General features: G+C 33.4%; 51 protein-coding genes (1 of these 51 running past the window's edge). 15 read left to right on the top strand and 36 right to left on the bottom strand.

The genetic code is table 11. The features are described 5' to 3' along the window. Positions 1 to 524: the end of a C69 family dipeptidase gene (locus FC45_RS01525; RefSeq protein ID WP_006585589.1), read on the top strand. Its footprint begins 889 nt before the window's first position; the window shows 524 of its 1,413 coding nt (coding positions 890-1,413); the start codon falls outside the window, past its left edge; the stop codon is at positions 522 to 524. A gap of 40 nt (positions 525 to 564) precedes the next feature. Here FC45_RS01525 and FC45_RS01520 read toward each other — a convergent pair whose 3' ends face one another. The 5 genes from FC45_RS01520 to FC45_RS01500 all read right to left on the bottom strand — a co-directional run bounded on the left by FC45_RS01520 (position 565) and on the right by FC45_RS01500 (position 5,060). Further along, entirely contained in the window at positions 565 to 1,239 is a 675-nt protein-coding gene (locus FC45_RS01520) for an ABC transporter ATP-binding protein (protein ID WP_034535662.1), read from the bottom strand. Positions 1,240 to 1,242: 3 nt separating this feature from the next. Beyond that, positions 1,243 to 2,301 carry an ABC transporter permease gene (locus tag FC45_RS01515; RefSeq protein ID WP_006587765.1) on the bottom strand — a complete coding sequence of 353 codons (1,059 nt, stop codon included), beginning with the start codon at positions 2,299 to 2,301 and terminating at the stop codon, positions 1,243 to 1,245. 2 nt (positions 2,302 to 2,303) lie between these two features. Continuing rightward, positions 2,304 to 2,828, bottom strand: coding sequence for a TetR/AcrR family transcriptional regulator (locus tag FC45_RS01510; protein ID WP_006587764.1), 525 nt, complete (start codon positions 2,826 to 2,828; stop codon positions 2,304 to 2,306). Between the two features lie 114 nt (positions 2,829 to 2,942). Continuing rightward, positions 2,943 to 4,349 carry an FAD-binding oxidoreductase gene (locus FC45_RS01505; protein ID WP_006587763.1) on the bottom strand — a complete coding sequence of 469 codons (1,407 nt, stop codon included), beginning with the start codon at positions 4,347 to 4,349 and terminating at the stop codon, positions 2,943 to 2,945. 111 nt (positions 4,350 to 4,460) lie between these two features. Continuing rightward, complete coding sequence (locus FC45_RS01500; protein ID WP_006585587.1) at positions 4,461 to 5,060, bottom strand: histidine phosphatase family protein; 600 nt, start codon at positions 5,058 to 5,060, stop codon at positions 4,461 to 4,463. 76 nt (positions 5,061 to 5,136) lie between these two features. Here FC45_RS01500 and FC45_RS01495 point away from each other — a divergent pair, with 76 nt between their 5' ends. Continuing rightward, on the top strand, positions 5,137 to 5,889 hold the full coding sequence (locus FC45_RS01495) for an alpha/beta hydrolase (RefSeq protein ID WP_057706326.1): 753 nt from the start codon (positions 5,137 to 5,139) through the stop codon (positions 5,887 to 5,889). Here the strand turns inward: FC45_RS01495 and yaaA are convergent. Next, a complete protein-coding gene (gene yaaA / locus FC45_RS01490) occupies positions 5,876 to 6,637 on the bottom strand; it encodes a peroxide stress protein YaaA (RefSeq protein ID WP_006587761.1) in 762 nt (253 codons plus the stop codon). The genes FC45_RS01495 and yaaA overlap by 14 nt on opposite strands. Positions 6,638 to 6,739: 102 nt before the next feature. Between yaaA and FC45_RS01485 the strand changes: the two genes are divergently transcribed. Continuing rightward, positions 6,740 to 7,402 (top strand): hypothetical protein, encoded by a 663-nt coding sequence (locus tag FC45_RS01485; protein WP_006585586.1) that lies wholly within the window; start codon positions 6,740 to 6,742, stop codon positions 7,400 to 7,402. Positions 7,403 to 7,432: 30 nt separating this feature from the next. Here the strand turns inward: FC45_RS01485 and FC45_RS01480 are convergent, their stop codons facing one another. After that, positions 7,433 to 9,970: a M1 family metallopeptidase gene (locus FC45_RS01480; protein WP_006585585.1), complete on the bottom strand. Its 2,538-nt coding sequence runs from the start codon at positions 9,968 to 9,970 to the stop codon at positions 7,433 to 7,435. Between the two features lie 126 nt (positions 9,971 to 10,096). Here FC45_RS01480 and FC45_RS01475 point away from each other — a divergent pair, with 126 nt between their 5' ends. Further along, positions 10,097 to 11,311: a L,D-transpeptidase family protein gene (locus FC45_RS01475; protein ID WP_006585584.1), complete on the top strand. Its 1,215-nt coding sequence runs from the start codon at positions 10,097 to 10,099 to the stop codon at positions 11,309 to 11,311. Positions 11,312 to 11,470: 159 nt separating this feature from the next. Continuing rightward, positions 11,471 to 12,379: a LysR family transcriptional regulator gene (locus tag FC45_RS01470; protein ID WP_006587760.1), complete on the top strand. Its 909-nt coding sequence runs from the start codon at positions 11,471 to 11,473 to the stop codon at positions 12,377 to 12,379. Between the two features lie 17 nt (positions 12,380 to 12,396). Here the strand turns inward: FC45_RS01470 and aroD are convergent, their stop codons facing one another. From aroD to FC45_RS01455, 3 genes are read right to left on the bottom strand one after another with little or no spacing between them, the layout of a single operon-like run. After that, complete coding sequence (gene aroD, locus FC45_RS01465) at positions 12,397 to 13,155, bottom strand: type I 3-dehydroquinate dehydratase (protein ID WP_006587759.1); 759 nt, start codon at positions 13,153 to 13,155, stop codon at positions 12,397 to 12,399. An 8-nt stretch (positions 13,156 to 13,163) separates the two neighbouring features. Further along, positions 13,164 to 14,351: an MFS transporter gene (locus FC45_RS01460; RefSeq protein ID WP_006587758.1), complete on the bottom strand. Its 1,188-nt coding sequence runs from the start codon at positions 14,349 to 14,351 to the stop codon at positions 13,164 to 13,166. Positions 14,352 to 14,390: 39 nt separating this feature from the next. Beyond that, the gene (locus FC45_RS01455) at positions 14,391 to 15,314 is read right to left on the bottom strand and encodes a shikimate dehydrogenase (protein ID WP_006585583.1); all 924 of its coding nucleotides are present in this window, start codon (positions 15,312 to 15,314) and stop codon (positions 14,391 to 14,393) included. 150 nt (positions 15,315 to 15,464) lie between these two features. On the opposite strand from FC45_RS01455, the gene FC45_RS01450 reads away from it, so the two are divergent. After that, a complete protein-coding gene (locus FC45_RS01450) occupies positions 15,465 to 16,385 on the top strand; it encodes a LysR family transcriptional regulator (RefSeq protein WP_006587757.1) in 921 nt (306 codons plus the stop codon). 46 nt (positions 16,386 to 16,431) lie between these two features. On the opposite strand, the gene FC45_RS01445 is transcribed toward FC45_RS01450, so the two are convergent. Beyond that, positions 16,432 to 18,141 (bottom strand): FAD-dependent oxidoreductase, encoded by a 1,710-nt coding sequence (locus FC45_RS01445; RefSeq protein ID WP_006588757.1) that lies wholly within the window; start codon positions 18,139 to 18,141, stop codon positions 16,432 to 16,434. Positions 18,142 to 18,421: 280 nt separating this feature from the next. Between FC45_RS01445 and FC45_RS01440 the strand changes: the two genes are divergently transcribed. Continuing rightward, a complete protein-coding gene (locus FC45_RS01440; protein WP_006585580.1) occupies positions 18,422 to 19,297 on the top strand; it encodes an ROK family protein in 876 nt (291 codons plus the stop codon). Positions 19,298 to 19,343: 46 nt separating this feature from the next. Here FC45_RS01440 and FC45_RS01435 read toward each other — a convergent pair whose 3' ends face one another. From FC45_RS01435 to FC45_RS01390, 10 genes are all read right to left on the bottom strand, one after another. Continuing rightward, positions 19,344 to 20,555: an L-lactate MFS transporter gene (locus FC45_RS01435; RefSeq protein ID WP_006587756.1), complete on the bottom strand. Its 1,212-nt coding sequence runs from the start codon at positions 20,553 to 20,555 to the stop codon at positions 19,344 to 19,346. 213 nt (positions 20,556 to 20,768) lie between these two features. After that, positions 20,769 to 21,251: a PTS sugar transporter subunit IIA gene (locus FC45_RS01430; protein WP_006585578.1), complete on the bottom strand. Its 483-nt coding sequence runs from the start codon at positions 21,249 to 21,251 to the stop codon at positions 20,769 to 20,771. A 10-nt stretch (positions 21,252 to 21,261) separates the two neighbouring features. Next, entirely contained in the window at positions 21,262 to 21,753 is a 492-nt protein-coding gene (locus FC45_RS01425) for a hypothetical protein (RefSeq protein WP_006587755.1), read from the bottom strand. 52 nt (positions 21,754 to 21,805) lie between these two features. Beyond that, the gene (locus tag FC45_RS01420) at positions 21,806 to 22,528 is read right to left on the bottom strand and encodes a MurR/RpiR family transcriptional regulator (RefSeq protein WP_224783198.1); all 723 of its coding nucleotides are present in this window, start codon (positions 22,526 to 22,528) and stop codon (positions 21,806 to 21,808) included. Positions 22,529 to 22,650: 122 nt separating this feature from the next. After that, the gene (locus FC45_RS01415) at positions 22,651 to 24,522 is read right to left on the bottom strand and encodes a PTS sugar transporter subunit IIBC (protein ID WP_057706322.1); all 1,872 of its coding nucleotides are present in this window, start codon (positions 24,520 to 24,522) and stop codon (positions 22,651 to 22,653) included. Between the two features lie 76 nt (positions 24,523 to 24,598). Beyond that, positions 24,599 to 25,942, bottom strand: coding sequence for a family 4 glycosyl hydrolase (locus tag FC45_RS01410; RefSeq protein WP_006585574.1), 1,344 nt, complete (start codon positions 25,940 to 25,942; stop codon positions 24,599 to 24,601). A 239-nt stretch (positions 25,943 to 26,181) separates the two neighbouring features. Then, positions 26,182 to 26,940 (bottom strand): alpha/beta hydrolase, encoded by a 759-nt coding sequence (locus tag FC45_RS01405; protein ID WP_006585573.1) that lies wholly within the window; start codon positions 26,938 to 26,940, stop codon positions 26,182 to 26,184. A gap of 15 nt (positions 26,941 to 26,955) precedes the next feature. Next, complete coding sequence (locus tag FC45_RS01400) at positions 26,956 to 28,176, bottom strand: MFS transporter (RefSeq protein WP_006587752.1); 1,221 nt, start codon at positions 28,174 to 28,176, stop codon at positions 26,956 to 26,958. 255 nt (positions 28,177 to 28,431) lie between these two features. After that, positions 28,432 to 29,343, bottom strand: coding sequence for an ROK family protein (locus tag FC45_RS01395; protein ID WP_006585572.1), 912 nt, complete (start codon positions 29,341 to 29,343; stop codon positions 28,432 to 28,434). A 25-nt stretch (positions 29,344 to 29,368) separates the two neighbouring features. Then, positions 29,369 to 30,568 (bottom strand): MFS transporter, encoded by a 1,200-nt coding sequence (locus FC45_RS01390; protein WP_006585571.1) that lies wholly within the window; start codon positions 30,566 to 30,568, stop codon positions 29,369 to 29,371. Between the two features lie 202 nt (positions 30,569 to 30,770). Here FC45_RS01390 and FC45_RS01385 point away from each other — a divergent pair, with 202 nt between their 5' ends. Then, positions 30,771 to 31,655, top strand: a complete 885-nt coding sequence (locus tag FC45_RS01385; protein ID WP_006587751.1) for an alpha/beta hydrolase — start codon at positions 30,771 to 30,773, stop codon at positions 31,653 to 31,655. Between the two features lie 35 nt (positions 31,656 to 31,690). Further along, a complete protein-coding gene (locus FC45_RS01380; protein WP_006587750.1) occupies positions 31,691 to 32,548 on the top strand; it encodes an AraC family transcriptional regulator in 858 nt (285 codons plus the stop codon). A 512-nt stretch (positions 32,549 to 33,060) separates the two neighbouring features. Here the strand turns inward: FC45_RS01380 and FC45_RS01375 are convergent. The 4 genes from FC45_RS01375 to nagA form a co-directional block, all read right to left on the bottom strand. Further along, positions 33,061 to 34,548 carry a glycoside hydrolase family 1 protein gene (locus FC45_RS01375; RefSeq protein WP_006587749.1) on the bottom strand — a complete coding sequence of 496 codons (1,488 nt, stop codon included), beginning with the start codon at positions 34,546 to 34,548 and terminating at the stop codon, positions 33,061 to 33,063. A 10-nt stretch (positions 34,549 to 34,558) separates the two neighbouring features. Continuing rightward, positions 34,559 to 36,526: a beta-glucoside-specific PTS transporter subunit IIABC gene (locus tag FC45_RS01370; protein WP_034535661.1), complete on the bottom strand. Its 1,968-nt coding sequence runs from the start codon at positions 36,524 to 36,526 to the stop codon at positions 34,559 to 34,561. 198 nt (positions 36,527 to 36,724) lie between these two features. Beyond that, positions 36,725 to 37,558, bottom strand: coding sequence for a PRD domain-containing protein (locus FC45_RS01365; protein WP_006585568.1), 834 nt, complete (start codon positions 37,556 to 37,558; stop codon positions 36,725 to 36,727). Further along, positions 37,558 to 38,718, bottom strand: a complete 1,161-nt coding sequence (gene nagA, locus FC45_RS01360) for an N-acetylglucosamine-6-phosphate deacetylase (protein ID WP_006585567.1) — start codon at positions 38,716 to 38,718, stop codon at positions 37,558 to 37,560. The genes FC45_RS01365 and nagA overlap by 1 nt, the downstream gene beginning before the upstream one ends. A 144-nt stretch (positions 38,719 to 38,862) precedes the next feature. Here nagA and FC45_RS01355 point away from each other — a divergent pair, with 144 nt between their 5' ends. Beyond that, on the top strand, positions 38,863 to 41,841 hold the full coding sequence (locus FC45_RS01355) for a TIM-barrel domain-containing protein (RefSeq protein WP_006587747.1): 2,979 nt from the start codon (positions 38,863 to 38,865) through the stop codon (positions 41,839 to 41,841). Between the two features lie 50 nt (positions 41,842 to 41,891). Here the strand turns inward: FC45_RS01355 and FC45_RS01350 are convergent, their stop codons facing one another. From FC45_RS01350 to FC45_RS01335, 4 genes are all read right to left on the bottom strand, one after another. Continuing rightward, a complete protein-coding gene (locus tag FC45_RS01350) occupies positions 41,892 to 42,644 on the bottom strand; it encodes a YibE/F family protein (protein WP_057706320.1) in 753 nt (250 codons plus the stop codon). Between the two features lies 1 nt (position 42,645). Beyond that, entirely contained in the window at positions 42,646 to 43,746 is a 1,101-nt protein-coding gene (locus FC45_RS01345) for a YibE/F family protein (protein ID WP_006585564.1), read from the bottom strand. Positions 43,747 to 43,820: 74 nt separating this feature from the next. Next, on the bottom strand, positions 43,821 to 44,540 hold the full coding sequence (locus FC45_RS01340; protein WP_006585563.1) for a hypothetical protein: 720 nt from the start codon (positions 44,538 to 44,540) through the stop codon (positions 43,821 to 43,823). 11 nt (positions 44,541 to 44,551) lie between these two features. Then, positions 44,552 to 45,637, bottom strand: coding sequence for a D-alanine--D-alanine ligase family protein (locus FC45_RS01335; RefSeq protein ID WP_006585562.1), 1,086 nt, complete (start codon positions 45,635 to 45,637; stop codon positions 44,552 to 44,554). A 205-nt stretch (positions 45,638 to 45,842) separates the two neighbouring features. On the opposite strand from FC45_RS01335, the gene FC45_RS01330 reads away from it, so the two are divergent. Next, positions 45,843 to 47,342 carry a CAP domain-containing protein gene (locus FC45_RS01330; RefSeq protein ID WP_006585561.1) on the top strand — a complete coding sequence of 500 codons (1,500 nt, stop codon included), beginning with the start codon at positions 45,843 to 45,845 and terminating at the stop codon, positions 47,340 to 47,342. 77 nt (positions 47,343 to 47,419) lie between these two features. Here the strand turns inward: FC45_RS01330 and FC45_RS01325 are convergent, their stop codons facing one another. The 3 genes from FC45_RS01325 to FC45_RS01315 all read right to left on the bottom strand — a co-directional run bounded on the left by FC45_RS01325 (position 47,420) and on the right by FC45_RS01315 (position 50,075). Further along, a complete protein-coding gene (locus tag FC45_RS01325; RefSeq protein WP_057706318.1) occupies positions 47,420 to 48,253 on the bottom strand; it encodes a hypothetical protein in 834 nt (277 codons plus the stop codon). Between the two features lie 10 nt (positions 48,254 to 48,263). After that, a complete protein-coding gene (locus FC45_RS01320) occupies positions 48,264 to 48,950 on the bottom strand; it encodes a TetR/AcrR family transcriptional regulator (protein WP_006587744.1) in 687 nt (228 codons plus the stop codon). Between the two features lie 138 nt (positions 48,951 to 49,088). After that, positions 49,089 to 50,075 carry a ribose-phosphate diphosphokinase gene (locus FC45_RS01315; RefSeq protein WP_006588751.1) on the bottom strand — a complete coding sequence of 329 codons (987 nt, stop codon included), beginning with the start codon at positions 50,073 to 50,075 and terminating at the stop codon, positions 49,089 to 49,091. A 140-nt stretch (positions 50,076 to 50,215) separates the two neighbouring features. Here FC45_RS01315 and FC45_RS01310 point away from each other — a divergent pair, with 140 nt between their 5' ends. Further along, the gene (locus FC45_RS01310) at positions 50,216 to 50,590 is read left to right on the top strand and encodes a DUF1304 domain-containing protein (protein ID WP_006585556.1); all 375 of its coding nucleotides are present in this window, start codon (positions 50,216 to 50,218) and stop codon (positions 50,588 to 50,590) included. A 25-nt stretch (positions 50,591 to 50,615) separates the two neighbouring features. Here FC45_RS01310 and FC45_RS01305 read toward each other — a convergent pair whose 3' ends face one another. Together FC45_RS01305 and FC45_RS01300 are read right to left on the bottom strand one after the other, a co-directional pair. After that, a complete protein-coding gene (locus FC45_RS01305) occupies positions 50,616 to 51,272 on the bottom strand; it encodes an alpha/beta fold hydrolase (protein ID WP_006587743.1) in 657 nt (218 codons plus the stop codon). Between the two features lie 18 nt (positions 51,273 to 51,290). Next, complete coding sequence (locus FC45_RS01300; protein ID WP_024272962.1) at positions 51,291 to 52,106, bottom strand: glycosyltransferase family 2 protein; 816 nt, start codon at positions 52,104 to 52,106, stop codon at positions 51,291 to 51,293. 162 nt (positions 52,107 to 52,268) lie between these two features. Between FC45_RS01300 and FC45_RS01295 the strand changes: the two genes are divergently transcribed. After that, the gene (locus FC45_RS01295; protein WP_006585554.1) at positions 52,269 to 53,228 is read left to right on the top strand and encodes a DUF1002 domain-containing protein; all 960 of its coding nucleotides are present in this window, start codon (positions 52,269 to 52,271) and stop codon (positions 53,226 to 53,228) included. Positions 53,229 to 53,282: 54 nt separating this feature from the next. Here FC45_RS01295 and FC45_RS01290 read toward each other — a convergent pair whose 3' ends face one another. Together FC45_RS01290 and FC45_RS01285 are read right to left on the bottom strand one after the other, a co-directional pair. Next, positions 53,283 to 54,047, bottom strand: a complete 765-nt coding sequence (locus FC45_RS01290) for a TerC family protein (RefSeq protein ID WP_006585553.1) — start codon at positions 54,045 to 54,047, stop codon at positions 53,283 to 53,285. Positions 54,048 to 54,068: 21 nt separating this feature from the next. After that, a complete protein-coding gene (locus FC45_RS01285; RefSeq protein WP_006587742.1) occupies positions 54,069 to 54,833 on the bottom strand; it encodes a ribonuclease H family protein in 765 nt (254 codons plus the stop codon). Between the two features lie 74 nt (positions 54,834 to 54,907). On the opposite strand from FC45_RS01285, the gene FC45_RS01280 reads away from it, so the two are divergent. Both FC45_RS01280 and cls read left to right on the top strand, forming a co-directional pair. Beyond that, positions 54,908 to 55,831 (top strand): alpha/beta hydrolase, encoded by a 924-nt coding sequence (locus FC45_RS01280; protein ID WP_006587741.1) that lies wholly within the window; start codon positions 54,908 to 54,910, stop codon positions 55,829 to 55,831. A gap of 78 nt (positions 55,832 to 55,909) precedes the next feature. Continuing rightward, a complete protein-coding gene (gene cls / locus FC45_RS01275) occupies positions 55,910 to 57,367 on the top strand; it encodes a cardiolipin synthase (RefSeq protein ID WP_057706316.1) in 1,458 nt (485 codons plus the stop codon). Positions 57,368 to 57,671: the final 304 nt, after the last annotated feature.

Genomic DNA, 57,671 nt, shown 5'->3' with positions numbered 1-57,671 from the left:
CACCATTTGATTTAACAAACAAGAAAAATAGTTCAAATGCTACATTTAGACCTATTAGCGTTGCTACCACTCAAGAAAGTCACCTACTTGAACTCAATGGTGAAAATATGATTCAGTGGCTTTGTATGGGGATTACTTCTCAAGGAGTTTACATTCCATTTTACCCACAAGGCACTAAAACTCCTGCTATGTGGGATAAAGGAACTGAAACATACTCAAGTGATTCTGCATATTGGGTATTTAAATTAGCTAGCGTGTTAGCGGATCGTGATTGGGGTAAATACGGTAAAGACTTGTCTACAACTCAAGATAATACCAGTAAAGAGCTTATGCAAATTCGTCATGAATACGATCAAAAACTATTGTCTGTTAGTGACCGTGAAAAAGAAATTGAATTAGTTGACGAAGCGAATGAAAAAATGGCCAACCTAGCAGTTCAAAATTATCAAGCTTTAATTGCCCAATTAATTACCAAACAGACTGCCCTCTCACCTCTTAGCTTTACTATGGATCCAAATTTATAATAGCTTAAATCAAAAACAGGTCTGGAAACCCAGACCTGTTTTATTTTCTTTTTGTTAAATTTCCATCAAGCATATCATAAATATGATCACAATAAGCCTCTAAGCGTTGATCGTGCGTAACTAAAATCACAGCTTTTCCCTGCTTTTTAGCTAATTTTTTAAATAAGGCTCCTACTTCTTTAACTCTCTCGCTATCAAGTGAAGCCGTTGGTTCATCAGCTAAAATCACTTGTGGATTAGCATATAAAGCTCTAGCAATAGCTACTCTTTGCATTTGACCACCAGAAAGCTCATTAGGATACTTATTAAGCAATTGTTCAATTCCTAGTAGTTTAACTAAATCAGCTAATTCATCAGATGATAAATTCCCTGTCTTTTTTACACGATTAACTAATTCAAATTGTTCTTTAACCTTTAAAAAAGGTACTAAATTATAAGCTTGTAGAACAAAGCCAATTTTATTTAAACGTAGATTATCTCTTTGCTTATCACTAAATTCAGTAACATTTTCTCCATTAAATAAAATTGTTCCGCTACTTGCCTTTTGCAAGCTGCCCATAATAGTTAGCAAAGTTGACTTTCCTGCACCACTAGGACCTTCTAGTAATACTACTTCACCTTTTTCAGCTTCAAAGTCCACTCCTTTTAAAGCAATTGTTTGTGCATTACCTGAACCATAAATCTTTTTGATATTCTTTAATTCAATTGTACTCATCATTTAACCCCCAATTGCCATTGTTGGATCAACTTTCAAGATACTCCGTACAGGAATCAAACTACCAATAACCCCCATAATCAACATTCCTAACAATCCAGCTATTGCGATAGTTGGAGAAAATTGCATTGGAACAGCTGCTGGTAAAGTTAATACTGTTAATTCCATTAAAACTAATGCCAACAAGCTAGCAAATAAAACTAATATAAATGATTGACTAACAGTAAACCCAATCAAAGTTTTACTTGGAATTCCTTGCGCTCTCATTACTGCAAAATTAGGCAATTTTTGCATGGTTAAAATGTATAAGAATACCGCAACAATGATTAATGAAATTATAAACAAAAATCCAATCATTAAACCAAAAGTCAGATTTTGTGCGCTATAACCTGGTAATTTATTCACAAAAGTTTTTACGCTATATGTTTTTACATTTTTGCTATTGACTTTAAAATCACTTTTTTTAGAAATTATGCCACTAGCAACAATTTCATTATTTACACTACGCAATTTACGCCAGGTTGCTAAATTTCCATAGATAATTGGAGCAATATTAATCATTGCATTTTTAGTAAAACCTACAATTTTATATTTATCAGTTGAACCATTAAGAGTTAATTTATCACCTAATTTATAACCCTTATTTTTAAGTATTTGGCTAACTACAACTTCATTTTTACTTTTGGCTTTTCGACCACTTGTAATTACCAAATTCTTATAAATGTACTGGCTTGCTTTTATTCCAACAAATTGAGCTGATATTGTTGCTTTCTTTTTATTTTTTATAACTAATGGAGTCTGTCCCACAAGTGCTTCATTAGTAGATAACTTATTTGGTATATCTTGCTTAGTCAATAATGATTGGCTCAAACTAATATTACTATTCTGATTTAAAACTACTTTTCTAGTTTGCCAAGCATAAATAGCTTGTGTATTTTCAGAAGCCAATCCAAAAGCTAGACCACTTAGTATAAAAATCAAATAACTGATTAAAAAAATCATAAAAACAATCAGACCATATCTGAGTTTTTCTTTTTTTATTTCTTTAAAAGCTAAATACATAGCTACCCTTCCTCATCTAACAACTCTAAACTATGTTTAAAACGTTCAAGATAGATATTTTTGTGATCAGGATCAAATAAAACGAGTTTAATAGTTTCATGACTCAATACCATCGCTGACCAAGTTTTAGCATCGAGATTTTTTAATCTTATTGCCTTTTGTTTAAAATCAGGAGTTAACATTACTTCATTTTTACTTAAATGGAGCTTTATAAAAGCCAAATATGGACTTTGCTCTGATTTACCCACAAAATCAGCTGTCATTTGGTAGAGTAATTCTACATCAAAGGCCTTACTTGGTCTTAAGCCTGTATGAATATCTTTCATCACTAACTGATATACATATTCATATGCATCAGTTAAATCATCAAAATATTTGTAAAAAGCTCCCCGAGCTATTCCACTACTTTTAACAATTCTCGCTACCTGAGCATCAGCTAATGAATAAGAGCTAAATTCATCAATTAGTGCTTCAGTTACTCGCTTCTTTTTTCCTTGATTCAAATTTTGAAAAGTCGACTTTACCATATCTTTTACTCTTTCTATAATGTGACATTGTGTCACTTACAAATATTATTTTACACTTTTGTGACACTGTGTCAACATTCTAACATAAAAAAAGAGCACTATGCTCTTTTTTCTTTATTTAAGTGGAAAAATCTTATCTGGATTAATTATTCCATTTGGATCAAAAATACTTTTTACTTTTCTAAGTAAATTAGTATAGTCTTTACCATAAAAATCTTCATAGTAATCTTTTCTAGCATAACCAACACCATGCTCTCCTGATATATTTCCATCATTATCCCGAGCAACTTTATATAACTCGCTAATAACGATATGTGATTTCTTTGCGAACTCTTCATCATCCATTTCATCTGAGCAAAGATAAATATGTAAGTTACCATCCCCTGCATGACCAAAATTAGGAATCCGCATTTTCTCTTCTTGTTCTAACTCCTCAATTCGCTTCAATACTAATGGAATTCGATCAATTGGTACTGATACATCAACTTCATCCATTTTAGGTGTTGATTTTTGGATTGCCAACAGTAAGGCTTCTCTTGCTTTCCAAATTAACTCTGCTTCTTTACTAGTAGCATCTAATACAATTGGCTTCATAGCATGATATTCAGCTGTTGCTGCAATGGCCTCTTTTAATTGTGCATGAAGTTCTTCATCTGTAAATGCATCTAATCCGATAATAATGAAGCCATCACCATCTTTAATTGGAAAAGTTTCATCATATGCTTTTTCCCATAATTGCAAAACTTTTCTTCCCATAAATTCAACAGTCGTTGGTACAACTCCTGAAGCTAAAATCTTAGGAACAGATTTAATGGCATTTTCTAAAGTATCAAAAGGAATAATCGCATTTATCACTTTTTTAGGTTTAGGATATAAGCGAATTGTTATTTCAGTAATAACACCTAGTGTACCTTCACTACCAATAATTAAATCTTTTAAACTATATCCTGAAGAAGATTTAACTGACTTAGAACCAAATTTATAAATCTTTCCATCAGTTAAGGCAACTTTAACTTCACGAATATGCTCTCTAGTTACACCATACTTAATAGCTTTTAAACCACCTGCATTAGTAGCAACATTACCACCAATAGTTGCCCAATGCATGGCTGGAGCTGGCATATATGTAAAAGGTTTATCGGACAAATATTTTTCTAGGTCATTCAAACGCAGCCCCGGTTGAACAGTCATAGTCAATGAATCAGGATCATAATCTAGGACTTGATTCATCTTAACCATATCTAAACTAATACCACCATGAACGGTCAAGTTTGCTCCCATCAAGCCAGTCGAATTACCTCTAGGAACTAACGGAATCTTATGATCACTTGCATATTTAACTACTTTTGCAACTTCTTCACTTGTTATTGGTTGAATTACTAAATCAGGCATTGCCCTTACAACTTTAAATTGGTCATGATCCCAATGTTCTGTTGGCACGGTAATAAATCGCTCTGAATCACTAATGAATTCACTTAAGTTTTCAATATCACTTTTAGTTAATTTGTTATACGTACACATAATAAGTCTCCTTGTAAACTTATAAACTACTTTAGTTTAATTTTACCGGCTTTTTGAAAGCGCTGTCAATTAATTGATACAAAAAAGGAAGCACTAGCTTCCTTAGTTTACTTAATATAAAACCTGATTATAACAAATAACTTTAGAGAAATTTTCAGTCATCTCAAATTCGCTAATTGCACAATTAGCTACTTGCTCAAAAACACCTAAGTTTCCATTAGAGAAATAATGAGCTACTAAAGTCTTAATTAATGTTCCATGACATACTACTAAAATATTTTTATCTGGATATTTATGAATCAATTCATCGATAAATTCACTTCCGCGACTAGCAACCTCTTCAAAACTTTCTCCACCTGGAGCATATCTTAAATATCCATTAGCTACATAGCCGTCTTCATTAAATCCTTTAGGATATTCCTTTATTAACTCATCAACTTTTAATGTGTCCCATTCACCAAAGTCCATTTCCTTAATTCGATCATCAAAATAAATTTGCTTTTGTCCTTTAACAAATATTTCTGCAGTTTTTTTTGCTCTTTTTAATGGACTTGAAAATACTAAATCATATTTTTGTGGATCAAAATGACTAGCAGCCACTTCTGCCTGATTAATTCCAGTTTCATTTAATGGCTGATCAATTCCTCCACCTTGAATCCGATTATCTTTATTTAAATCGGTTTGTCCATGTCTAATAAATGTTAATTTCATCTTATTTCCTTTCTAAGTTGATACTATTAAAACTAAAAGCGCTAAAATAAAGTTATAAAGAGAAGGAGGGGCTATAATGTCAATTTTCACAATTCAACGTGATGGCTTAAATTTAGTCTGCGAACGCGAAAATCCTTTTGGTGAAAAATACGATTTGGCAGTTATTATGCATGGATTTACAGCTAATCGTAATACTGCCCTAATTAAAGAAATCGTAAATAAACTACGTGATGAAAATGTCGCTAGCATTAGATTTGACTTTAATGGGCATGGAGATAGTGATGGTGCCTTTGAAAATATGACTGTATGGAATGAAATTGAAGATGCTAATGCAATACTGTCATACGTAAAATCTGATCCTCATGTTAATCATATTTATTTGGTTGGCCACTCTCAAGGTGGAGTAGTAGCATCTATGCTGGCTGGGCTTTATCCCGATTTAATAAAGAAGTTAGTTCTGCTAGCTCCTGCCGCTTGCCTAAAAGATGATGCATTAAAAGGAAATACTCGAGGAGTATCTTATAATCCAAAAAAGATTCCAGATTCTATTCCCTTTAAAAACAGAAATTTAGATGGTTTTTACTTACGTGTTGCTCAAAATCTTCCAATTTATGACATAGCTAAAAATTATACCGGTCCGGTTAGCTTAATTCATGGAACTAATGACCAAATAGTCCCTGCTAAATATATTGAAAAATACCAAGCTATTTATCAAAATAGTGAATTACATTTTATAAATGGGGCCGATCATCGCTTTAGTGACACATACCAAGCTATGGCCAGTGATTTGACTGCTGACTTTTTAAAACCTGACTTTAATGCCTTTTAAAATCATACTGAGTTTTAAAAATATATTTATCAGCACTTGAAGTTAGTTCATCAAATTTATAATCAAAATCATTAAACGCTTGAAGTTCTTCAGGCGTTTTTATTTGATTTTCGCTAATCCAACGTACCATTTCTCCACGACTCATCTTGGCATGAGTCCCAATCATTTTCCATTGATCTTTTCTTTTTTCTAAAAAATCAATAGTTATAAATCTCTCTCCTTCATGTAAATATGGTGTAACAGCTTTAGCATACTCTTTAGAAGCCAAATTAATCACTGTATCATCATCTTCAAATAATTTATCATGAATCAAACTATCCCAAAAATGATACAAACTGTAATCTTTAAAACCTACCAGCTTATTTTTTAGTTCTAGGCGATAAGGACTAACTGCATCAAAAGGACGTAAAACTCCATATAGACCAGAAAGAATTCGCAAGTTTTTTTGTATATAAATTAAGGCAGGTTCAGTAAATAAATCAGGAGCCATATACTGATATTGAATCCCGCCATAAGAAATAATTGCTGGAGTTTGGGCTTTTTCTAAGTCCATATTTTTCAGCTGCATTATTCCTTCTTGAACAATCTTATCGCTCGCTTCCCAAATTTGCTTTAATCTACCTGCTTCTTGATTCTTTAAAAAATCAGCTAAAATCTCAGCTTGCTCGAGAAAGTCTGGCCTAGTTTTCGCCAAAAAGCTTTCTTGGTTAACAATCATTTTTTTAGCTGGTGAAATAATAGTTTTCATATTACTATCTTTCCTTTTTAAATATATAGAGAAAGCTAAAATTTCTCCTTACTGCAATTATACGGTAAAATATAAATGAATACCTAAGGGAGGGCTTAAAAAGTGAATCCAGATTATGGAATTATTTTAAATTTCAAAGTAAACGCCAATGCTAATGCGCAAAAGTTGGTACGTTTAGCAAGAAACATCGGTGCTCGCGCTATTAGCGTTGAAGGTGCTGAAGACCTCGCGCCATATAAAGAAGCTTGCAAAGACTATACAGTTGAACTGGTTAATGCACATGGAATTGATTTAGAAAGTGCCAATGTCATTAATGACTTAATCAATTTCAAGCGTAATGGGCAGCATGCCGTTTTCAATGTAGAACTGGACGAGATGGGCGATTTGCTCGATAATCAAAAAACAGCATTAACTTTACTTAATGACTGGATGCACTGGTTCGGTCATGCCTATAACGAAAGTACTGAGAGCAGCTTAAAAACAACTGCTTCCAACTCTTTCGTTTGTGAAAATCGTCATGCATCATATCAAGTATACGTCTTTATTAAATCACCACTACCTGAAACTATTACAGTTAGTGGCTTTGAGCAAGAACCTATGAGAATTGAATGGATTGATGAAAGAGCTGAATTATCTTTTGACTTTCAAGATAATGCAGCCAAAATTGAACTGTCACCTTATCCAGAAGGTATCGATTATAAATGGCGAGTTTTACGAATTATGAAACATCGTCCTGAAGATGACATTAAAGAAACACAATTTTAGACAAAAAAAGAAGCGCTAATGCGCTTCTTTTTATTCTTCTACAAATAAACTTTTAACAACTTGGTTAACCTTAACTTTTTCAGCTTCAACTAAGTCAACTCTAGTTCCAATAACTTTGGTATCCATCTTGATTTCACGAGTTAACATTGGTTGATCAAGCTTAGGTTCAAAGAAGGCCTTAAATTCTTCAAGACGTTTAGCTGTCTTAAAGTTTCTAGCAATTACTGTTATGAAAGTAGTAAATTCCATATCACCACCAACAGTCTTATCAAGCCATGCCCATTCGTCTCTAATCCAATCCCAAGCGAGTTGTTCACCAAGCTTGTTGTTCAAGACACTTGCAAACCAACCACGTAAGTCTTGTGGCTTAACAACGTCAGCGTTCTTAAAGTAAGATACAACTTTTTCAAGTTCACTTTCACTCTTAGATGAAGTAATTGCAGCTGTTAAGTCGCTCTTGAAGCTGGCATCACTCGTAGTTTGGTAAAGCTTAATTAACTTATCAGTCAATTCGCTTGAACCACAGTTCTTAACTTCATTAATCAAAACATATGGACGAACATCCGCGTTTAAGCTTTCTAGGTCATCTTCATGTTCTTGGTAAAGTTTGTGAGCTGCACGAACTGAATCAATATTGCCACCATAAAGACTAGCACTTAAAACGTATGGACGAGTTAACTTGTCTTCATCGCTTTCTCCAGCTTTAACTTCCCAACCTAAACGCTTAACTTGGTCTTCACTTAAGCGGTTGTAGAATTGCTTCAAGTAGTTTTCAGCATCTGAATCTGGAGTTACAAATTGACGTAACTTTCTAGCAGTAGTGTAAATAGCGTTATTTACAAGGTTTGACTTAGAATCCTTAAGCTTATCAAGTAAAGGAACAACTTCAGCATATGAACTTTCGCGACCTTCACTGAGTAAACGTAAATCTTGTAGTAATTGCAACTTACTAATTGAGTCTAAATCTTCTACTTCTGCTAAGATATCATTCATCAAAGTTTCGTCGTATTTAACAACGCAGTGAGTAGTGTTACCAACATTAATTCTTAATGCATGACCAGCTTGCTTACGTAAAGTTTCGTAGTCGCCTAAATCTAATTCTTTTTCAGTCATGATAGCTGGTGAATCAAAGTTAGCATTCAATGGAATTTGCCAAATTCGGCCCTTATCTTCGCCTTCACCAACAAAGAATTGCTTTTGTGTCAACTTCAAGTGGCCATCTTCAACAAAAGCATTCACTACAGGATAACCTGGTTGGTTAAGCCATGAGTGCATAATTTCAGCAATGTTTAAGTCAGTTGCAGTTGATAAAGCATTCCACAAGTCATCCCCAGTAGTATTACCAAACTTATGGTGGTCAAAGTAATACTTAAGTCCCTTTTGTAAGGCCTTATCGCCTAAAAGAGCTCTAACCATTACTAACATTCTAGAACCCTTAGCATAAACGATTGCACCATCAAATAAAGTATCGATTTCTGCTGGATCTTTTACTTCAACATAAACTGATTGAACACCATCAGTTGCATCCCGAGTTAAAGCAGCTGGAGCTTCTGAAGATTGGAACATTTCCCAAACATTCCAGCTTGGTTCAAGATGGTCAAGTGATAAATATTCCATCATGTTAGCAAAACTTTCGTTAAGCCATAAGTTGTCCCACCACTTCATAGTTACTAAGTCACCAAACCATTGGTGAGCAAGTTCGTGCGTAATTACAGTTGCCACTAACTTCTTCATGTCAAGTGGAGTGTTGTCTGGATCAAGCAACAAGTAAGCTTCACGGTAAGTTACCAATCCCCAGTTTTCCATCGCACCAGCACTAAAGTCAGGTAAAGCTAATTGCCATGAATGTGGCAATGGATATGGAGTTTGGTAGAAGTCTTCATAAAATTCAATTGCGCGCTTAGCAATATCTAAAGCAAAGTCTAATTCTTTAGCCTTGTGAGCCTTAGTAGCAAAGACACCTACTTTTACTCCACTCTTAGTTTCAGTCATCTTAGATTGCAAATCACCAAAGGCAAATGCAACTAAGTAAGTTGACATCTTAACAGTCTTTTCAAAATAGTGTACACCATTTTCCACTTTAGTTTCTGGCATGTTAGCCAAAGCAATTTCGCCAGGCTTTTCATCGAATTTAAGTGCTAAACTAAAAGTGGCTTTAGCTTCTGGTTCGTCAATACATGGAAATGCTTGACGAGCAAAAGTAGTTTCAAATTGAGTACCAATAATTTCTTCTTTTTTACCATTTAACTGGTAGTATGAAGGATAAATACCCATCATTGTATCAGTAAGTGGTGCACTGTAATCAATACTAATAGTTGTATTGCCAGCTTTAGCTAATGTAATTTTAATTGCTTCAGCCTTTTGATCTACTTCAAAAGGTACTGCTTCACCATCTTGAGTTACCTTACTAATACTCATAAATTTTTGGTGAACATTAACTTCTTTATTTAAAGCTTCACCAGTAATAGTTGAAGTACCATTAATTTTTTTATCGGCCCGATTTACATTAATGAATAAATCATAATGATTTGGGTGAAATGTATCATAAAAGCGATTGATTTTTCCCATTATTTTTTCTCCTTAACTTAATAAAAAGCTATTACTTAGATAATACCAAAAAAGTGCAACATTTTAGCAATAGTTTGCTTTTTTTGATAAAATATATACAAATTTAAATAGGTGGCGAAAAAGATTTTGACTGGAAAACATTCAAAAACTGTAGCTGATAATTGGTTTAAGAATAACAAAGTACTTATTACACTTTTTTCTGCAATTATCCTTCTATCTTTAGCTGGTGGATTTATTTACCACAATCACTTAGAAGCTCAGCGTCAAGCTACATTACGATACACAAGTAAACACTTTAATAAAAACGTTAAAATATTTGGTATCAAAGTTGGTGGTTTAACAATCAATCAAGCTGTTACTAAGATCAATAAAAATGCGAAAACAGCTGCAACAATGACTGATGGAAAAATCACTAGTATGAAATTAGATGGAGTACAAGTAACAGATAAAAAAGAAATTACTAAGTACTTCAAAAAGCAACACACTGCTTTTCCATCTGACAAAAAATGGAATTTTGCGGATAGCACTTTAAAAGAAGCAAAAAAGAAATTAGCTAATTTTTATAATGCTAAAACAACATACAAAGTTGGCGGAAAAACTTTCACACTTGAAGCTAAAAAATTATTTAAAACAGTTAGGTACTATGGTGGACAATTCCACTTCACTGATACTTCTACTTTGTCCGCTAAATTGGCAAAAATCAATTCTGAAGTATCTACTTTAGATAAATCATATTCATTTACAACCCCTAACGGAAGTACGATTAATGTCACTAATAAGTCATATGGTTGGGCTATTAATAATAAAACAGCCATTCCTGCTATTGAAAAAGCTTTAGGTAGTGATACAGCTACTGTAGATGGTGCTAATTACATTTACGGTAAAGGCTATAGTACCTACGGAACAGGTTATACCACAATAAATAATGGTCTTGGTAAAAATTACGTAGTTGTTTCTATTAAAGAACAAAAATTATGGGTAATTAAGAATGGCTCTGTAGCTGTAACCTTGAATGATGTTGTAACTGGAACAGCGCAAACTAGTTCTGGTTCTTCTGATGCTACTCCAACTGGTGTTTGGTATATCGAATATAAACAATCACCAAGTATCTTAAGGGGTACTAATGATGATGGCTCGAGTTATTCATCAAAAGTAAATTACTGGATGCCATTTACTTTAACTGGTTGTGGATTACACGATGCCAGCTGGAGAACTGATTGGTCAAAGACTGCATATCTAAAAGGTGGATCTCATGGTTGTGTTAATATCCGTCCTAGTGAAATAAAAAAGGTCTGGGATGCAGTTGAAATGCATGAGCCAGTAATTGTTTATGATAAATAAATTAAGTTAAAAGCTAGTTCTATCAATATAGTTATAGAACTAGCTTTTTTAATAAACATTTTTTGTTATTTTAACATAACACTATTGCATAATTTGTTATTTTATTTTATATTCATAGAGAGGGCATGAGGGATTTTAAAGAAAGAGTGGATTTTTTCAATGAATTTACGTCACCTAGAATTTTTTGTCGAACTTGCACATACTGAACATATGGCAAAGGCTGCTGAAAATTTAGGAATAACACAACCATCTTTGTCATATGCAATTAGTAGCATTGAAAAAGAATTAGGTGTTCCATTATTTGAAAAAGATGGACGTAATATAAAGTTAAGTAAATATGGAAAAATATATCTTAGATATGTTAAAGCGGGTTTAGCTGATTTCAGTAAAGGAAACACTTATATCAGTGAATTAGTAGATACTAATAGCGGAACTGTTAGATTTGGCTTTTCATCTGCAGCTAGAGAAATCGCACCTGTATTAGTAAATGCTTTTAAACATGAAAATCCTGAACAACATCTTAACTTCTACTTTGAGCAAGATGTTACTTCAGTTATCATCCAAAAACTATTGAGTGAAAAAGTTGATTTAGCCATTGTAGCTAATCCTGATGACTTAGAATCTGTAAATCTAACTCATTTATTTGATCAAAAGCTATATTTAGCCGTTTCTATCAATAGTCCTTTAGCTAAGCAAGATAAAATTAGCGTAAATGATTTAGCTTCTTATCCATTAATTACCTATCCTCACATTAACTGCTTAAGACAAAATATTGATACTTTCTTTGAAAGAGCTGGAATTGAACCTAACATTTCAATGGTCTTAGCAGATACAGCACCTATTATGAATTTTGTAAATTCAGACTTTGGGGTAGCAATTGTTCCTAAGAGTAATTTAATTAACCAAAAGGAAATAAAATTCCTGGAAATTGACAGTAAAGCTGCTATCAATCCAGTTTATGTAGCAACTAAAAAAATCATTTCTTATCTCCTGCAACCCAACGACTACTTACTTATATTAAAAACTATTATAAAAAATAAAAATAAAACCGTTAAAGCATTGCTTTAACGGTTTTTTGATACATATCAATGTAATTCTAAGTACTTCTCAGCATTTCTTAAATCAGAAATAGATAATTGACCTGGAGCGGATGTCTGACCAACAGCTCCAAATGATAAACTTGATCCAAATACTTGTCCAGCTATCCGACTAACTTTTCCTAAATCTCCCATTGCCATTGTAATGATAGGGTTAGAAATATTTTCATTTACAACTGTAGTAGCCATCAATAAAGTCAAAACATCCATGCTTGAATGTGGCATACAAGCAAATTTAGGGATATCCGCACCTAATTCGGCCATCTTTTTCAATCTAAATTCAATTATATCTTTGCTTGGCACTTTATCAAAATCATGATTACTCATAACAACAATCACATTATATTGATGCGCCTTTTCAACTAATCCTTTAATTGTATCTTCATTGTGAAAAAGTTCAATATCAATAGCATCACCTAGTCTATTTACAATAATTTGATCAAGTAAAGATAAATACCTTTCTTCAGGTAATGATAACACTCCTCCTTCATTTTTGGTTCTGAAAGTTATTAAAATAGGTATTTCTTCCATAACCTTACGAAGTTCTTGGGCTACCTTTTTTAATTCATCAAAATTATTTATACCTGCTTCAAAATAATCAATCCGCCACTCCATCAAATCTGGCTTAGCCTGTATAATTTCTTTAGCTGCAGATATAATTTCTTCTCTTGTTTTTCCGACATTAGGTACAGCTATTTTAGGTAATCCTTCACCTAAAACTAGATTCCTAATTTTCACAGTCGCCATAATACTTCCTACTTTCCTAATTTACCAAACATTTTTTTGTATCGCATAGCAATTAAACTCGTATCAATAAATCCAATTAATGCAATAATTACATCAAAAAGCATTACATTTCGCATGTTTCCAATCCAATTAATTGCTAAAGGTATCGTAAACGATGCGATTGAGCCTGCTGTATAAAAGAAGCCTGTAACTGTTCCTTTACCTGCAGGGAAGAATTCAGCCATGACTGTTAATGCCAATTGCATTACACCACCCGCTGCAAAAAATCCGACTAATAGTGATAAAATAATCATCAAATTTGCATTAGTTGGGTAAATCCACATTAACCCCAATGAAATAAATGCACCTAAAGTATAAACAGGAACAAATTGAATTTCACTGAACTTCTTACCCAAAGCAGCTGTAGTTAATACACAAATAATTGAACCTAAAGAATACCAACTAACTAATGAATGAGCTGCTACTTGCGGAAGATTACCTATTTTTTGACCATATTGTGTAAGCATTTGACTTACCAAATAAAAGGTTGCTTGTGAAATATATCCATAAATAATAAATAAAGTACCATCTAACCATAAATTAGTTTTCACATTATTATTGGTTATCTTTTCTTCAACAGTTTTACTAGTTGAATTCGAATCCGGAAAAGCCCCACCAAACATGAAATAAAGAAAAGTAATAACCAAAATAGTAGCTGGAATTAAAAATGACCATCCATACCACATATGTGTAGCTGCTAAAAAGCTGACAATAAATGGCAAGAAAAATTGCCCTGCACTAATGAATGCCTTTAATACAACATTAGAAGTTCCTTTAGAATTTGGATAAATTTCCATCAAACCTGGATAAGTACCTGTATCAAGGAATGAATTAGCCATACCTGCTAAAATTCCTAGAATATACGCAATAACTGTATTCGGTGATATCAAAATGCCAACAAAAAAAATAAAATAAGTAACAATTCCTAATTGAACAAATGGCTTTCTTCCAAATTTATCAGATAACACCCCTGAAACTAAAAGATTTATAATCCGCCCAATTCCTAGTGAAGAAACTACTGCAAGAGCACCGGTTTCCGTAGTTCCCCATTGGTGAGCCAAATTAGCTGCATTTTGAGACAAGATAATAACGCCCATCCCATGAACAAAATAATTGAAATAAAGCGCTAGAGCCGTAGGTGTATATTTGTTCTTCATAACTATCCCCAAATCTACTTAGTTAAAAACTAATAACTTTTACTTATTATCTTTAGCATCATTTTCAAAAATAACTTCACGAATATAATCAGTTGGCATATCTTTACCAGTCCAAAGTTTGAATGCGGCAACACCCTGTTCAATCATCATGCCGATACCATTTAAGACATGTTTTACACCAGCTTTTTGAGCAACTTTCATTAGCTTAGTAGTTCTTGGAGCATAAACTGTGTCAAAGACAGTCATATCTTCGTGGAACCAACTAGGATCTTCAACTAAAGTCATATCTTCAAGAGGCTTCATCCCAACACCTGTTGCATCACAATAGATGTCGCATTCACTAATGGCGCGCTTGAAGTCATCTTTGTCTTCCAAGTGGTGCAAACTAGCCTTACAGTTAGTCTTTTCATTGATTGTCTTAACATTCTTTTCAGCTTGAGCCCATTTATCATCGTTAAGGTTAAAAATTTCAATTTCACTAACACCATCAAGAGCAGCTTGAACAGCAATTGGAGTGGCGGCACCGCCAGCACCAGCTAAACACATCTTCTTGCCGCGAATATCAATACCTTCATCTTCCAAGCTCTTCATAAAGCCAATTCCGTCAGTAGTGTAACCAGTTAAAACACCATTATCGTTAACAATAGTGTTTACAGCATCACACATTTCTGAAGCAGGAGATAATTTATCCAAGTACTTTATAACTTCTTTTTTATTAGGCATAGAAACATTTGAACCACGCATATCCAAAGTTCTAATAGCTTCAACTGCCTTAGGTAACTTCTTGTTATCAATTTCAAAGCAAAGGTAGGTAAAATTTAAACCTAATTTTGCAAAAGCATTATTGTGCATTGTTGGAGACATTGAGTGGCGAATTGGGTAAGCCATCAAACCAATTAAGTAGGTATGACCATCAAGCCAACCATTAATAGGACCATTTACACCAGTTATTTTATTTGTCATAATTAAAATCTCCTTAATAAAAATCTTTGTTAATATGTTCTCAATTCACCTTTTATGGTATCGTTTTCAAAGTAAGCAATAAATAAAACTAGTTCGATTTATCAATAAAGACAGTTTATTATTTATCCTGTAAATTTGAGGAGAAATTTTATGAATCTAAGACACTTGGAATTCTTTGTAGAATTAGCTCATACTGAACACATGGCACGAGCTGCAGAATCTTTAGGTATCTCCCAACCTTCTCTTTCATACGCAATTAACAGTATTGAAGATGAATTAGGAGTGCCATTATTTGAAAAAGAAGGTCGTAATATTAAGTTAACCAATTACGGTCGCATCTATTTAAAGCACGTAGAAGCGAGCCTAGATGCCTTAAAAAAAGGTAATGAATACGTTGCAGAATTACATGACATTAATCAAGGACATATTCATTTAGGATTTACTTATACTATGGGCCAAGACCTAGTACCTGAGTTAGTTTCAACCTTTAAAAATGATCCAACTGCTAAGAAAATCACTTTTTCGTATAGCCAAGATATTACAGATAAATTAATTGAAGAATTACTAGAAGAAAAACTCGATTTAGTATTTGCTTCTAAAGCTACAACCCCTGCTCTAGTAGCGCAAGTTAATCAATTTCATCTAGTAAATCAAGAATTATTAGCTGCTGTTCCTTTTAACCATCCTCTAGCTAAAAAAGATGAAGTTACTCTTTCCGAATTAGCTAAATATCCTATGGTCCTTTATCAGCGTAATAGTGGCTTAGGAATTTTCCTCAAAAAAATATTCGATCAAGCAAACATAAAACCCAAAGTAGCTGTCGAAGTTCAGGAAGACCACTCAGTCTTAGGATTTGTTCGTTATAACTTTGGGGTTGCAATTGTACCACATATGTCACAATTAAGTAGTGGGATAGTGAAATTATTGCCTATTAAAGATAAAGCAGTAGTGCACCCAATTTATGCAATTACTAAAGCAAATCATTTTTTACCACCAGTTGTGCAACGTTTTCAAAGTTACGCTGAAAAATATTGTCGAAATAGTTTTAACGAGAAAAATACTACGATTTAAAAAATAAGCTATTCTTATCTCCTAAAGGATAAAAATAGCTTATTTTTTATCGATTATTACAATTGTCGCTGGCATTAGTTCCAGCTAAAAAGCCTGAAGCATAACTCCATGAATTCATCATACTTGGCATAGAGTCATGACCATTGGCACCACCAATTACTTCACCAGCTGCATAATAATTAGCCACTGGCTTCATATCATTATTTAATAATTGCATTTGGCTATTAGTTTCATACCCACCTAAAGTTGTACAGAAGCGAAGTTTTTGTTCAATAACGTAGTAAGTATCACCTGAATATTCATGCATAAATTTTGCTTCACGTCCGAACTCAGGATCTTTGCCATTTTTGGCATAATTTTGATAATTAGATAAAGTATGCTGTAAATTTTCAAAATTAATACCAGCTTTATTAGCTACGGTTTCAAGAGTGCCTTTTACTAAAATTGGGCTTTGTTTGCCATCAAGTGCAAAATAATGACTAATTTCATCAGCAGTAAAACCATATTTAAGCATTAATTCATAAAATCTGTTCCAAATTCTTTGATCCATAAGAACAAAAGCTATCTGATCTTTTTGAGCAGCAATTGCATCTCTAAAATGAGTGTATGGATCTGATTCATTTACAATTCTATTACCAGCCCGATTAATAAAAATTGCCCCCATATCACTTGCTTCTTTTGTTGAATAAGTTGTAAGTTTAGCAATTCCAGGTTCAACTTCTAACCCATGTGGATAAACTTTATACCAATCTAAATTACGACTAGCCAAATTTAATCCCTTGTTAAAGAAGAAATAATCTCCAGTTGAAGTCATTGGACCATAATAAGGAATCGAAGTTCGCTTTTCTTTAAAGTCTTTGGCACCCCAACCACCGGCAGCTAAAATAAGTGATTTGAACTTAACGTTTGTAGTTTGGTGCTTTCCTTCAGCAACTAGACTAATAGGTACACCATTTTCAGAATTGATTTTTTCAACACGAGCATCAAGTAAAATCTTGCCACCCTTTTCTTCAAAGGCAGCTGCTATCTTTTTAATTAATTCATATGAGCTTTCACTTGGCATTTCCACTTGCCGATTAACTGAATGCTCAATTGTTTGTGTTTCTGCTTTTTGATAAGTCAAACCCGCAAACTCTTTAATAAAATCAACAGCTTTACCAATATTTTCAACCAAAACTTTTGATAATTCAGGATAATTTGTACCTCGGCATTCACGAGTAATATCAGCAAAAAGCCGTTTACTACTATCTTCTTGTGCCTCAGTACCAAATAATTGCTGAGCCAAGTTAGAACCTGTAGCTACTACATTTGAACCATTTAATATTGTAGCTCCACCTAAATAACCATTCTTTTCAAGAACTACTACATTTTTTCCCATTGAAAGAGCTCGGCAAGCTGCAATCAATCCTGCGGCACCTGAGCCAATGACGGCAACATCTACATCTAGGTTTACTTCCCGATGTGTTTTATCGCTCTCTTTAGCTACTGGTGTAACTCCTGCCTGATTCAAAGCCTTTTTTCCAGAATCAAGTAAAGCACTTGTCATAATTGTAGCGCCCGATACAGCGTCTACATCAAATGATTGCTCCTCTATAATGGAATTTTTTAATTTATCAAAAACCTGATTAAATATTGCTGGTGTTTCACTAGATTTGGTAACCTTTATATCTTTTATTTCGTTATTATCAATATTAATATCAAACTTAATCTTACCATTACGACCATTAGCTTCAGCTTGCAAAGTTTGTTTAGTCATATTTTACCTCTCCTATCACTAACAGTAATCGGTTTCATTTTAAAATGATTTTCTATTTAAAAAAACAAACAATAGCAGAATTATTAATAGATTCAGACTATTGATATAAAGCAAAAACAATCTCATAACGCCATTTATATTTTCGATATAAAAATACTTAACATATTTTTTAAGAAAAAAGATGTTAAAACTACAAGTAATGTCCAATTTGTGCTAAAATCGTTATGATTTTTAAAGCCTTTACATTTTATAAAAATCAAAAACTGAGAGGAAAATATTAATGACAAATGCAAAAACTGTCGGCAGTATTGAAGCTGGTGGTACCAAATTCATCCTTGCCGTTCAAGATATTGAGTCTGGTAAAGTAATCGCAACTGACCGAATTCCAACTACAAGTAGAGATGAAACTTTTACAGCTTGTGTGGATTTTTTTAAGAAGAATCCAGTAGATGCCCTTGGTATCGCAACCTTTGGTCCAGTTGACATTAACCCTGATTCACGTACTTATGGTTATATTTTAGATACACCTAAGCCAGGTTGGTCAGGTGCTAACTTCAAAGGATTCTTCGAAAAAGAATTAGACATTCCAGTTTATATTACAACTGATGTAAATGGTTCTTGCTACGGTGAATACATTGCTCGCGGTGCTGATAACACTAAGACTTACCTTTACGTGACTATTGGTACTGGTGTTGGTGGCGGTATTATTCAAGAAGGTAAATTTATTGGCCGCAACTACCACCCAGAAATGGGTCATATGATGGTAGTAAAAGCTGAAGGCGATGACTACGAAGGTGGCTGTCCTTTCCATGGTGCTTGTGTTGAAGGTATGGCTGCAGGTCCTAGTCTTAAAGCTAGAACTGGAATTCCTGGAGAAGATTTACCAAGAGATCATAAAGTATTCAGCTTTTTACAATATTACGTAGCACAAATGCTTTACAATGCATACATGACCACTAGACCTGATGTTATGATTGTAGGTGGCTCTGTTTTAAACGAAGATGATTTAGTTCAAGTACGTAAGTACTTTGATGATTTAAATAATAATTATGTTGCAACTCCTGCACTTGATGAATTAATTGTTCGTCCAGCAGTTGCCAATAATGGTTCAGCAACTTTAGGTGATTTTGAATTAGCTAAAAAGTTATTGAAATAAGCATATTAAAAAGACCTCGGAAATCCGAGGTCTTTTTATTGCTTAATTAGGCTTTTTTCATAAGTTTAATTTGTGTTTTTACAAAAAATGAGACAAGTAAAGATATGACATCAATAATAATAAAAATAAGTAGAGTCTTGGAATAGTCACTGCCATGACTGGTATAGGTGATAATTGTAGGACCAACCATTCCAGCAACTGCCCAAGCAGTTAAAGTGTAGCCGTGTAAGGCACCAAGTTCACGAGTGCCAAACACGTCACCTAAATAAGCAGGAATTACGGAGAAGCCTGCTCCGTAACATGATAGAAGAAGACAAAGTGCTATTGAAAATAGTAGTTCTTGCCGCAAATAAAGAATTGTGCCTAGACAAAGAATATCAACAACAAAAATCAAGGTATATGTTAGGGGACGACCTATATAGTCTGATAAACTTGCCCAAATCAATCGACCAAAACCATTGAATAAACCAATAATTCCAACCAATGCGGCAGCTTTAGCGGCATCCATATTGACCATCTCTTGTGCCATCGGAGAAGCCATTGAGACGAGGCCAATACCTGTAGTAATGTTTATAAAGAACATAAACCACAAACAATAAAAGGCTGGTGTTTTTAAAGCGTCATTAGCTTTCATCTGAACGCCGGTGCTACTTTTAGGTAAATTAGTTTGAACTGGAACTTCTCCAGGTTGAGGACGCTTAATTAATTGAGCTGCTAAAAGCATTACCACTAAGTAAACAGCACCTAAAATATAAAAAGTCTTTTCAAGGCCGACGCTTTTAAGACTCAAGAGGTGATTAGCAACAGTACTGGTTAACAAAGCAGCAAAGCCAAAACCCATAATTGCAAGTCCAGTAGCAAGCCCCCTTTTATCTGGAAACCACTTAATAATTGTAGAAACAGGAGTTACATACCCTGCTCCCAAACCAACTCCACCAATTACACCATAGCACACATAAAGTAGCCAAAGTTGATGAGCTCCAATTGCAACACCGGTAAGCATTACGCCTAACCCGAACAAGATAGCAGAAACTGTACCAGTTACAGTAGGTCCATACTTTTCAACTAATCGTCCCATAAAAGCAGCAGACATCCCCAGGAAGAAAATAGCTAAACTAAAAGCGAATGTTACGGCCTTAATGGACCAACCAGTTTCAGCTGCGATTGGCTTTGTAAAAACGCTCCAAGCATAAACAGAACCAATCATTAAATGTAAAACAACGCCAGCAAGGGCGACAACATAACGGTTTCTTTTCAATTTTTACCTCCAAAGTATCAAAGCTAAGTTAATGCTTACAGGTATGAATATACTACTTTTCAAAAATGGGTCAATTAATATTGTAGTATGCAAATAACAATATGTGCTATACAAATTGGCGGTGCATTCAATATATTGGGGCTTTAAAAATTTTTACTACAAAAAAACAGAAGCAAATATCGATTTGCTTCTGTTTCTTAATGTACGGATACTTTATTTATATTCAATCTCTTGAACAACATCACCAGCTAAAATTGGTCTAGGATCAACATCTGATACAGAATTTAGTAAATCCATATTAGTATAGACCACAATAATTGTATCAGATAAGCCAGCTTGTTTTATTTTATCCAAATCTATTTGGGCTAATTTATCGCCTGCCTTAATTTCTTGATTCATTTTTACAAATACATCAAAAGGCGCTCCTTTTAATTCAACAGTATCAATTCCCATATGAATCAATACTTCTAAGCCTTTATCTGTTGTAATTCCTAGCGCGTGCTTTGTAGGGAACAGGGTTGTAATCTTGCCCGATAATGGAGCAACAACCGCACCATCAATCGGTTCGATAGCAAAGCCATCACCTAACATTTTGGTTGAAAAAACATCATCATTAACATCAGTAATCGGAATTAAATCGCCTTTAACTGGTGAAATAACTTTTAATTTTGAGCTTTTTTTAAATAAACCAAACATTGCTTAACCTCTACTTTTTCAATTCAATTACTATTAATAAAACAAAGCAAAGAAATAATAATGCTGTACCAAAATTTATAACCAACTTTACTTTTGAATTGACTTGTCCCTCATTTTTCAGTTCTTTACTTAAATGAATTCCTAAAATGCCCATAATTACACACATAAAATTACCAACTAAAGCTTGTGTAATAACTTGTGTAATCATAAATCGTTTATAGGTCTTTTTCTTACCAAAATTAGATAAATTCAAAAGACAAAAGTAACCAATTATCAAGTCACATAAAGCTATAATCACACCAACTGCTAAACCAGCCTGACTTCTTATAAGATTAGCAAAACTGGTTCTTGCTGTTACTAAATTTAAACTTACCAAAACAGCACAAGCAAGTGGAACCAAAATTAATATATATGAATACCATTTCAGCAACTTCTTTGGTGTTAATTTTAAATTTTGAACGATTCGATCTAAAAAACTAGAAAAGTTTAAGTGTGAAATCATAGCTATCCCTTCTTTTGTTGCCAATCAAAATATCCATTTATAAGCAAATCAATCAAAATATAAGCCGGAGAGAAACAGGACCGGGGATTACCCCCCCATTATTTTGGTAACTGAAGTCAATTGTTTGGAAAAAGAAACTATAATCAGAAATTGTAGCTAAATCATTACTACCCATTTTGGTCAAAGATACTAATTTTAGCTTATCATCAATTAGTCTAATCTTCTTTAGTTCATTAACAATAGCTGAATTATTACCAGAATATGAAATCGTCCATAGCATATCACCCTTGTTAAAGAATTGGCCACGCATCTTTAGCTCATCTAAAGCTGATGGTAGTAACACAGTCTGTTTACCAAGTAAAAACAATTCTTTAGAGATATAACTAGCTAATAATTCCTGTTGCCAACCTGTAGAGTACAAGTAAATGTTTTTAGCTGTTTGGATATCAATATAAAAATTAGTCAGGTTTCGAGCTTCAAACTGTTTAATCGTGTTAGTAGTTAAATCAGCCATTTCTTTAATGAAATTATTATTAGGTTGATGATTTACTGAAGAGGCAGCTAAAAGTTCAAATCTCAATTCACTGTAACCAGACAATCCCAATTTCTTACATAGTCTAAAAATAGCAGATTCCGAAACATAGAGCTTTTTAGATAAATCTTTTAAACTAAGCTGAGAATTTTCTTTAGCTGAACTTAATAACCCTTGAATAATCTCTTTTTCAGATTCACTCAATACACCCTGTTTTTCATAAATACGCGTTTGTAAATTCATATTTCCATCTCCCATTATGCTAGTTTAAATATAGCACAATGGACTAATACAAAGGACTACAGACGTTAATATTTTTCTACTTAAATATTATATTTTTGTATCCAACATAAAATTTAATGCTTCTACATTATTTCTTTCATTTTTGCAATAATGGCATCTGTTTCTAATCCTACTGCAATATCTACTTCTTTATCTTTTATTTCTAGGTTGTATGCACCAACTTGCTTAAATGCAGCTTCATCAGCTACTAGACTTGGATCTACTACGGTCACTCTTAATCTAGTTGCACATGACAATAGATTATCAATGTTACTTTGACCACCTAATAAATCAATAAAACCAGTAGCTTTTTCAAGAGTTGGATCTACTTCAGTTGAAGCAACATTATTGTGTCCTTGTTCTTGCATCATTGTTTGCATTCTCTCAAGAACTTGAGCAACATCCAAACCGACAATTACTTGTAATGCTTTACCATGGTGGACAACGCTAACTGCCTTATTTTGCTTAAATGCAGCATCAGATGCAACTTTATTAGGATTTACTACAGTTACTCTCAATCTAGTTGCACATGAAGTTAAATCTTCAATATTGCTTGGTCCACCTAATAATTCAAGATAAGCAGATGCACGAGCAATATATGGGTCATTAGCATTAGCACTACCTGCTTTTTCAGCAGCTTTCTTAGCTTTGTATTCAGCCTTTGAAAGAAGTTTAACATCTTCATCATCTGCTTCACGACCTGGAGTAATGTAATTAAACTTCAAAATCATGTATTTAAATACGAAGAATACAATTACGGCAAAAATAATTCCAATAGCAAATTGAATAATATATGTTTGCCAGTGGTGTGGCCAAAGTGGAATCCAGTTTTGAGCGGCAATACCAATTGCACCATCAGTCATGTTACCTACAACACCAAATGCACACATGGTAGTGTTCATAGTTGCTGAAAGCAAAGAATAAATCACCCATAATACAGGTGCAGCAAACAAGTAAGTAAAGTCTACAGGTTCAGTAATCCCAGCAAAGACTGAAGTTAAAGCTGCTGGAATAAGTAATGCTGAAGTTTGCTTTTTCTTATTCTTCTTTGCAGTTGAATAGAATGCGTAACAAATGGCTGGAACTAAGAATACTTTTTCATTCCCATAAAGTTGGAATCCTAATTGAGGAGCTAAAACACTAAGTGGCTTGCTGCTTTGAGCAAATTCTGCTAAGTGCTTTAACCAATATGGTTGTAACCCACCTTCAACAACAGCAGGACCGAATTGGAATGGAATATATACTAAGTGGTGTAACCCTGTTGGAATAAGGATACGGTTTAAGAAAGTGTAAATCCAAACACCAACTAAACCACTGTGTACAATGAAAGTTTGCATACTTGTAATTCCTAATTGAATCTTAGGCCATACTAAACAAGTCAAGAATGCAAATGGAATCATTACAAAGAAACCTAGCATTACAACATAAGTTGAACCTTGGAAAGTAGCTAACCAATCTGGCAATTTCTTGTCAAAGAAATGATTATGCAAATAAATTACAATTCCAGCTACTAATAATGCCCCTACCATACTGGTATTAAGAGTTTTTATTCCAGCAATCATTGTAAGACCACCGTTAGTTGAGTTAGCAACTAGGTCTTTAGCATAATTATTTACGCCAAAAAATGGGCCCCAATATTGTAAAAAGCCTGCTACAAAATAATTAAATGTTAAGTAAATAACTAATGATTCCATAGCAGCTCTACCTTTAGCAGCATGAGCTAGACCAATTGGTAAACCTACAACAAAGAGCAAGTTTACTTGATTAAATACAGTCCATCCACCATTAGCTATCACATTCCAAATACCGTTCCAGAAAGTACCATCTTTTGCAAGAGAGCCAAAAATCAATGGATTGGTAAATAAACTACATAACGCTACGACAATACTCGCAAATGAGAATAAAAGGACTGGAACGAACATTGCGGCTCCAAACCTTTGGAGTTTCTGCATCATAATTTTCACCTCGTAAGCAAAAAGGTGCTAACTATTAGCACCTTTTATATCTTTACAACTTTTATTTAGATTTTGATTACTTTAATTCTGGCCAATAAGGTGCGTTAACTGGAATCATATCGTCAAGAATCTTCTTTGCAACAAGTGCATCTGGAACAGTCTTATTAAGAGCAAATGCTTGCCACATCTTTTCGTATGAGTGTTGTTCATATGCATCAACAACTAATTGCTCACAAGTTACTTGTTCCATCATTAAACCTCTTTGGAATCTGCCAGCTTCACCACAGGCAATTGGCTGAACACCATCTGCACCAAAGAGACATGGAACTTCAACGATACAATCATCTGGCATATTAGAAATTGCACCATTGTTTGGAATATTTGCTAAGAATTTTTCATGGGTGTTGTAGGCAATTGCATGACAGATATCAACAATATATTCTGAGTGAATAGCATTCTTATCCCAAATATTATTCTTAGCTGTGCCAGCTTCAACAATTCTCTTACATTCACCAAAGACAATCTTTTGACGGTGTTCAAGAATTTCATCAGTCCGTGTATGATGTGGATCAGCATGAGCCACTTCATATTGTGGGTAGTAGTAATATTGCATATAAGTATTTGGCAATGTGTCTGGTTCCAAAGCATAGCAATCCTTGGCTTTCTTGAAGGTTGCTACCCAGCTAGCTTCGGTTTCTTTGTCAAAGTCTCCGCCTACATAATATCCATTTTCACGAACATATTTCTTTAGCTTAGGCATTAAGTCTTCGCCGGTCTTATAGTTTCTAACTTCTTTCCACCAGCCAAAGTGATTCAAACCATAATAGATAAAGTCAAGATCATGGTAATCTTTAAGGCCACAAATTTGAGCCATTCTAGTCATGATATCAATTGGCATATCACAAATATTAATTACCTTTGACTTTGGACGGAAGCGACGACAAGCTTCAGAAACAATTGCAATAGTGTTTGAGTAGTTAATCATCCATGCATTTGGTGAATACTTTTCCATGTAATCAATAATTTGAATAATTGCTGGAATTGAACGTAAACCATATGCCATTCCTCCGGGGCCGGTTGTTTCTTGACCATTTACACCATATTTAAGAGGAATCTTTTCATCATGACTACGCATTTCGTATTTACCAACACGAATTGAACCAAAGACGAAGTCAACATCAGTAAAGGCTTCTTCAGGATCAGTAGTATATGAAAACTTTATTTGTGGGGCACGTTCTTTAATAATAATGGCACATGCATCACCAATCTTCTTTTGTCGTTCAGCATCAATATCATAGAACTTAATCTGGCGAAGTGGGAATTTATCTTGTTGATTAATTAATCTTAAAATAAATCCTGGGGTAAATGTACTACCACCACCAGCAATTACAACTGAAAACTTTCGATCATCTTTAACCATAAATCTGTCTCCTTAGAAATGATAAACATTCATTAAGTGAGGTACCTTACATGTTTATTTATACCAATTGTTTTTACTCTTTGGAAGCCCTTTCATTACTATAGAAACAGTATTTCAGTATTTAAAAATAAATTGTCAATTTTTGAAATATATTTCAAAAAATTCTTCATACAAAAAGCGTTAATATTCCTTAGTGTCGTACTAAGTTTATCAACGCTTCTAAATTCACTTTAAAAAAATCAATCTAAATCGTCACATAAAAATTTTATTACTCGATTGTATACCTCTTGTCTATTTTGATGAAGGCCATGATCACTCTCTGCTATTAAATGAATTTCAGATTGTGGCCAAATTGCATGATATCGAATTGAAGCATAATTATTTACCACTTTATCTTTTTCTCCATGCAAAATCAATACAGGTTTGCGATAACTTTGGGCCACATCATAAATGTTAAGAAATTGAGCAGTTCTAAAATACCAATCATTTAATTTGAATTTTCCAAAATCTAATTTAGCTGGAATATTATTAGGATCATAATTTATTCCCATGCAAGTTCCTATTTTAGCATCATCAACTAATGTAGTAGCAGGAGACATAAGAACTAATTTTTGAATCTTATCTCGATAAAACCCCGCCATCATTGAACTAAGTACTCCACCTTGAGAATGTCCAACTAAATATAGTTTACGAAGTCCTTTCAAATTCAATACATAATTCAAGACTGCATGATAGTCTTCTAGTTCATTGTAAATAGACATATTATCTAATAGGCCTTCACTTTCTCCATGCCCATTAAAATCGAATCTTAAAGTAGCTATACCTCTTTTTTGCAATTTATCAGCAATCTCTGGCAATAAATTATTTACCCTAGGATTCATTTCTCCAACAAATCCATATGCCAAAATAGCTAAATCAAATGTAGAATTTTTGGGCAAAGAAACTTTAGCAGCTAAATTTAAACCATCTCTAGAAATCTTTATATCTTTTTCATTCATTATCATTACTCCTAGTTACTTTAAAGCTAACTTTTCATTTATAGCTTGTTTAATTTCATTTTGCTTTACTATTAAGCCCAATATTGCACCAAATATGCAAAGTAAAATATTAAAAATCAATATTAAACGCGGTGCTGCAGTTCCAAAACTAGTTGTTATAATTGCCGCAACTTGAATTACTCCCCAATTTGAAATCCCATTTGCAATAAACAATGTAGAAGTTGCTGTGGCTTTAGCTTGAGGATATAATCCTGCCATAAGAGAGATTGCTAATTGCAATAACCCTCCTGCCGCAAAAAAGCCTATAAATCCGGAAACGATAAATAATACAATTGGGCTATTTATCAAGTAAGCTAAAACCAAGGCAAGTGCTGAAATTACTGGATATATAGTTAAAATTGTTGATTCTTTAATACCTTTATTTTTAATAATAAAACTGGTAAGCAATACTGATATTAATGAGCAAACCGCATAAACAGACTGAAGTAGAGCAGGATTAGTTAAACCGTATGCTTTTCCTAATTCTTGATTAGTTTGTGTCCATAACATAAAAACAGCAGTAGACGTAAAACCAATTAGGCATAAAGCAACAGCTTCTAAAGAAATTTTTACGTTTCCATTCCTAACTGCCCCTTTAGTTACCGGCTTTTCTTGATTTGAAATTCGACTATCTGGAAACGGAACTAAAAAGCAAATAATTCCTATAATTAAATATGCGATTCCTATAAAATTAAATACATAAGTAAATGGGACTTTTTCTGCAGACAAGAAAATAATTATAAATGGTAAAATAAATTGACCAAAACTAACAAAAAATTTAGTAAGTAAAGTTACCAGAGATCTGGAATCTGGATATGCTTCCATCATTGCTGGTGTTAATGCTGAATTGCTAAATGACATTGCAATACCAGTAATAATACCAATAATATACGCAAAAACAGCATTAGGAGCATATGCAGTTCCAAAAGCAAAAATAACCCATCCAAAAGAACCTATTATTGCTGAAGTTCTTCGTCCAAATTTATCAGAAATAATCCCTGTGAATAAACTAGCAATTAAACTTCCTATTCCCACGGCTGAAGAAACAGTTAACACAACAGAAATATTATTACCAGCTCCCCATGCATGAGCTAATTCTGTCTTATATTGAGCTGAAATCGACATATTAATTCCTAATAAAAGAAACGATAAATAAATTGCTATTGTAGTAGATAAATAATTTTTATTTGGCTTCATAACTTTTCTCCAATATAAAATGTGAAATATTTAACATTTATTACAATAGCTAGGATATCCTTTTAGTAAGCGCTTTAAAATAAGAAATGCTGTCAATTTTAATAGATTTATTCTATTATTCACATGGGAAAAATCTATTTATAGTTATTAGCTAATAATATATTTGTTATAGTCAATTCATTCAATAAAAAAACTAGAAATCATCTGCTATAAAAGCTAGAATTTCCAGTTTTTTTAATATCTAACTATTAATCTTTATTCTTCCTCGCCATTTAATTTCAATAGCAAAGCATACAAAGCTCCATAAATATTGGCTTCATTCATAAACTTAGCCCTTACAATCTTTGGCCGTGTTAACATTTTCGCAATAAATGGAACTTCATTAGTAATCAAGTCATATTGCTTATTGATAGTTTCTACAACCTTGGGTTGAGCACTAATACCTCCACCAATTACAAATTTATCTAAATCAACTACCGATTGAATATTAAAAATAATTGTGGCAACTTCTTTACATTCTCGCTCTAAAATTTTTTGTGCTTCAGCATTACCTTTATTAATAGCATCAAAAGCTGCGTACCCATCTTTTAAGTCGGAATTTCCAATTAACTTATTAACACTTTCAATCATTTTTACAGCAGAACCGTAAGTACAACCAAAGCGGTCAAAACCTGACTTATCTCCTTCAGTCTGCATAAAGCTAAGTTCACCTGCTTGAAAATGACTTCCTCTCCAAATTTTCCCATCTAAGATGATTCCGCCACCAATACCAGTTCCTAAAACAATTGCAGCACCATTATTAATTCCCTTTAACTCGCCAAGCCAAAGCTCAGCCAATGCCGCAGCTTTACCATCGTTTTCTACACCAACGGGGACAAGATATTTATCACCAACAAGACGTTGAAAATTTACACCATCTAAATAGGGTAGCGAGCCACCAAAATAAACAGTATTAGTCTTAGTATCAACCTTACCCGGTACACTAAAAGCAATTCCTTCAAATTGACCTTGATAATGATCTGCAATCTTATAAATTTCTTTCAAGAAAGCTGCTAAATCATCTGCTGGTGTAGGAACTTTATCATGTTCAATAATCTTACCAGCATTATTTAAGAGAGCATATTTTAAATTAGTACCACCTATATCAAAAGCTAAATATTGTGTCATTTTATTGGCTCTTTTCTATTTAAATTTAAAGTTGTTGCTTTGCTTTAATATTAACCCTATGTACTCGCAAATAATGCCCTAATCCATAAACTGTTAAAAGTATAAAAGCAGCTGCACAAATAAACATTGCAAATCTTGGAGTTGAATTACCTAACAAACCAGATAAGGAATTAAGAATATATGGTGAAATAGAACAAGCAATATTAATCAAAACTAAAGCAATCGTTGTAGCTAAGTTAACTGAGCCATGTGGTGCTGCCCAAGAAATCCAATTATACAAGTATGGGATAGCTAAAGCTGCCCCGAAACCAAGAACGATATTTCCAGCAAAAATCATAACTAAGTTGGTTGCAAAACCAAATAATAAAAATCCAAGTGCAGTTATCAAAAATCCAAGTGGGAAAATCTTATCATGTAGCTTTTTAAAGAACATCCCAAAGCTTGCTCCAAGAGGTATTCCACATAACCCGGTAATCCCGGTTAATGCAGCATATTGACTCATACTACCTAATTTTTCAGAAGTTACCAAGAGAGGCAACTTGTAAGAAATTGGCATATAAAAAATAAATAGAATGAAAAAGACGGTCCAAATCACAACTAATTTTGAGTTGATTTTTTCTCTATTCTTTGGTGCAGCTTTTTTAGTTATCGTCTTATTAGCCTTATCATTAGGAATAAATAGTGCAAATAAAATGAAGACTGGAATAATTAACAAATAAATACCAAATGCCATATGCCAGTTAATGGTAACTAACCAGCTTAAAACAAATGAAGCAAGAGCTGTCCCTAAGGCTCCCATTACATTTTGAAAACCTAACATTGAAGCCGTTTCTTCTTCATCATCATTATAGAATTGGGGAATCAATGACACTGCCAATGAATTAAATAATCCAATTCCCACTCCTAATAAAAGTCTAGAAATTGCAATCATCATAAAGTTACTTGCATACATTGGAAAAGTGCCACTAATTAATGCCAATACTAATCCAGATAGAACTGTTTTCTTCTGCCCTAAAAATTTAATCAAAATAGGACTCAAGATCAAGCCAAAAATAATCCCAATATTAGGTAAAGTAACTAACCCTTCAACACTAGCCTTACTTACTCCGCTAAATGCTGGATAAAGTAGTGGCAGTGCTGACGATACTGCTGGTGCTATCATCAACAACGTTGAAATAGACAATAACGCTATTTTGAAAATTAGACTATTTTTATTATATTTCATTGTACAGCCCTCCTATAAATTTCATTAATTAGCATACCGCCATGAGTAAGCGCATACAATGTTGCTGGTTATCTAAAATATGGCGTCTATTGACTCTTTTTATTTTGGCTACAAATCGCCAGTTTTTTGTCATTAAGTAGTCACTCTTTTTATTTTATAAGCTGTACACTGGAACTGAATTATATGTAAGGAGGAATTAATTATGGCAGATTTACCAACTTCTACAGAAGAATTACGTGCTCTTTTTAAAAAAGGAGACGATGCTCGTGATGCCGGATTACCTACTAACATTCCAGAAGTCGAGCGAATTGATAATTTAAGTTATGGTCCTGACAAAAAATGGAATTTATTAGATATTTATTTACCTAAAAATAGAACGGGAAAAGTTCCTACTATCATTAGTATTCATGGTGGTGGCTGGGTATATGGAACTAAAGAAACTTATCAATTCTATGGTATGTCACTTGCGAAAATGGGCTTTGGCTTTGTAAACTTCAATTATCATTTAGGACCTGATGTTGTCTTTCCTGGAATCTTAGATGATGTTCAAATGTTAATGGAATGGGTTGAACACAATGGTGAGAAATATCACTTAGATCTAAAGAATATCTTCTTACTGGGAGATAGTGCTGGTGGCCAAATGACTGAACAATATTTAGCTATTGCCACTAATGATGATTTTCGCAAATTATTTGGTTACAAACCTTTAAACTTTAAATTTAATGCAGCTGCTTTAAATTGTGGTGCCTACTTTATGCTTGATAAAGGACAAACTCAAGGTGCTGTAGCTGCCTACTTTGCACCAGATGCAATTAAAGATAAAAAGGAACTTTTAAATACTGAACAATATTTAACTAAAAAATTACCACCACTATTTATCATGACAGCTAATGAAGACTTCTTACATGATAATGCGGTCCGTTTGGATGGATTTTTACGCGCTAAAGGGATTGAACATGAATTGCATATTTATGGCACTCCTGATAACCCTAAGCAACATGTCTTCCACTGCAATGTTCGTGATGAAGTCGGACAACAATGTAACAAAGATGAAACCGATTTTTTCAAGCGATATATTGTAAAATAGGTTTATCTCAGTTCTAATGGAGGACTGCAAAACCTATGTACGAACATGAATTTGTTAAGCCGGTTGATCAACTAGCAATTTGGTACCATATTTTTGAAAATAATCAATCTTGGAATGCTTATATTCCCGTTCATTGGCATCGTGGAATTGAATTAAGCTATCTAGAACGCGGATTAATTGATGATTTTCGAATTGGTGATGAACACTTTGCTTCAAAGTCAGGTAGGATTTTAGTAGTTAATACTCAGGAAATTCATTCAATTAAAACTCGTGTTAAGCAAAAAGATTTAGCCCTTTCCATCATTTACCCGTACTCATACATTGAAGGACTATTTCCTCAGATTAACAATTATCGAATTGAAATTAATCATCCTGATAAATTTACCAAGTCTCAAAAAGTTGCTTATCTGGATCTTAAAAGCAAATTAATTAAGTTTATAGCTACTGTTCAGGAAAATTCAAAAGATCGAAACATCCAATTATCAATTATTTCACTAGAAATTTTGGATATTTTACTGAATAATTTTATTCAAAAAAGAAAACAGCTCCCTGCTAAAAAAGAAGTAATTACTCAAAGACTTCAAGAAATTGTCGAATATATAACTACTAACCTAAAGCAGGACTTATCTTTAGAAATAATTGCCAACGAATGTCATATTTCACGAGAATATCTTGCAAGATTTTTCAAAAAGAATATGGCAATGACTGTTGCAGAATATATTCGGTATCGTAGAGCTATTTCAGCTCGAAAAGATTTACTTTCAAGTAATGCAACATTAACCAAAATTGCCATTGATAATGGCTTTAGCGGAATTCGTTCTATGAATCGAGCCTTGCATGAATTTTACCACGAAGATGCAAAAGAGATTCGTAAAAGAGAAAAAAATAGATAATAAAAATGGCATAAGTTGTTGTACAATTAAATATCAAATCAGAAGCAAAAAAGACAGTTGAGGTTACCAGCTGTCTTTTTATTTGCAAAATTAATTAGCACTATTTATTAGGCTCTAATCGTTATATAAGTGTAGGCAACAAAAAAGGCGGTTCTAACGAACCACCCGCAAAACGTCGTCGACGAATTGATTTCCCTTTCAATTCTTCTTACACGTTAATTTATTATTTTTGTTATTGTGGTACCTCCAAAGTACCTGAAAAAGCTCTTCAAAAAGTTTTTAGAAGATAATCAAGACTAATTTGTTGAGCAAGAGAAGAGTAATCATTTTTGATTGCTCTTTTTTATTTTTTCTCCGAGGCTCTTGGAGTGGAAATGTAAATTCCTAAAATATTTTAGCAAAAGAAAGGGTAACCGAATAGGTTGCCGTTTTTATTCATTTATTAAATTAAAGTAAAAAAAGAAGCAAATTACTAATTGCAATCTGTTTCTTCATACGGATATTTTATTTTTCTAGCCCAAATCTTCACCGTTTGAGGCAATAACTTTCTTATACCAATAGAATGAATCCTTCTTGTAACGCTTCAAACTCCCGTTACCTTCGTCATCCCTATCAACATAAATAAAGCCATAACGTTTACTCATTTGACCTGTGCCGGCACTTACAAGGTCAATGCAGCCCCAAGTCGTATAGCCAATTAAGTCTACACCATTATTAATTGCTGCTTTCATTGCTTTGATATGTTGCTTCAAATAGTCAATTCGATAATCATCGTGAACTTCATTATCTTCAGTCAATTTATCAACTGCACCCAAACCATTTTCAACAACCATTTGTGGTAAATGATAACGATCGTTCATTACTTCAAGGTAATATTCTAAGCCCACAGGATCAGTTGCCCAGCCCCATTCTGAATACTTCAAATATGGGTTCTTAGCTCCTGCAGCAAAATTACCTCCAACTTTATCCTTAGATTCATGCGTGGTAATTACATTAGACATGTAGTAAGAGAAAGTGTACATATCAACTTTTCCAGCTTTAAGATCTGCTAAATCTTGGTCTGTAATATCCAAATGAACATTGTGTTCATTCCACAAGCGCTTAGAATAGCTTGGATATTCACCCAAGGCTTGAACATCCCCACAGTAGAAGATATTTTGTTCCCAAGCATAACGGTTAGCTAAAATATCCTTAGGATCCGGGGTTAATGGATAATTTACAATACCACAAATCATGTTTCCGACAACATAATTAGAATCAATTTCGTGAGCAGCTTTAACTGCGCGTGCACTCGCTACAAATTGATAATGCAACTTTTGATAAGCGTGTTGATATACAGCATCATCATTTGTCTTTTGACCAAACAAATTAAGCATTAACAAACTACAGTTAATTTCATTAAATGTTAGCCAGTACTTAACTAATCCCTTGTATTCATTGAACAATACCTTAGCATACTTAACATATTCATCAATCATAGCCCGATCTTGCCAGTCATTATATTTTTCACTTAAATATAATGGATCTTCATAGTGTGAAATAGTAACTAAAGGTTCAATATTATATTTCTTTAATTCTTCAAATACCTTGCGATAAAAATCAAGACCTGCTTGATTAGGTTCTTTTTCGTCTCCCTTAGGGAAGATTCTTGTCCAAGCAATAGACATTCTGAAGGTCTTAAATCCCATTTCAGCAAATAACTTAATATCTTCTTTGTAATGGTGATAAAAGTCAATTGCTACATGGTTAGGATAATATTCATCTGGTAGAATCGCACCTTTTGCACCTTTTGGTAGCCCTGCACCAGGCATTGCTGGTGTTTCTCCTGCTTTACCATTAAGCATATAAGTTAGCATTCTAGGTTTTTCTAAACTACCAGCGGTTGTAATGTCAGTTACTGATAACCCTTTTCCGCCTTCATCATAGCCACCTTCAAGTTGGTTAGCAGCCGTTGCGCCGCCCCACAAAAAATCTTTTGGAAAACTTGTCTTTGTATTCATATTTTTCCTCCTAATCAAGGTCTAATACATTATCACCAACGTGAACTAATCCTTGTTTAGCTAAGCTAACTTTATGATAGTTCTTTGTATTAGTAATCACAATTGGTGTTGTCACATCATAGCCAGCCTTTTTAATTGCTTCAATATCAAACTTAACTAATGGATCACCAGCTTTAACAACTTGATCTTTTTTTACTAAAGTTTCAAAGCCTTTACCATTCAAGTTAACAGTATCCATACCAATATGCATCAATACTTCTGCACCATCATCTGTATGCATTCCTATTGCGTGTCCAGTTGGAAAAACTAATACTACATGACCATTAGCAGGAGCACGTAAGACACCTTCACTTGGTCTAATAGCTGCACCATCTCCCATAGCCTTAGTTGAAAAGACTTCATCCTTAACTTCAGATAATGGAATTAATTCACCGTTTAATGGGCTAACTAAAGTAGTTGGTTTATTGTAATCAACACTTGGCTTTACAACAGCCGCATTCTTTTTAATTTCTTTAGCTTCATTTGCGGCAACTTGAACATCATTAGCAATATGTTCTTGATCTTGTGCATCGACAGCATCTTTACCAAAGAGCATTTGTAAAACAAATCCTAAAATAAAGGCAACAATTGTAGCGGCAATTAAGAAGTAAAAGCTCTTATCAATCCCAGTCTTAGGGTTGATGGCTGCAGGGTATAAGAAGATTCCCATACCACCCATCATGTAAAGTTTTACATTACCTAAAGCAATAATAATAGTTGCTAAAGCAGAAGCAATACATGAAATAATGAAAGGCTTCTTTCTTGGAAGAGTAACACCATAAATTGCAGGTTCAGTAACACCAAAAATACCTGAAAGAAAGGCAGGAAATGCAAGACCTTTAGTCTTTTCGTTTTTAGTTTGCAAAAGAATGGCTAATACTACCCCAATTTGAGCAAATGAAGCAGCAGAAGATAATACTAACAGCTTATCAAAACCATATGCTGCAAGGTTTGCAAAGAAGACTGCGACAAATCCCCAGTGTACACCAAAGATAACAAATACTTGCCAGAAAGCCCCCATCAAAATTGCAGCAAGAATAGGACTTAAGTTATAAGCTCCATTAGTAACAGCAGCAAGTAAGTCACCAAGCCAAGTAGCAACAGGTCCAATAACTATAAAAGTTATAGGAACTACTATTAGCAAGGTAAAGAAAGGTACTAAAAATGTTCTAACAACTGCTGGAACCCAACTCTTGACCCATTTTTGAACATATCCTGCAAACCATACAGCTAAGATAATTGGAATAACAGTTGATGAATAATTCATCATAATAACTGGAATACCAAAGAAAGTAGTATGAACATCAGATTGTAAGAAAGTTCCTTTAAAGATTGTCATTAAAGTTGTCTTACTTGAACTAATTGCAACAATTGCTGGATAAAGCATTGCCGCAGCAATTCCCATAGCCGTAAAAAGTTCAACTTTAAACTTTTTAGCAGCATTAACAGCAATCATAATTGGTAAGAAATAAAAAATTGAATCCCCAATTGCATAAAGAATTTGGTAAGCACCTGAAGCTTTAGACAAAATTCCAAGAGATGCACAAGCAGCAACAAGTCCTTTAATCATTCCGGCACTAGCTAAAGCGCCTAAAAATGGAGTAAAGATACCTGAAACGATATCAATAAACTTATCAGCAATTGACATGTTGCTCTTATCAACGTAATCATCAGCAACTTGACCACCGTCGCTAAAGCCACCGACTTTGATTAAAGTATCGTAAACGTCAGCAACTTCATTACCAATAACTACTTGATACTGTCCTGCTGATTTAACAACAGTTACAATACCATCGGTATTTTTAAGCTCATCATCATGGGCTTTCTTTTCATCTTTTAACTTAAAACGTAAACGTGTTGTACAGTGAACTACACTGACTACATTATCTTTACCGCCAACTCCAGCGATAATCTTTTTGCTTAGGTCTTCGTAGGCCATCATTTACACCTCTTAACAATATAAAAACCCGAGACATCATGCCAAAATACTCCAGAAGAATCTGGTTAGTATAGACATAATCTCTCGGGTTAATGCTTAGCTTAACTAATAACACACCTTAGTGATTACTTGTTAAATATTAACTTTATGGTTTTATATTACTATCATTTGTAAGCGCTGTCAATACAAAAATATAAATTATCGATTGCTTACTCTCCACACGTGTAAAATAAGATAAACTTCATCATCTTCACTCAACTGATAACCAGTCTTTTCTTTAATAAAATAAGCAATCTTTGTTACTACTTTGCTAGTTTCAGGATATTTTTGTTTCATCAATTGACCAAAAATAGGATCTAGGCCATCATTTTTGCGTTCTTGCTTTTTGATAATCTGAATAAGTAAAGCACGCAAATGAGTTACAAATCTACTGTAATTAAACGAGGTACGATCTAACTTTTTTCCTGTTTCTAAACTAACGATACGCAATATCCCATCTAATAACTTACTAAGTTCCATCGTTTCTTGAACTGTTTCTTTATCAAAGCCAACATTAACCAAATGATAAGTCAAAAAAACGACTTCGCTATCTGGTAGAGTTACTTTTGCTTCTTTTTCAACCATTGTTACTAACTCTTTAGCAACTGCTACTTCTTTAGGATAGAGCTTAATTACTTCCCATTGCATCATTTGATTATCTAAAACCAAATTTTCCTTACTTCTCGTTAACATAAAGTCAACATGGTCGGCCAATGAAGTATAAGCATAATTATCAAACTTAATTCCAAGTTCTCTTTGAGAAAGCTCAACCATTTTATTAGTTAAGCTGAGAGCTAATGAACTTAAACTAGTAACTGTTTTTAAAGTGGTATCTTGATCGGTATTTTTAAAACGACGTTCTATTTTTTCTTCTTCAATTACATCGCCGGCTTTTTTACCAAAACCAATGCCTTTTCCAATAACAATCCACTCTACTCCAGCTTCATCCTTAACCAAAGCAGCACTATTGTTATAACTCTTTTCAAAAATCATTATTTTTCTACCTTATATCTTGAGACCCCATCTAAGTAAGTTTCTACTAAGGTCATATCATTATTCAAAATCAAAAAGTCAGCTGCTCGATCAGGTGCAATAACGCCACATCTATCTAAAATTTTACTACTCTTAGCTGGAACGTAACTAGCCATCATTACTGCATCTTCTCGACTAACAATATCCCAATCGACTAAGTTTTTAACAGCATCTTTTAAGAGTAAAATACTTCCAGCTAAATTATTGCCATTAACCAAACGAGCCATACCATCTTTTACATAAACTGGTAATTCACCTAGCATATAATTGCCATCTGGCATCATCCCTGCCTGCATACAATCAGTAATCAAGCAAATATGTTCGTATCCCTTAGCTTGAATTAAAGCTCTCAATGCGGGAATTTCTACGTGATGCCCATCAGCAATTAATTCACAATCAGTTAAGCGACTAGAAAAGGCTGCTCCAATAATATTAGGTGTATGTTGCGACAAGTAATTCATACCATTATAAGTATGGGTAAACATGCTAGCTCCAGCATTAACTGCGTTATTAGCATCTTCGAAGTTACTACTTGAATGTCCTAAAGAGACTGTTACCCCTTCTTTTACTGCTTCTCTAATAAATTCACAGCTTCCTTCACGCTCTGGAGCCATTGATATTTTGATTAGCATATTATCACTAGCCTTACGCCAACCATCGAAAAGCTTAATATCTGGATCAACCATATATTTAGGATTTTCAGCTCCACCATGTTCAGGTGTAAAGAATGGGCCTTCAAAATGAAGTCCTTGAATTTTAGCTCCCCTTTCTTGACCTCTATGTTCTGCAAACATTTTGCAAATATTAGTCAAAGTATCATTACTTGCAGTAATTGTCGTTGGTAACCATGAAGTTACCCCAGCCGCAAGCAAGCCTTCTGAAATTTTGTTAATACCTTGCCAATTGCTTTTCATTACATCTTCATTAAGTAAGCCATGAATGTGTGTATCAACATATCCTGGTGCAACTGCCTTACCAGGATATTCTTTTATTTTCCCATTAGGCTTCTCATTTTCTGGATAATAAAAACCAAATTTTCCTTCATCAGTTACTTCTAAATATCCACCAAATTCTGTTCTATTTTTTAGGAAAAACTTTGCCGCATGAATATAATAGGTCATAAATTTATCTCTTCTTTCATAAAAGCGCTATCGTTACTATTCATATCGTGACGATAAATATCTTTAAAGTCAACTAAATAGCGAAAAATTTTCATGATTTTTCGTTATAATGTAAATAATTAAACAAATATTTAGGTGGTAGATATGGCACAAACTATACAAGGTCGTCATCAACTAGGTGCTTTAGTTGGTGCGCAAAAAGCAGAAAATTTTTATGAATTACATTATTCAAGTGGCGAAACAGCTCGCTTATATATCTTGTCAGATAGTATTTTTCGTTTTTATCTTGATCCTAAAGGCGCTTTTCAAGCCAATGCCTTGGATTTAAATTTGTCATCATTTGACAATTCTTATCATCAAAAAAGTAGTGCTAAAGCAACTAGTGAAGCCTTCATTATTCAAACTGGCTCAATAAAGTTAGTCTTTGGCCAAAAGCCAGCAACTTTAACAATTTTTGATGAACAAGTCCACCGCAATCGTCTAAGTCAAACTAGTCCATTAGAAATTGGTGATGGTGCAAGTATCGAATTTTTAAAGCAAAATCAAAATGAATACTATTATGGCGGAGGCCTTCAAGGTGGACACTTCAGTCATAAAGGTAAAAAAATTCAAATTAAAGATTTAAAAGTTGCCGGAAATGGTGGTGTTATTAACCCAATTCCATTTTTCTGGTCAAATGCCGGTTTTGGAGAGTTACGCAACACTAATTCAAATGGAACTTATGATTTTGGCTCTAAGAATTCAAGTAATTGTTTATTGAGTCATAATTGTGAAGAATTCGATACATTTTATTTAATTGGCAACTCTCCTCAATCTATCTTACAAAAGCTCTACCAATTAACAGGCAAACCATTTAATCTACCTAAATACGCTTTAGGACTAGGTTATCTCGGTAACTTTTTAGATTTTACTTGGAAGAAAAGCGATAATACTAATCGAACTGCTACTAAATTTGAAGATGGTGATTATTATGAAAAAGCCACTAGCCCTGAAAATGTTGCTGCTAAAGCGTCTTTAAATGGAGAAGAAAGTGCAATCTTTTCAGCTAGAGCAATGATTGATCGCTATCATAAAATGAAATTTCCACTTAGTTACTTCATTCCAGATTTTGGCTCACAAAAACCAGCTAACCTTGATGAATTACAAAGCTTTAATGAATATGCCTTAAGTCAAGGCGTTATGCCAGGAACTGCCCATGTTGAAACTTTATTAGCTAATACCCAACTCGCTTATACTAATAAACAAAACGAGGCTAAAACATATTCTGCTTTAGCTAATAGTTTAAAACAGCAAAGACCACTTGTTTTAACTAATAATGGTAATGCCAAAAGTTTCCACACTAGTGCCTTAGCATTTGGAGAAGATGGAGGCGAATGGGATACATTAAAGAATCAAATCGCTAGTTTACTTGGTTTATCTCTTTCTGGACAAGCTATTAGTGGATGTGCAGTAGATGGGCTTCGTGGCGGAGGAAACGCAACGGTTAGTGTACGTGATTTTGAATGGAAGAGTTTCACACCATTGTTATTCAGCATGGATGGACAAGGACCTACTCCTAAACTTCCATTTGTATACAACAATAAAATTTCAAAAATTAACCGCGCCTATCTAGCTTTGAGAAAGCAATTTAGTTCATACTTATATACTTTAATTAAAAAAGCTCAAAATGGTGACTTGATTATACGTCCACTTTTCATGGAATTTCCTCATGAAAAGACAAATTATTCTGATGAATGGGCTAATGAGTTCATGTTAGGAGAAGATTTGTTAATTGCACCAATTACTGACGGACGTGAAGACGAAAAAGGATATGCAATTAAGGATCGCTTATACTTACCTGATCATCGCACTATTTGGATTGATCTATTTACCGGTAAGAAATATGCAGGTGGTAGAGTATACAATAATCTATCATTTCCAATTTGGCACCTTCCTGTTTTTGTTCGTTCAGGAGCAATTTTGAGTCAAGGTAATCGAATTTTTACTATCTATCCTCAAGGTAAAAAGACTGCCAAAATTTTAAATGATAATAACTTAAATAGTGATGAAACATACACAACCACTATTACTTCTAACTTAAATGATGATCGTTTACACCTATCCTTTGAACCTATTGAAAATCTTTGTGATGGAGTTGCCAAAGATCAAGCAACTTATTTAAATATTCTAATTGATCATTATCCTGGAAATGTTAGCCTCAAGATAAATGACGAACCCGTTCGTCTTAATGAATCAGGCTCCTTCAATGCCTTTTTAACTACCAAAGAAGGATATTACTTTAATACTAACTTTATTGCTGCACCAGCTTTTAGTGATTTTACTAAGCAACGCCAAACTGCTTTACAAATCAAATTAGCAAAACGGGACATTACTGATACCAAAATCGATATCTTTATTGATAATTTCCACTATGTTAAAGCTAATGAAGCTCATGCTATCATCGACTCAGCTTTGCGTGCTCCAGGGAAGCCATCAATTAACCCAGATAAAACAACAGCTCACAGCTTAACTGCAATTTGGCCCAATGATGCCCAAGTTCAAATCGAAGTAAACGACTTAATTTATGATGGGATTAGTGGCAAGAGCTTTACCTTTAATAACTTGAAGTCTGAAACTTTATATAAGATGCGGTTACGTTACTTATCACATAATAAGGTTTCTGAATGGTCTGATTACTTCGGTGGCAGAACCAAACCTAGTCAATATAAATTTGCGGTTAAAAACGTTAAAATGCATTCCTCAATGCTCAGTCAAGAAGGTCATGATGTCGCATTAGCTACTGACATGCTTCCTGCTAGTGAATGGAGAACCGCTAATAAGTTGACGAATGAGGGTTTAACTTTAACTTTTAACTTTACTCAAGAAGAAGAGTTATCAAGAATGGTCTATTTGCCAAGAACTGTCGATCAAGTTGGACGAATTATCAAGGCTAGTTTAGCTATTTCAAAAGATGGCATTCATTTTGAACCTTATCGTGATGAAATTAATTGGCCAAATGATCCTAAAAACAAAGTCGTTGGTTTACGAGATGTCAAAGCCAAAGCTATTCAAATGCATATTACTGAATCTAGTGATGGTTTAGTAGCTGCTAAACAGTTCTATTTCTTCAAACCTAAAAAATAATTTTAATATAAAAAAGCATAAGCTTGCGTGATTTACTTTCTTCACCTTGCTTATGCTTTTTTACTAACTTTTTTTGCTAACAAATAACTTGTTAAAGGTATAGTTAATGCTACCCCAATAATTGAATAAGCCATTATCAAAACTTCGTTAACAAACAGCTTATCATTTAAAATCTTGCCCAATGGATAATTTAAACGCATATACCAAATAAATAATGGCAAAAAGCTACCAAATAATCCAAACAAAATAGTATTTACACTAGTACCTAAAACATCTTTTCCAATATTAGCACCACTTTTTTCAAGTTGATTACGTGTAACCCCTGGATTATGCTTTTTTAATTCCAAAATACCACTACTCATTGCTACACTTGCTTCACTTATTGCACCTAATGTACTAAAAATGGCAACCGTAATAGCAATCGCTGGATAACTTAAGCCAGGATATGGTGAAAGACCAACTAGCTCTTCACCTGCTTCATCACCAAAGCCTGCTGCTTGTGCAAGATATTGCAAACAAATAATAACTAAAATTGTTACCGTTGCAACCAAAATAGCGGCATAAAAGGAATTCTTGGCAACTATCATATCATGTGTTCCTAAGAAAATAATCGCTGCTAATTTTAAAGGAATAAAAATTAAGGTTAATACAAATATATTAATTCCCCATGAAATTAATAAAGCCACTAAAACAAGCAGAATCCCATTAACCATCACACTCAAAAAGCTGTTAAATCCTGTTTTTCCACCAATTAGTACCATTAAAACAAATAAGAGCAAAACCAAAGCTGTTAAAGTAGTCATCTTAGTCCCCTCTTTTCTTTAAAAATACTAAACTTGTTAAACTAGCAAAAATAACTGTCAAACATATTCCAATTGCACTCATTAAACTTTGAATAGCGCCAAGTGATAAGGTGAACTCAAAACTAAAAGCCAAGGTATTATTATCACGTAAATATAAAATAGTCATCGGCAAAGCTTCAGCAATAAAAATTAAAACTAAAACATTAATAAGTGGTCCCATAATTTCTTGACCCATGGTTCTACCACTTAATAACAATTGCTTAACTGTTAAATCTTTTTTATGTTGTGTTAATTCATATAGACTAGAAACTATATCTGTTGCTTCATCCATAACGGCACCTAACACCCCCAATAATGCTTGGGCTAAAAACAGCGAACGTGGTGATTGCGTAGCATAGTCTACAGTTTCATATTTCATCCCTGCTTCACCAGTTAATTTCATTATTAAATAGCATATTCCAAATGAAACAAAGACCCCAACTAATGTTGCAAAATAAGTTGCCAGCATCTTTTTATTTAGCCCCTGCACAATTAACAAAGACACAAAAGCAAAAACAATGACTCCCAATCCATAAATTGCAAATATCTCTGTTCCATTTTCTTGAATATCAAATTTTATAATGAAATAAAATATAATCCAACTTAAAACTAAAGATAGCACTAGCCAAAAAGTATTTTTTCCGGCAATTACTAAAAGAAGCGTTAAAACAATCGTCGCGGCCAAAGCTAAAATCCAATCTCTTTTTGGACTTAACAAACTAATTTGTCCTTTATTGAAGGAAACTAATACCCTTTCTCCAGACCGATAAGCTTGGGTTTCTAATTGTGATTTTACATAATGATTTTTTACTGTGTAAATTTTTCCTTGATGTTTACCAGAAATCACCTTTAACTTTAAAGTTTGTACTCGTTTTTCATCATAATTTTTATATTCATCTTCAGTCTTTTCGGTTACTCGATCATTTAAGTTCTTATTTACAATAATTGCTGTATCCGCATAAGAAGAGGGCTTAAAATAAATCCAGCTAGTTATTATTAAACCCAAAAACAAGACAAAAAGTGTGAATAAATTTTTCTTAGTTAGTTGCTTTTTCCACATCATGTTCTTCCTTCCTGTTATTATTTTACCTACTAAAAAAAGATGACCTAAAAATAGGTCATCTTCTTATTCATTTCTTAACCAAGAAATCTTTCCCACCAGTGCTTTTTCTTAGGAAGTTGCATATCTGCTAAAGTTCGATGAACATTTTCTTTAGCACGCTTTGCGGCGTTTTCTTGAGCCTTCTTTAAAATCGCACCACGTACTTCATCTTCACTTTTTGACATATCTTCTGTAACTTCGCTTCGCTTTTGTTCAGGTGTCTTTTCTTCAATTTCTTCATCAAAGAAATCTTCATCCATCTCTGGCAAATCTTCAGTTGCTTGTGGAGCAGCTAACTGCTTTTGACTATCAATCAATGCAGCATTTTGTTTTTGCACTTCAGCAACCTGCTTTTGTAAATCAGCAATTGCTTGATTTTGATTGGCAATAGTTTGTTGCAAAGCTGATAATAGCTTAACTACTTGCTTAGAATCCATTAAGGCATTAGCTTGTTCTTCTATTTTTTTATCAGCTTTTTTTTGATCCTCAACTTTTTTGTCACTCACTGCAAATATTTGTTGGGCAGCATCACTCAACGTTAACCCACTTTGCTTAGCTAACTTATGAAAAGCTTTAAGATCGGCAATATTTTGAGCAGAATACAATCTTGCACGTTGACTAGTACGAGCATAATATTCTGAATCCCCAGTTGTTTTTTCAACAATTAAAGAATACTTTCTCAAAGTTGCCACACTAATTTTAAGTTCAGCTGCTGCAGTACTTGGATTTACTAATTCTTTTTCATTCAGACTCATCAATTATTCCCCTATTCAGGCTTATGAAGCAAAGTTTTTTTGTGGTTATGGCGTTCAACTGCCAATTCAATCAAGCGAGAAATGAGATCGGTATATTTAATACCAGCTTCTTCAAATAATTTAGGATACATACTAATGTTAGTGAAACCTGGAAGTGCATTCAATTCATTGAAAATAACTTCATGATCACTAGTTCTTAACATAGAATCAATTCTAGCCATTCCACTACATTCAGTTGCACGATAAATCTTTTCTGCATTTGAGCGAACTTTTTCAACGATTTCTGCTGGTAAATCTGCTGGAATTTGCAAAGTAGTTGTTGAAGAATCATCATATTTATTTTTATAACTATAGAATGATCCCTTAGCATTAATAATTTGACCAACACCAGAAACGATAATATCATCATTACCTAAAACAGCAGTTTCAACTTCAGTACCAGTAATTGCTTCTTCTACTAAAACTTTATCATCATACTTAAAAGCTTCTGCAAGAGCTGGCAAATAATCTGATTCTGATTTAACATGAGTAATTCCGACACTTGAGCCTTGGTTAGAAGGCTTAACAAACAAGTCAGTTCCTAACTTTTCAGAAACATATTTATAATCAAGCTTAGAATTATTTTTATCATTGTATTCAAAACGCTTGATTGCCACCCAATCAGCAACAGGTACACCGGCTCTTTGAGCTAAAATCTTAGTAAATTCCTTATCCATTGTAACAGCTGCTGCTAGTACATCATCCCCAACAAATGGCTTATCAAGCATTCTAAAGAATCCTTGGATAACACCATCTTCACCAATATTTCCGTGAACAATTGGGAAGTAAACATCCATTTCAGGTAAATTAGCCAATTGTTCAAAGTTGGAAACATTAGCTAATTTATGTGGGTTTTTAATAGTATAAGTAGGGTCGTCCCAAACTTTTTTGGAATCTTCTAAACTTGCAAAATAGTTATCCTTAGTCAACCAAATTGGGTATACGTCATACTTTTCTTTATCAATTGCGTTGTAAATATTGTGGCCAGAAACAATGGAGACCTCATATTCTGAGGAGTTACCACCAAAGATTAAGCCAACTCTGGTTTTATCTGTCATTTTTTTCTCCTTTAATTGTTCGTTTTTTATCTCCTTATATCGTTCAATCTTTAATTATACGCATTTACAGCATGATTGGCGTATTTATTAGGAAAAAAACTAGAATTTTTTTAGCAAATATGTTTAAATTGTTACATAAATATTACAAAACCGTTACAAAAAGAAATGTGATATCATATTCTTATAGAAAAGGAGGGCTTCATCCATGAATTTCAAACGAAAACTTGCAACCATTTCTGCAAGTATCATGTTGCTAGCTCCAATATTTACTACAATTATCACTGCACCAGTTGCTAGTGCAGCAACTTTTACTAGCTCTGAACTTAATACTATTCGTTCCTTCCAAAACCGTTATTCAAGTTTGGATCAAACAGCATATAGTAAAAATAATATTTATACAATTACTCCTAACTTAACAGAGCCATTTTCTGCAGGACAAATTTCTCAAAACTACATTGATTCGCAATTAGCCTGGATTAACTACTATCGTGCTCTTTTTGGATTGCCAAGTGTTACTGCAAGTAAAACTGAAAATCAGAATGCGCAAGTGGCTGCTGCAGTTATGGCAGCCATTGGAGCTAATCCATTTCAAAGTCAACACGGCTTACCAAATGAATCTAAACCTAGTTACATTAGTGAAAGTGACTGGGAAACAGCAGTTGATTTAACTAAAAATTCAAATCTTAATTTCAACATTTTAAATCAATCAGCTGGAGATGTAATTACAGACTTCTTAACTGACAGAAACAATTTAACAGGAGGAGATACTGGCCACAGAGCCTGGATTCTCTCACCTTGGCTTTATACAACGGGAATAGGTGCTGCTTATGGAGCAAATGGCTATCGTTATTCTGTTCAAAGAGTTCTCAATTTAACAGATGTCATGAAAACAGCTACCAAATCAACTATTACTTATCCAAGTGAAGGGGTTTTCCCAATTGAATTATTGAGTGGTGGCAATATTTACTGGTCATTTTATTTAGCTAATGATCAAATTAAATCAACTCCAACAATAACCATCACTGACTTAGATACCGGCCAAAAAACAACTGCTACAAACGTGCATAATTATAGTTCAGGTTTCTATGGAAACTTTTCAACTATCATTACTTATAAGCCTGGAAATATAAGTTTAGTTTCTGGTCACCAATATCAAGTAAATATTAATGGAATTTACTCATATAGCTTCAAGTTATTTAACCAAGTTGCTGCTAACCAACCAAGTTTAAATACTTCCACAAAGAAATCTTCAGCTAATGTACAAAAGCAAGTTGAAGAAATTGCTAATAGCAAATCTTCCACTCCTGCTGAAAAAGACGTAAAAATTAAATCAGCTTTATTATTAAAGGCAGAAGAAATTAGTGATTCTCTTATGAAAAATAGAATTACAAACACTACTATTTTTGGAAGATCTTATCAAGATGATAAAAACTTCTATAATCTTGGCAAAAATCAATGGTTTAGAGATTTTTATCGAGTTTCAAATCCATTAATTAGTGCTGGAATTTTAGATTCAGATGACAATATGCTTGATAAACAAATTTACACTAGTCCATATGCTAACTTACAAACAAAAACATATGCTTATCTCAAGCCACAAACTAGTTATGCATATGGTCAAAGTATAATAATTGGTGGAATTACTTGGTATTACCTGGGACCAAATCAATGGGTTCAAAAAATTCCAAGTAAAAATCCAGCATAGAATAGGCATTTTAAATACTTTAAAAAAACACCTAGTTTAAACTAGGTGTTTTTTTCATAAACTATAAATCAATCCATTTATTTTGTAGATGTTATCTGCCAAGGAATAGTATTAATTACAAAAATAATTGCTCCAAACATAACATATTCCCAAAATACAGAACTTGCTAACTCTAACCAATATCCAAAATCAAGGAGAGTTATACTTTCAACATTAAAAATTAATGGTATCATCGCTAAAATGACATAAATCGTAATCATTAAAGCTCCTGTCCACATCCCTGCTCCTGTTACTTCATGAATTATAGCCTTCAAACGTAGCTTTTCTCTCATTTCCATCAATGTAGAAATCAATGATAAGATTAAAACAATTACCAAAACAGTGTTAATGATTAAAAACATAGTTACTAAATTAGCTTGTTGAGTAACATCTGCCAAATCAAAAGCTGAAATAATTGTATATACTGAGCTATCTCCTTGTTTTTTTAGGGCTTTCATAACACTCTGGGCTTCTGTATCTGAATTAGAATCAATTTCTTTATTCAACGTAGAATAAATTTCATTTGCTAAACTCGCATTATCAGTTTTAAACCAATGGATTCCTAAAGTATAATCTATTAATTCATCAGATAATACTTGAGTTTGATTTGAGGTCAATAAATTAGAGCTACTATTCTTTTTACCATTAACTAGCACTGCTAAACGATCAAATTTTGCATTAATCTGTGCATCAATTACAGCTTGGCCATTACTTGTCCGTGTAATTCCCTTCATAAATGATGGGTTCATTAATGTAAAACTAAATAATATTAAACTTACAACTACAAAAATCGTTGCAACAAAGGATCTTTTATAAGTTCTATTTTGTTCAGCATCAAGACGTCTAAGCTCTGAACGCGTCGTTTCTGCCATATTATTCTCCCTAACTGTAAATTTCTTTACCTTCGTCAAACATGTGGTCAATAGCAAAATGAATGCTACCGATATCTGCATTCCGAATTACTTGATGCCCTTCATCAAGCACCTTCTTAATTTCTGAAGCATCATAATTCATAAAAACGCCCATTAAAGTCGAAGTCATAAAATCAGCTATCTCTTCAGGGTTAAGGCTATGACTCTTACGTTTAAGATAAAGACGTCCACCTCCAGCTGCAATAAACGAAATACCTGAACGAATATTATCAATTTGGTCTGGAGTAAATTCTGAAATTAAATTTCTTTCAGTAATCCATGAATTAAGCATCTGGCTCCAGGTATCAAGAGTCGTATTATCACTAAATGCTTGTCTAATTACTTGATCTAATCCATTATCACGAATTCCCAAGGAGCCAATGATGTAGCAAAAAGCTTTGACCTGTGTGAATAAATTTTGCTTTTGATCTACGACATTTGTATAAACTTCATCCCATAAAGTATTAAATAAGTTGTGCATAATATCAGTAGTTAACTTTTGTTTATGTGGATAGTAGGATTGCAATAAAGACTTGGAAATCTCAGATTTTTCTGCAATCATTTGAAGCGATACATTATCTATTCCATATTCGCGAATCAATTTAAAAGTATTATCTAAGATAATTCTTCTCCGCTTCATATTCTTATGTCTTGCCACAACAGTCAACCTCTCTATCAATTTGTCTATACAATTATAAAGAATTATATCAATTACTTCTAGCTTTGTATAGTAATAAACAAAAACTGACCCTTAAAAAGAGTCAGTTTTTCAATTTCTTAATTAATAACTAATCAGTTACTTAAGTCTATTTTGTTCATCAAAAATTTGGTGAATTGAACGATCATTGTATACATAATCAATTCCTCGTGCAAGTAATTGATCAACCGATACTCTAACAATTCTATCTGGATACTTTTCATGTTTAATAGTATCAGTAACCACGATTTGTTCAATTGGTAACTTATTCAAAACATCAACTGCATCGTGTGATAATAATGCATGGCTAGCTGCAACATAAACCTTAGTTGCACCAGCTGCTAAAACAGAATGAGTAGATGAAGCAACTCGTGAACCAGTATCAATTAAATCATCAACAATGATACACTTTTTACCTTTTACATCACCAATCATATCATGAACTGAATCATCATAATGAGCACCACGTTGATCAACAATCGCAATTGGTGCATTAAAGTTAGTTGCAAAGTTACGAGCTAACTTAGTGCCTGAATGATCAGGAGAAACAATCACTACATCCTCATCATCACTAGTAGCAATTCCATTGTCTAAGAAGTATTGTGCAAGTAATGGCAAAGCGTGTAAATGATCTACTGGAATATTGTAAAATCCTTGAATTTGTGAAGCATGTAAATCTAAAGTAATTAAACGATCAATTCCAGTTAATTGAAGTAAGTTAGCAACTAACTTAGCTGTAATTGGTTCACGAGAACGACTCTTAGTATCAGAACGAGAATAAGCCAAATATGGTACCACACAATTAATCCGGTGGGCTGATGCACGATGTAATGCATCACAGACTATTTCCAATTCCATAAAGTTTTCGTTAACTGGATCTTGAATTGATTGAATAACAAATACATCACAACCACGTACGGTTTCAGCAATGTTTACTGCAATTTCACCGTCACTAAAATGGTGGACACTTGTTTCAAGCAAAGGCATATGCAAGATATTAGCAATCTTTTCATTTAAAGCCTTATTACCACCTAAGCCGATTAACTTCATTGGGTGTAACATTTGATGGAGTTCTTCTTTATTCATTGTATGCCCCTTTAGAAAAATCTATATACAATTCTATTATAGACAAAAAAAGACTTTGGATAAACAAAGGGATTTAAAATATTTAATTTTTCACAATATTTTTTGCTATAATATCCAAGTATATTATTTAGGAGGATTTTATGAGAACATTTAGTATTGTTTTATTATTGATAATTGCAATTGAACACTTATTTATCGCCTTTTTAGAAATGACTGCCACTCCCCAAAAGCAAGCCAAAGCTTTCGGCGTTGATGAAGAATTTTTAAAACAAGCTGATGCTAGAATTTCTATGGCAAATCAAGGAATTTACAACGCTATGTTAGCTGTAATTATCATTTTAGGTCAATGGATTTTTACTGGAATTAATACTGTCTATGCTAACTTATTATTTTCAAGCTTCGTCTGTGTTGTAGGTTTTTTTGGTGGCTTAACCGTTAATAAAAAAATTTACTTTGTTCAAATGCTTCCCGGATTAGTTGCTTTAATTATTAGCTGCTTAGGACTATATATGTAAAAAAGAGCGATAATATCGCTCTTTTTTATTTACAAAATTCTTTAATTAAATCCAGCATTTTAAAACTATGAACTGTATAACTATTATGGGTTTGTCTAGGCATAATTACCAATCGTGCATTTTGCATAATTTGAGAATACCATCTTACATGTTCAACTTTAACCCAATCTTTTTCTCCGACAACACACAAAGTTGGCGTAATAATTTTTCTTAATTTTTCTGGTTCAATTAATGTTTCTGTTAATTCAACTTGGCTATCTGGATCCCGCTTAATGAATCTTTTTACTCCTTCAACGGCATAGTGATAAGGTTTAATCCCTCCACCATGTACAAAAACTCCAGCTACAATTGCCTTTTTAAGCATATTGGGATATTGACTGGCTAGCATTAAAGTTACAACACCACCGGCATCATAGCCATAAATATATGGCTGCTTTAAATCAAGTTTGCGAATAAAGGCTGCTAAATCACTAACTTCTTCTTGATAATGCTCTGCTGCATCCCCTTCACTTAAGCCATGTCCTCTCATATCTAAAACATAAACAGTATAGTATAAAGATAATGGTGCCAAAATTTTATCAAACATTCCACCATCTAAGTGGTGTCCATGAAGTAAGATTAAAGGTTCCCCTTTACCTAATTTTTGATAATATAATTCAATATTATTTACAGTAACTTTCATTCTTATTCCTAAATATCCTTAGTCAACATTTGAATTCTTGAGCAAAATTTTATTAGCTTTTTTCTTAGCCTTTTCTTTCTCGTGCTCTTGCATAATACTTTTTATAATTTTACTCCAAATTAAATAATTTCCTATAAATAAATCAGATGTTTTCTTTAAATTAGGCTTATGAACAATTGAATCAGATCGTTGCCAATAATGATAATAAGGCTTTTGCGTATAATAAACTTTTCTTGCTATTGAAATATATTTAACGTTAAAAATCTGATCCTCCATAAATGCTACATCTGTGTCAAAAAGTAAATTATGCTTTCTAACTAGCTTTGTTCGATATCCTTTATTCCAGCAATACCCTTTCATTGGAGAATCAAAAATATCAGTAAGTTTCATAAAAGCATTTCCTTTAGTCAGCACACCACTTTCCGGTTTACCAACAACATGACTTCTTCCCTTAGGACGATCTATATAATAACCACAGGAAACTAAATCACAATCTGGGTGTAATTTAAAAGCTCTCAAGAAAAAAGAAACATATCCCGGATCAACAAAATCATCCCCGTCATGAAAAGTAAAATATGGGGTATCCACTTGATTTAAGCCAATATTTCTTGCTGAAGAAGGTCCACCATTTTTAGTTTTAATTACAGTAAAATATGGAAATTTTGGCCGATATTCTTGCAAAATTTCGTTAGTCTCGTCAGTAGAACCATCATCAATAATCAAGAGTTTAAAATTAGATTCATCTTGATGAAGTAATGCATCTAAAGCCCGTGGTAAGTATTCTGCTAAATTATAGACCGGCATAATCACGGTTAACTTTGGTTGTTGCAAAATTCGGCTCCTCCTTTTCTTAAGATTATATCATCGAATTAGTTTAATTCCTATTTCAAGTAAAAGCTTAAAGGAAGTTGTAAAACTATTAAGCTTTCTTTGCGAAGTTAGCTTCTCATTTATCAAAACAGGTATAATATAACCATAAAGGAGTGAAATGTTATCATGAAAAAATTTATGGCATTTTTAGCTGCAATGATAATTGCAACTGGAGTTAGCTTCACTAATAAAAATACTGCTAAAGCTGACGATGACACTACACCTGTTGTAACTTTAGGTTCATCCTTAACTAGTAGTCAAAAGCAAGGTACTATCAATACCTTAACTCAATCATTAAACGGTGCTTCTTACAAAACTATTACGGTTACTGGAAGTGATTTAGTTAAATATCTTAATCCATCAGGTGAAACTTTTACCACTTCATCTGGGGTCTGGTCTAGTGCCATGATTCAAAAAACAAGTAGTGGTAGTGGTATTAATGTGAAAATTTTGGATTATAACGGTTCAAACAATATTACTACTATTACAGCTAACCAATACAAAAACGCTGCTTTAACTGCAGGAATTACTGATGCAAATATTTATATCACTAGTGCCACACCAATTGATGGATCTGGTGCTTTAGCTGGTATTTATGCTGCTTATGCTCAATCCGGTAATACTCTTAATCAAAGCCAAGTAAATGCTGCTCAAAGTGAATTAAATACTTTAAGCTCAATTACTCAAGATAACAAAAATAAAGACGGCTACAGTGATGCGCAATTAAATAATGCTGTTGCTGGAGCAAAAGCCGATATGGCAAAATATGGTTCAAATATCACTAATAATCAAATTACTACTATTGTTAATAATCAACTTGAAAAGAATAATTTAACTAATGTCATTACTAACTCACAAAAGCAACAAATTATTAACTTATTAATTACCATCAAAAAATCTGGAGCTTTAAATTCAAACAGTTTTAAAGAACAAGCTCAAAAATTATCTAGCCAAATCCAAGAAGGTGCCAAAAGTATTTTCAACAAATTAAATTCTCAAGATACTAAAAACTGGATTCAAAAAATAATTGATGCTGTAATTAATTTCTTTAAAGGATTATTCGGTGGAGTAATCGTTCTAAAATAAATCGATTCTATAAATAAAAAAGTTTTGACTATAGTCAAAACTTTTTTCATATACTTAGAAATGTTTAGGTCCATGCTTTTTTATCCGCCAAAAGTGGAATAAAACTGTTATCCCTAAAATACCAAAAACAATAAGTGCAAAGATACTATTTGGTATTTCAAACTCTAGTGGTGGCAAATTAAGTAATAATTTTAAGGCAATAATTCCAATTAAAATATAAGCCATAGGTTCAAGTTCAGGAATATGTTCCATCAATCTAATAATAATTTCGGCTACTCCCCGCATGCACAAAATCCCAATCATCCCACCGATTAAGACAATCACTGGATTTTCAGCAATTGCTAAAGCCGCCAAAACCGAATCAATCGAAAACACAATATCCATCAGCTCAATAGAGATAACTGTCCGCCAAAATAAAGAAAAGACATGCTTTTTATTTTTATGTTGAGAATGATGCTTGTGCTTTGCTTTAACTTTTTCAGGATGATGCTGTTCATAGAAGAACTTAAAGCATAAATAAAATAGGTACACACTACCAACTAATTTAATTTCCCAAAAACGAATTAAATATGTGCCTATACCAATAATAATAAAACGAAAAAGATAAGCTCCCCATAAGCCATAAAGAAGTGATTTTTCTTTCTCAAGTTTGGTAGGCAATACTTGGGTTTGCGCTGCTAAGACAACAGCATTATCAACAGATAAAAGACATTCCATCAAAATTAATGTTAAAATTATCAGCCAATCTTTACCGCTAGTAATAACATGGGTCCAATTATTTATTTCAAAAAACGGTTGATACATTTTAAAAATTATCATTCAGATGACTCTTTTCTATTTTTACATTTTATCCATATAAACATTTAGTGCTTTATCAACAAAGTTATTTCCATAATTATCTTCATGTCCATGAGTCCATTCAAACTCTGCATTTTTAAATTGTGGTAATAACCTTGATATTTCTTGCCACAATTCTTTGTTTTTTAACTCACCCTTACTTCTTTTCCAACCATTATTTCGCCAAGACCAAATCCATTTTTCAGTTATTGGTCTTAACACATAACGAGAATCTAAAACAAAGATTGTCTTCTTATTATTAAGTTTTAAAGCCAAGCTTCGTTTCATAGCTTGAATAAAGCCAGTTAATTCCATCTGGTTATTGGTTGCCCCAAACTCTCCACCAGCTTTGCTAACTCTTTTTCCATCATATTCAATTAAATATGCCCATGCTGCCTTGTCGTTTTTTTGAACATGGCTACCTTTAATATTCCCATGATTTCTACATCCACCATCACTAAAGATAACTACCTCGTATTGACTGTAATCTGCTTTAGAAGTAGCGGACTTGCTTTTTACCTTAGGCACATCGTCTAGTAACCTGCTTTGTGCTTTAACTTTTTCGATTGCGGCGTTTAAATTATCTTCACTGGGCTTCATAATGGCTCTTTTTTGATCAGTGGATAAGTTCAAATATTGACTAGCTTCTAAAAGATTACTGAATGATTTGTATTCAGCTCCGCTAAAACCATCAACTTGTTCTTTGCACTCATCCCAAGTCCGGAAAACTCCAATTTTTCGACCTTTTTTTACTGCATAAAACTTCATTTATTGCTCCAATCATAAATAAGTCTCAATTAATGTTAAAATACTACTATATAATACACAAGAAGGAGGTCAATATGCTCTTTAATTCTCGAAAGTATATTGAAGAAACTGAACACAATCGAATTAAGCATTCTCAAGATCCTTCAATGTTTGAATTGATCAGCTTGGGAACATTAGCCAGTTTTCCTCCTTCACGCTTTTTATTACGACTGCATCCCAATAAAATCACCTCATATTCCAATTATAAAATTGAACCAAGTACTTGCCAACAAACTCCAATTCTATATATTCATGGTTTTCGTGGTGGAGATTATACAACTAGAGTATTAGTAAAAGAGGCTGGTAAAGCCAAGCATAATCCACATTATTTAAAGGTTACTTGTGATGCAGTCGGCAATTTTACTCTTGAAGGTACTTGGACAGGAGATCAATATCCTATTGTACAATTAGTCTTTCGCCATAGAATTGCTGGCATGAGTGCTATCAGCTATTATTTAAGTCGAATTCTACCTTTTTTGAAAAAACAATTTAAATTTGATACCTATTTTGCAGTAGCTCACTCCCTTGGAGCACCTGCTATAGTTGCAACAGCTATGCATTATTTTAAACATAAAAATTTTCCGACTTTAAAAAAAGCAGCCTTAATAGCTGGCCCTTTTGATGGTGTAACTTATTTAGGTGATATTCCTAACGTTAATTATCTTGGTGAAAAAGGACGCCCCATTGCCATGAATTTAACTTACTTAAAGTTTATTTTAGGTAAAAAAAGAATTTGTCCAGATGCAAGTGTTTTAAATATTTATGGAAACATTTTGGATGAAACTAATACTGATAAATTCATCTCAGTTGTTTCAGCCAAAAGTATTCGCTATATTTTGGCACCTCAGTTAAAGTTTTATCAAGAAGTTGAAATCAGAGGGACAAACGCTGAGCACAGCTGGTTACATGATGATCCATTTGTTAATAATATTATTAATCGATTTTTAGGTTTAAAATAGATACAATAAAAAGAAATGGATCCGTGTACTTTATAATTTATCATTTATTAGCAATAATCAAATGGAGGAATTATCTGAGTGTTTTTGCTCAAATATATACATATCATTATCATTAGTATCAATACTATTTTAGCTTTTTATGTAGTTTTCAGAAGAAAAAGATCTGTAGCTACTGCCTGGGCATGGTTAATTATTTTACTAATTTTTCCAATTTTAGGCTTTATTTTATATGGCTTTTTTGGTCGGGGATTATCACAAGAAAATCTTTTTGCAATTAATAAGCAGAATCACATTGGCCTGCGAAATGTACAAAAGATGATTCCCCGTTTTCAAAAAAGGGCTGGGAAATCTGATACTGCCCATAAAGCACAGGTAGCGATTGAATATTTTAACCAAAACCGAGAAGCTCCTCTTTCTAAAAATAATCAAGTAAAACTTTACACTGACGGACATGAAAAATTTCAAGATTTGATGCTAGATATTGAAAAAGCACGAGAAACAATTAATGTTGAATACTATAGTTTTTATAACGATAACATTGGTAATCAAATATTAAATTTATTAGTAAAAAAAGCTAAGGAAGGTATCAAAGTTCGTCTAATTTATGACGCTTGGGGATCATTTGGAGCAACCAGTAAATGGTTCGATAAATTACGTAAAGCTGGTGGAGAAGTATTACCATTTATTACCTCACGCAATATGATTCTTAGATACCGTATTAACTACCATTTACACCGAAAAATCGTCGTTATTGATGGTCGCATTGCTTGGACTGGTGGTTTTAATGTGGGAGATCAATATCTAGGAAAAAAGAAAAAATTTGGTTATTGGCGTGATACCCATGTTCGAATGGTTGGATCAGCCGCCCTACTTTTACAAGAGCGCTTTGTCATGGATTGGAACGCTTCTATTACTAAAATTAGCCAAGTTATTACTTTTTCAGAGAAGCTCTTTCCTGACTTAAATGAAGATGAAATTACTGAACATAATGTTGCAACCCAAATTGTTGCAGATGGTCCTGACAGCGAAATACCATATATGCGTAACGGCATGATGAGGTTAATGCTCCTAGCAAGAAAAAGGCTTTGGATACAAACTCCTTACTTAATTCCAGATGACGCCATGATTGCCACTTGGCAAATTATTGTTAATAGTGGTGTTGATTTACGTATAATGATTCCGTCTAAACCTGATCACCCTTTTATTTATCGAGCAACCCAGTGGTATGCTAATCAATTAACTAAAATGGGAATTAAAATTTATATTTATGATAATGGTTTCTTACATGCCAAGACAATTGTCGGAGATTTCGACTATGCCGTTGTTGGCTCAATGAATCAAGATTATCGTTCATATAGTCTTAATTTTGAAGATATGGCTGTATTTTATGATAGTAATATTAATCATGAATTGGCTCAAATATTCGAAGAAGACATGAAAAATGCCCATTTACTAACAATTGAAGAAATTCAAAATCAATCACACTATTTACGTTCACTTCAAAGCTTTTCACGCTTATTATCACCAATACTATAATTAGGGAATACCACATAAGTAATCCTTTTTATTTTATTATTTGAGATTATCTAACAATTAGAAAAAAAGCGTATAGTCGTAAGACTATACGCCTTTTCTATCACTTAAAATGAGTAATCATTAAAAGTACTAATTTTTTCACTGACTGCCAAAGTAAATTACTCCACTTTTTTAACCAATTAATTGGTACCATCATAAAGAAAAACATTATATCCTCCTTTCTTTATAAAAAGCTTTTATATTAAATTCCCTTGAAACACGAAAACAATATACTATAGACTAAAAGATATTATCTAAAAACTGA

It is taken from the genome of Lactobacillus jensenii DSM 20557, assembly GCF_001436455.1.
GTDB classification, from domain to species: Bacteria; Bacillota; Bacilli; order Lactobacillales; family Lactobacillaceae; genus Lactobacillus; species Lactobacillus jensenii.
The sequence above is the reverse complement of the archived record's forward strand: the minus strand, read 5'-3'. Positions and strand labels throughout refer to the sequence as shown.

Coding starts and splice junctions, on each gene's coding strand:
- FC45_RS01520 (WP_034535662.1), bottom strand. CDS start 1,239: ATGAGTACAATTGAATTAAAGAATATCAAAAAGATTTATGGTTCAGGT.
- FC45_RS01515 (WP_006587765.1), bottom strand. CDS start 2,301: ATGTATTTAGCTTTTAAAGAAATAAAAAAAGAAAAACTCAGATATGGT.
- FC45_RS01510 (WP_006587764.1), bottom strand. CDS start 2,828: ATGGTAAAGTCGACTTTTCAAAATTTGAATCAAGGAAAAAAGAAGCGA.
- FC45_RS01505 (WP_006587763.1), bottom strand. CDS start 4,349: ATGTGTACGTATAACAAATTAACTAAAAGTGATATTGAAAACTTAAGT.
- FC45_RS01500 (WP_006585587.1), bottom strand. CDS start 5,060: ATGAAATTAACATTTATTAGACATGGACAAACCGATTTAAATAAAGAT.
- FC45_RS01495 (WP_057706326.1), top strand. CDS start 5,137: ATGTCAATTTTCACAATTCAACGTGATGGCTTAAATTTAGTCTGCGAA.
- yaaA (WP_006587761.1), bottom strand. CDS start 6,637: ATGAAAACTATTATTTCACCAGCTAAAAAAATGATTGTTAACCAAGAA.
- FC45_RS01480 (WP_006585585.1), bottom strand. CDS start 9,970: ATGGGAAAAATCAATCGCTTTTATGATACATTTCACCCAAATCATTAT.
- FC45_RS01470 (WP_006587760.1), top strand. CDS start 11,471: ATGAATTTACGTCACCTAGAATTTTTTGTCGAACTTGCACATACTGAA.
- aroD (WP_006587759.1), bottom strand. CDS start 13,155: ATGGCGACTGTGAAAATTAGGAATCTAGTTTTAGGTGAAGGATTACCT.
- FC45_RS01460 (WP_006587758.1), bottom strand. CDS start 14,351: ATGAAGAACAAATATACACCTACGGCTCTAGCGCTTTATTTCAATTAT.
- FC45_RS01455 (WP_006585583.1), bottom strand. CDS start 15,314: ATGACAAATAAAATAACTGGTGTAAATGGTCCTATTAATGGTTGGCTT.
- FC45_RS01450 (WP_006587757.1), top strand. CDS start 15,465: ATGAATCTAAGACACTTGGAATTCTTTGTAGAATTAGCTCATACTGAA.
- FC45_RS01445 (WP_006588757.1), bottom strand. CDS start 18,141: ATGACTAAACAAACTTTGCAAGCTGAAGCTAATGGTCGTAATGGTAAG.
- FC45_RS01440 (WP_006585580.1), top strand. CDS start 18,422: ATGACAAATGCAAAAACTGTCGGCAGTATTGAAGCTGGTGGTACCAAA.
- FC45_RS01430 (WP_006585578.1), bottom strand. CDS start 21,251: ATGTTTGGTTTATTTAAAAAAAGCTCAAAATTAAAAGTTATTTCACCA.
- FC45_RS01425 (WP_006587755.1), bottom strand. CDS start 21,753: ATGATTTCACACTTAAACTTTTCTAGTTTTTTAGATCGAATCGTTCAA.
- FC45_RS01420 (WP_224783198.1), bottom strand. CDS start 22,528: ATGAATTTACAAACGCGTATTTATGAAAAACAGGGTGTATTGAGTGAA.
- FC45_RS01415 (WP_057706322.1), bottom strand. CDS start 24,522: ATGATGCAGAAACTCCAAAGGTTTGGAGCCGCAATGTTCGTTCCAGTC.
- FC45_RS01410 (WP_006585574.1), bottom strand. CDS start 25,942: ATGGTTAAAGATGATCGAAAGTTTTCAGTTGTAATTGCTGGTGGTGGT.
- FC45_RS01405 (WP_006585573.1), bottom strand. CDS start 26,940: ATGAATGAAAAAGATATAAAGATTTCTAGAGATGGTTTAAATTTAGCT.
- FC45_RS01400 (WP_006587752.1), bottom strand. CDS start 28,176: ATGAAGCCAAATAAAAATTATTTATCTACTACAATAGCAATTTATTTA.
- FC45_RS01395 (WP_006585572.1), bottom strand. CDS start 29,343: ATGACACAATATTTAGCTTTTGATATAGGTGGTACTAATTTAAAATAT.
- FC45_RS01390 (WP_006585571.1), bottom strand. CDS start 30,568: ATGAAATATAATAAAAATAGTCTAATTTTCAAAATAGCGTTATTGTCT.
- FC45_RS01385 (WP_006587751.1), top strand. CDS start 30,771: ATGGCAGATTTACCAACTTCTACAGAAGAATTACGTGCTCTTTTTAAA.
- FC45_RS01380 (WP_006587750.1), top strand. CDS start 31,691: ATGTACGAACATGAATTTGTTAAGCCGGTTGATCAACTAGCAATTTGG.
- FC45_RS01375 (WP_006587749.1), bottom strand. CDS start 34,548: ATGAATACAAAGACAAGTTTTCCAAAAGATTTTTTGTGGGGCGGCGCA.
- FC45_RS01370 (WP_034535661.1), bottom strand. CDS start 36,526: ATGGCCTACGAAGACCTAAGCAAAAAGATTATCGCTGGAGTTGGCGGT.
- FC45_RS01365 (WP_006585568.1), bottom strand. CDS start 37,558: ATGATTTTTGAAAAGAGTTATAACAATAGTGCTGCTTTGGTTAAGGAT.
- nagA (WP_006585567.1), bottom strand. CDS start 38,718: ATGACCTATTATATTCATGCGGCAAAGTTTTTCCTAAAAAATAGAACA.
- FC45_RS01355 (WP_006587747.1), top strand. CDS start 38,863: ATGGCACAAACTATACAAGGTCGTCATCAACTAGGTGCTTTAGTTGGT.
- FC45_RS01350 (WP_057706320.1), bottom strand. CDS start 42,644: ATGACTACTTTAACAGCTTTGGTTTTGCTCTTATTTGTTTTAATGGTA.
- FC45_RS01345 (WP_006585564.1), bottom strand. CDS start 43,746: ATGATGTGGAAAAAGCAACTAACTAAGAAAAATTTATTCACACTTTTT.
- FC45_RS01340 (WP_006585563.1), bottom strand. CDS start 44,540: ATGAGTCTGAATGAAAAAGAATTAGTAAATCCAAGTACTGCAGCAGCT.
- FC45_RS01335 (WP_006585562.1), bottom strand. CDS start 45,637: ATGACAGATAAAACCAGAGTTGGCTTAATCTTTGGTGGTAACTCCTCA.
- FC45_RS01330 (WP_006585561.1), top strand. CDS start 45,843: ATGAATTTCAAACGAAAACTTGCAACCATTTCTGCAAGTATCATGTTG.
- FC45_RS01325 (WP_057706318.1), bottom strand. CDS start 48,253: ATGGCAGAAACGACGCGTTCAGAGCTTAGACGTCTTGATGCTGAACAA.
- FC45_RS01315 (WP_006588751.1), bottom strand. CDS start 50,075: ATGAATAAAGAAGAACTCCATCAAATGTTACACCCAATGAAGTTAATC.
- FC45_RS01310 (WP_006585556.1), top strand. CDS start 50,216: ATGAGAACATTTAGTATTGTTTTATTATTGATAATTGCAATTGAACAC.
- FC45_RS01305 (WP_006587743.1), bottom strand. CDS start 51,272: ATGAAAGTTACTGTAAATAATATTGAATTATATTATCAAAAATTAGGT.
- FC45_RS01295 (WP_006585554.1), top strand. CDS start 52,269: ATGAAAAAATTTATGGCATTTTTAGCTGCAATGATAATTGCAACTGGA.
- FC45_RS01290 (WP_006585553.1), bottom strand. CDS start 54,047: ATGATAATTTTTAAAATGTATCAACCGTTTTTTGAAATAAATAATTGG.
- FC45_RS01285 (WP_006587742.1), bottom strand. CDS start 54,833: ATGAAGTTTTATGCAGTAAAAAAAGGTCGAAAAATTGGAGTTTTCCGG.
- FC45_RS01280 (WP_006587741.1), top strand. CDS start 54,908: ATGCTCTTTAATTCTCGAAAGTATATTGAAGAAACTGAACACAATCGA.